Origin of the sequence: Hoeflea sp. CAU 1731 (assembly GCF_039888615.1) — a bacterium.
In the GTDB taxonomy this organism is placed as follows: domain Bacteria; phylum Pseudomonadota; class Alphaproteobacteria; order Rhizobiales; family Rhizobiaceae; genus Flavimaribacter.
In genome coordinates this window covers 55561-112210 of sequence record NZ_JBDQQS010000012.1, presented here as the reverse complement: position 1 = coordinate 112210, position 56650 = coordinate 55561, and the positions used below count along the sequence as shown (strand labels likewise).

The 56650-nt window shown below is 61.1% G+C and carries 55 protein-coding genes and 1 pseudogene (2 of these 56 running past the window's edge); 33 read left to right on the top strand and 23 right to left on the bottom strand.

Annotation, left to right across the window (positions count from 1 at the left end; all coding sequences use genetic code 11):
- A protein-coding gene (locus AAFN47_RS19300) for a LysR substrate-binding domain-containing protein (protein WP_499810880.1) crosses the window boundary here: on the top strand, positions 1-449 show its 3' end. Its footprint begins 478 nt before the window's first position; the window shows 449 of its 927 coding nt (coding positions 479-927); its start codon lies beyond the left edge, outside the window; its stop codon occupies positions 447-449.
- Here AAFN47_RS19300 and AAFN47_RS19295 read toward each other — a convergent pair.
- A complete protein-coding gene (locus AAFN47_RS19295) occupies positions 430-1089 on the bottom strand; it encodes a TetR/AcrR family transcriptional regulator (protein ID WP_499810879.1) in 660 nt (219 codons plus the stop codon). The two genes, AAFN47_RS19300 and AAFN47_RS19295, sit on opposite strands and share 20 nt — an antisense overlap.
- A gap of 70 nt (positions 1090-1159) precedes the next feature.
- On the opposite strand from AAFN47_RS19295, the gene AAFN47_RS19290 reads away from it, so the two are divergent.
- The 10 genes from AAFN47_RS19290 to AAFN47_RS19245 all read left to right on the top strand — a co-directional run bounded on the left by AAFN47_RS19290 (position 1160) and on the right by AAFN47_RS19245 (position 12793).
- Complete coding sequence (locus tag AAFN47_RS19290; protein ID WP_499810878.1) at positions 1160-2500, top strand: flavin-containing monooxygenase; 1341 nt, start codon at positions 1160-1162, stop codon at positions 2498-2500.
- Positions 2497-3399, top strand: a complete 903-nt coding sequence (locus AAFN47_RS19285; protein WP_499810877.1) for a bile acid:sodium symporter family protein — start codon at positions 2497-2499, stop codon at positions 3397-3399. The genes AAFN47_RS19290 and AAFN47_RS19285 overlap by 4 nt, the downstream gene beginning before the upstream one ends.
- Positions 3400-3404: 5 nt before the next feature.
- On the top strand, positions 3405-4334 hold the full coding sequence (locus AAFN47_RS19280; RefSeq protein WP_499810941.1) for an SDR family oxidoreductase: 930 nt from the start codon (positions 3405-3407) through the stop codon (positions 4332-4334).
- Positions 4334-5101: an SDR family NAD(P)-dependent oxidoreductase gene (locus tag AAFN47_RS19275; protein WP_499810876.1), complete on the top strand. Its 768-nt coding sequence runs from the start codon at positions 4334-4336 to the stop codon at positions 5099-5101. The genes AAFN47_RS19280 and AAFN47_RS19275 overlap by 1 nt, the downstream gene beginning before the upstream one ends.
- Positions 5102-5446: 345 nt before the next feature.
- On the top strand, positions 5447-6985 hold the full coding sequence (locus AAFN47_RS19270) for an MFS transporter (protein WP_499810875.1): 1539 nt from the start codon (positions 5447-5449) through the stop codon (positions 6983-6985).
- A 77-nt stretch (positions 6986-7062) separates the two neighbouring features.
- Positions 7063-8070: an MBL fold metallo-hydrolase gene (locus AAFN47_RS19265; protein WP_499810874.1), complete on the top strand. Its 1008-nt coding sequence runs from the start codon at positions 7063-7065 to the stop codon at positions 8068-8070.
- 87 nt (positions 8071-8157) lie between these two features.
- The gene (gene dapF, locus AAFN47_RS19260; protein ID WP_499810873.1) at positions 8158-9042 is read left to right on the top strand and encodes a diaminopimelate epimerase; all 885 of its coding nucleotides are present in this window, start codon (positions 8158-8160) and stop codon (positions 9040-9042) included.
- Positions 9039-10325 carry a tRNA (N(6)-L-threonylcarbamoyladenosine(37)-C(2))-methylthiotransferase MtaB gene (gene mtaB, locus AAFN47_RS19255; RefSeq protein ID WP_499810872.1) on the top strand — a complete coding sequence of 429 codons (1287 nt, stop codon included), beginning with the start codon at positions 9039-9041 and terminating at the stop codon, positions 10323-10325. The genes dapF and mtaB overlap by 4 nt, the downstream gene beginning before the upstream one ends.
- Positions 10326-12131 (top strand): signal recognition particle-docking protein FtsY, encoded by a 1806-nt coding sequence (gene ftsY, locus AAFN47_RS19250; RefSeq protein WP_499810871.1) that lies wholly within the window; start codon positions 10326-10328, stop codon positions 12129-12131.
- A gap of 5 nt (positions 12132-12136) precedes the next feature.
- Entirely contained in the window at positions 12137-12793 is a 657-nt protein-coding gene (locus tag AAFN47_RS19245; RefSeq protein WP_499810870.1) for a septation protein A, read from the top strand.
- Between the two features lie 54 nt (positions 12794-12847).
- Here the strand turns inward: AAFN47_RS19245 and AAFN47_RS19240 are convergent, their stop codons facing one another.
- Genes AAFN47_RS19240 through ccmA form a run of 5 tightly spaced genes read right to left on the bottom strand, consistent with a single transcriptional unit; the run spans position 12848 to position 15757 of the window.
- Positions 12848-13450 carry a DsbE family thiol:disulfide interchange protein gene (locus AAFN47_RS19240; RefSeq protein WP_499810869.1) on the bottom strand — a complete coding sequence of 201 codons (603 nt, stop codon included), beginning with the start codon at positions 13448-13450 and terminating at the stop codon, positions 12848-12850.
- A complete protein-coding gene (gene ccmD, locus AAFN47_RS19235; protein WP_499810868.1) occupies positions 13440-13622 on the bottom strand; it encodes a heme exporter protein CcmD in 183 nt (60 codons plus the stop codon). The genes AAFN47_RS19240 and ccmD overlap by 11 nt, the downstream gene beginning before the upstream one ends.
- Positions 13623-13632: 10 nt before the next feature.
- Positions 13633-14385 carry a heme ABC transporter permease gene (locus AAFN47_RS19230; RefSeq protein ID WP_499810867.1) on the bottom strand — a complete coding sequence of 251 codons (753 nt, stop codon included), beginning with the start codon at positions 14383-14385 and terminating at the stop codon, positions 13633-13635.
- Between the two features lie 50 nt (positions 14386-14435).
- On the bottom strand, positions 14436-15095 hold the full coding sequence (gene ccmB, locus AAFN47_RS19225; protein ID WP_499810866.1) for a heme exporter protein CcmB: 660 nt from the start codon (positions 15093-15095) through the stop codon (positions 14436-14438).
- Positions 15095-15757: a heme ABC exporter ATP-binding protein CcmA gene (gene ccmA / locus AAFN47_RS19220; protein ID WP_499810865.1), complete on the bottom strand. Its 663-nt coding sequence runs from the start codon at positions 15755-15757 to the stop codon at positions 15095-15097. Before ccmA ends, ccmB begins: the two co-directional genes overlap by 1 nt.
- Positions 15758-16042: 285 nt before the next feature.
- Here ccmA and acnA point away from each other — a divergent pair, with 285 nt between their 5' ends.
- Positions 16043-18733 carry an aconitate hydratase AcnA gene (gene acnA / locus AAFN47_RS19215; RefSeq protein ID WP_499810940.1) on the top strand — a complete coding sequence of 897 codons (2691 nt, stop codon included), beginning with the start codon at positions 16043-16045 and terminating at the stop codon, positions 18731-18733.
- A gap of 80 nt (positions 18734-18813) precedes the next feature.
- On the opposite strand, the gene AAFN47_RS19210 is transcribed toward acnA, so the two are convergent.
- The gene (locus AAFN47_RS19210; protein WP_499810864.1) at positions 18814-19350 is read right to left on the bottom strand and encodes a peroxiredoxin-like family protein; all 537 of its coding nucleotides are present in this window, start codon (positions 19348-19350) and stop codon (positions 18814-18816) included.
- A gap of 84 nt (positions 19351-19434) precedes the next feature.
- On the opposite strand from AAFN47_RS19210, the gene AAFN47_RS19205 reads away from it, so the two are divergent.
- A complete protein-coding gene (locus tag AAFN47_RS19205) occupies positions 19435-20271 on the top strand; it encodes a helix-turn-helix transcriptional regulator (protein ID WP_499810863.1) in 837 nt (278 codons plus the stop codon).
- On the opposite strand, the gene AAFN47_RS19200 is transcribed toward AAFN47_RS19205, so the two are convergent.
- From AAFN47_RS19200 to AAFN47_RS19190, 3 genes are all read right to left on the bottom strand, one after another.
- The gene (locus tag AAFN47_RS19200) at positions 20183-23248 is read right to left on the bottom strand and encodes an efflux RND transporter permease subunit (protein WP_499810862.1); all 3066 of its coding nucleotides are present in this window, start codon (positions 23246-23248) and stop codon (positions 20183-20185) included. The two genes, AAFN47_RS19205 and AAFN47_RS19200, sit on opposite strands and share 89 nt — an antisense overlap.
- 13 nt (positions 23249-23261) lie before the next feature.
- Positions 23262-24377, bottom strand: a complete 1116-nt coding sequence (locus tag AAFN47_RS19195) for an efflux RND transporter periplasmic adaptor subunit (RefSeq protein WP_499810861.1) — start codon at positions 24375-24377, stop codon at positions 23262-23264.
- Positions 24378-24452: 75 nt separating this feature from the next.
- On the bottom strand, positions 24453-25670 hold the full coding sequence (locus AAFN47_RS19190) for an aminopeptidase P family protein (RefSeq protein ID WP_499810860.1): 1218 nt from the start codon (positions 25668-25670) through the stop codon (positions 24453-24455).
- A gap of 271 nt (positions 25671-25941) precedes the next feature.
- On the opposite strand from AAFN47_RS19190, the gene AAFN47_RS19185 reads away from it, so the two are divergent.
- On the top strand, positions 25942-26676 hold the full coding sequence (locus tag AAFN47_RS19185) for a DUF1223 domain-containing protein (protein WP_499810859.1): 735 nt from the start codon (positions 25942-25944) through the stop codon (positions 26674-26676).
- A gap of 122 nt (positions 26677-26798) precedes the next feature.
- Entirely contained in the window at positions 26799-27176 is a 378-nt protein-coding gene (locus tag AAFN47_RS19180; protein WP_499810939.1) for a DUF2794 domain-containing protein, read from the top strand.
- 23 nt (positions 27177-27199) lie between these two features.
- Here AAFN47_RS19180 and AAFN47_RS19175 read toward each other — a convergent pair whose 3' ends face one another.
- From AAFN47_RS19175 to AAFN47_RS19160, 4 genes are all read right to left on the bottom strand, one after another.
- Entirely contained in the window at positions 27200-27760 is a 561-nt protein-coding gene (locus tag AAFN47_RS19175) for a GNAT family N-acetyltransferase (RefSeq protein WP_499810858.1), read from the bottom strand.
- 81 nt (positions 27761-27841) lie between these two features.
- The gene (locus AAFN47_RS19170; protein ID WP_499810857.1) at positions 27842-28585 is read right to left on the bottom strand and encodes a Bax inhibitor-1/YccA family protein; all 744 of its coding nucleotides are present in this window, start codon (positions 28583-28585) and stop codon (positions 27842-27844) included.
- A 183-nt stretch (positions 28586-28768) separates the two neighbouring features.
- Positions 28769-31267, bottom strand: a complete 2499-nt coding sequence (locus AAFN47_RS19165) for an ABC transporter permease (RefSeq protein WP_499810938.1) — start codon at positions 31265-31267, stop codon at positions 28769-28771.
- A gap of 65 nt (positions 31268-31332) precedes the next feature.
- Positions 31333-32040, bottom strand: coding sequence for an ABC transporter ATP-binding protein (locus tag AAFN47_RS19160; RefSeq protein ID WP_499810856.1), 708 nt, complete (start codon positions 32038-32040; stop codon positions 31333-31335).
- A 72-nt stretch (positions 32041-32112) separates the two neighbouring features.
- Here AAFN47_RS19160 and AAFN47_RS19155 point away from each other — a divergent pair, with 72 nt between their 5' ends.
- From AAFN47_RS19155 to AAFN47_RS19125, 7 genes are all read left to right on the top strand, one after another.
- Positions 32113-32769 carry an arylesterase gene (locus tag AAFN47_RS19155; protein WP_499810855.1) on the top strand — a complete coding sequence of 219 codons (657 nt, stop codon included), beginning with the start codon at positions 32113-32115 and terminating at the stop codon, positions 32767-32769.
- 136 nt (positions 32770-32905) lie between these two features.
- Positions 32906-33493, top strand: coding sequence for an RNA 2',3'-cyclic phosphodiesterase (gene thpR / locus AAFN47_RS19150; RefSeq protein ID WP_499810854.1), 588 nt, complete (start codon positions 32906-32908; stop codon positions 33491-33493).
- A gap of 24 nt (positions 33494-33517) precedes the next feature.
- On the top strand, positions 33518-33817 hold the full coding sequence (locus tag AAFN47_RS19145) for a 4a-hydroxytetrahydrobiopterin dehydratase (RefSeq protein ID WP_499810853.1): 300 nt from the start codon (positions 33518-33520) through the stop codon (positions 33815-33817).
- A 71-nt stretch (positions 33818-33888) separates the two neighbouring features.
- Positions 33889-34272, top strand: a complete 384-nt coding sequence (locus tag AAFN47_RS19140) for a YkvA family protein (RefSeq protein WP_499810852.1) — start codon at positions 33889-33891, stop codon at positions 34270-34272.
- Positions 34273-34495: 223 nt separating this feature from the next.
- On the top strand, positions 34496-34999 hold the full coding sequence (locus tag AAFN47_RS19135) for an invasion associated locus B family protein (RefSeq protein ID WP_499810851.1): 504 nt from the start codon (positions 34496-34498) through the stop codon (positions 34997-34999).
- A 132-nt stretch (positions 35000-35131) separates the two neighbouring features.
- Entirely contained in the window at positions 35132-36376 is a 1245-nt protein-coding gene (gene rlmN, locus AAFN47_RS19130) for a dual-specificity RNA methyltransferase RlmN (RefSeq protein WP_499810850.1), read from the top strand.
- A gap of 1 nt (position 36377) precedes the next feature.
- Positions 36378-36833 (top strand): hypothetical protein, encoded by a 456-nt coding sequence (locus tag AAFN47_RS19125; RefSeq protein WP_499810849.1) that lies wholly within the window; start codon positions 36378-36380, stop codon positions 36831-36833.
- Between the two features lies 1 nt (position 36834).
- Here the strand turns inward: AAFN47_RS19125 and AAFN47_RS19120 are convergent, their stop codons facing one another.
- Positions 36835-37476: a LysE family translocator gene (locus AAFN47_RS19120; RefSeq protein ID WP_499810848.1), complete on the bottom strand. Its 642-nt coding sequence runs from the start codon at positions 37474-37476 to the stop codon at positions 36835-36837.
- A 149-nt stretch (positions 37477-37625) separates the two neighbouring features.
- Between AAFN47_RS19120 and AAFN47_RS19115 the strand changes: the two genes are divergently transcribed.
- The 5 genes from AAFN47_RS19115 (at position 37626) to ppa (ending at position 44228) form a co-directional block, all read left to right on the top strand.
- Entirely contained in the window at positions 37626-38849 is a 1224-nt protein-coding gene (locus tag AAFN47_RS19115) for an argininosuccinate synthase (RefSeq protein WP_499810847.1), read from the top strand.
- Positions 38850-38953: 104 nt separating this feature from the next.
- Positions 38954-40987 carry a M3 family metallopeptidase gene (locus AAFN47_RS19110; RefSeq protein ID WP_499810846.1) on the top strand — a complete coding sequence of 678 codons (2034 nt, stop codon included), beginning with the start codon at positions 38954-38956 and terminating at the stop codon, positions 40985-40987.
- 120 nt (positions 40988-41107) lie between these two features.
- The gene (gene typA, locus AAFN47_RS19105) at positions 41108-42928 is read left to right on the top strand and encodes a translational GTPase TypA (protein ID WP_499810845.1); all 1821 of its coding nucleotides are present in this window, start codon (positions 41108-41110) and stop codon (positions 42926-42928) included.
- 176 nt (positions 42929-43104) lie between these two features.
- A complete protein-coding gene (locus AAFN47_RS19100) occupies positions 43105-43611 on the top strand; it encodes a GNAT family N-acetyltransferase (protein ID WP_499810844.1) in 507 nt (168 codons plus the stop codon).
- A gap of 89 nt (positions 43612-43700) precedes the next feature.
- On the top strand, positions 43701-44228 hold the full coding sequence (gene ppa / locus AAFN47_RS19095) for an inorganic diphosphatase (protein ID WP_499810843.1): 528 nt from the start codon (positions 43701-43703) through the stop codon (positions 44226-44228).
- Positions 44229-44243: 15 nt separating this feature from the next.
- On the opposite strand, the gene AAFN47_RS19090 is transcribed toward ppa, so the two are convergent.
- Together AAFN47_RS19090 and AAFN47_RS19085 are read right to left on the bottom strand one after the other, a co-directional pair.
- On the bottom strand, positions 44244-44558 hold the full coding sequence (locus AAFN47_RS19090; protein WP_499810842.1) for a DUF167 family protein: 315 nt from the start codon (positions 44556-44558) through the stop codon (positions 44244-44246).
- A gap of 4 nt (positions 44559-44562) precedes the next feature.
- Positions 44563-44856: a YggT family protein gene (locus tag AAFN47_RS19085; protein WP_499810841.1), complete on the bottom strand. Its 294-nt coding sequence runs from the start codon at positions 44854-44856 to the stop codon at positions 44563-44565.
- A 140-nt stretch (positions 44857-44996) separates the two neighbouring features.
- Between AAFN47_RS19085 and AAFN47_RS19080 the strand changes: the two genes are divergently transcribed.
- Complete coding sequence (locus AAFN47_RS19080; protein WP_499810840.1) at positions 44997-46238, top strand: MFS transporter; 1242 nt, start codon at positions 44997-44999, stop codon at positions 46236-46238.
- A 348-nt stretch (positions 46239-46586) separates the two neighbouring features.
- Here the strand turns inward: AAFN47_RS19080 and AAFN47_RS19075 are convergent.
- The 6 genes and pseudogenes from AAFN47_RS19075 to hemC form a co-directional block, all read right to left on the bottom strand.
- Positions 46587-47313 (bottom strand): annotated as a pseudogene (locus AAFN47_RS19075) (glutamine amidotransferase).
- Positions 47306-47776, bottom strand: a complete 471-nt coding sequence (locus AAFN47_RS19070; protein WP_499810839.1) for a tellurite resistance TerB family protein — start codon at positions 47774-47776, stop codon at positions 47306-47308. Before AAFN47_RS19070 ends, AAFN47_RS19075 begins: the two are co-directional and overlap by 8 nt.
- 113 nt (positions 47777-47889) lie before the next feature.
- Entirely contained in the window at positions 47890-49839 is a 1950-nt protein-coding gene (locus AAFN47_RS19065) for a heme biosynthesis protein HemY (RefSeq protein ID WP_499810838.1), read from the bottom strand.
- Between the two features lies 1 nt (position 49840).
- Entirely contained in the window at positions 49841-51490 is a 1650-nt protein-coding gene (locus AAFN47_RS19060) for a COG4223 family protein (protein WP_499810837.1), read from the bottom strand.
- Between the two features lie 120 nt (positions 51491-51610).
- Positions 51611-52450 (bottom strand): uroporphyrinogen-III synthase, encoded by an 840-nt coding sequence (locus AAFN47_RS19055; RefSeq protein WP_499810835.1) that lies wholly within the window; start codon positions 52448-52450, stop codon positions 51611-51613.
- Entirely contained in the window at positions 52371-53300 is a 930-nt protein-coding gene (hemC, locus tag AAFN47_RS19050; RefSeq protein ID WP_499810834.1) for a hydroxymethylbilane synthase, read from the bottom strand. Before hemC ends, AAFN47_RS19055 begins: the two co-directional genes overlap by 80 nt.
- A gap of 68 nt (positions 53301-53368) precedes the next feature.
- Between hemC and tsaD the strand changes: the two genes are divergently transcribed.
- The 5 genes in view from tsaD to AAFN47_RS19025 are tightly spaced (at most 18 nt apart) and all read left to right on the top strand, a layout consistent with a single transcriptional unit that may run on beyond the window.
- Positions 53369-54463, top strand: a complete 1095-nt coding sequence (tsaD, locus tag AAFN47_RS19045; protein WP_499810833.1) for a tRNA (adenosine(37)-N6)-threonylcarbamoyltransferase complex transferase subunit TsaD — start codon at positions 53369-53371, stop codon at positions 54461-54463.
- On the top strand, positions 54460-55455 hold the full coding sequence (locus AAFN47_RS19040) for an NAD(P)H-dependent glycerol-3-phosphate dehydrogenase (protein WP_499810832.1): 996 nt from the start codon (positions 54460-54462) through the stop codon (positions 55453-55455). The genes tsaD and AAFN47_RS19040 overlap by 4 nt, the downstream gene beginning before the upstream one ends.
- Before the next feature lie 18 nt (positions 55456-55473).
- Complete coding sequence (locus AAFN47_RS19035; protein WP_499810831.1) at positions 55474-55767, top strand: YciI-like protein; 294 nt, start codon at positions 55474-55476, stop codon at positions 55765-55767.
- 8 nt (positions 55768-55775) lie between these two features.
- On the top strand, positions 55776-56204 hold the full coding sequence (locus AAFN47_RS19030; protein WP_499810830.1) for an EVE domain-containing protein: 429 nt from the start codon (positions 55776-55778) through the stop codon (positions 56202-56204).
- Positions 56205-56222: 18 nt separating this feature from the next.
- A protein-coding gene (locus AAFN47_RS19025) for a class I SAM-dependent methyltransferase (RefSeq protein WP_499810937.1) crosses the window boundary here: on the top strand, positions 56223-56650 show its 5' portion. It continues 217 nt past the right edge of the window; only the first 428 of its 645 coding nucleotides appear in the window; it begins with the start codon at positions 56223-56225; the stop codon falls past the right edge of the window.

Below are 56650 nucleotides of genomic sequence, written 5' to 3'. Positions count from 1 at the left end.
TGGTCGAACACCGGGTCTTTCCTGTGTGCAGCCCGGCGATCGGCGCGAAGATCGAGAGGATCGAGGATCTGGCGCATGTTCCGATCATTCGCGACGAAGGCGAGATGTTCCAGTGGAACACCTGGCTGTCGCCCCAGGGCTATGATCAATCCATGCTGGGCGACGGCCCCCGCTTTTCCGACGGGTCGTTGTGCCTGGACGCCGCCATCGCCGGCCAGGGCGTGTTTCTCGCCTGGGAAACGCTGGCCTTCGATGCGCTCGAGATGGGACGGCTCGTGGCGCCCCTGCCGGATTGCCATCCAACAGGCTTTTCCTACTGGTTGGTCACTGGGCTTCACAGGCGCAAATCCGAAAAGGTGCGCGTATTCGAGAAATGGCTGCGCCGCATGCTCGCCGCTTCCCTGCTGTTCGAGGTCGACGGCGCCCGGTTTAAGAAAGAGCAGCCCTGATTCCCGCCTCGCAATAGTCGAGAAGACAGCGCTCCATTGACATGCCGTCCGCTTCGGCTCCGGCGAGCGCGTCGATGCGCCAGCGGGCCGTCGTAAGCGACAACATCGCCGACACCGAAAAAACCAGAGCCGCTACGATTTTCCTGTGGTCGCTGCCCGGATAAAGCATCGCGATTTCGCGAGCAAAGGCGGTCGCGACCGGATCGAAGCAGGCCTCGCTGATATGCCGCCATCGAATGTCGGTCGAGACATGGGCGATCAGCCTGGCGTATGCCAGCCACTGCGGCCCGCCATGCGCCGCCTGGTCCAGATAGGGGTGGATGAACGCCTCGAGTACGCTCCTGACCGTTGGTCGGCCACGCGCCTTTACATCTTCGAGCGCCTGCAGGCGCAATTGCGACAGTTCGCCTGCGCGCCGCGCGACGACCGTGAAGAAAAGATCTTCCTTGGCGCCGCCGTGAAAATTGACCTGGGCGAGGTGGACCCCGGCGAGCTTGGCCATGTCGCGCAGCGACGCCCCGTCGAAACCGCGTTCTGCGAACAGCTTTTCGGCCGCGTCGAGAACGCGGGCCCGGGTTTCGAGCGAGCGTTTCGAAGGCGCCCTTTGGCGTCGTGATTCCTGCGTCCTGACCGCATTCATAAAAATATCTTGCACTATTTTTAACGTTCGTTCAAATTAATACGAGTGGGATGGAGGAGTTTCCACTCGGATGACCAAACAAACGAACAAAAACATCGAGACGACGGACGCCTGGGCGCTGATCGGAGCCGGACCGATGGGTCTCGCCATGGCGAAGACCCTGGTCGAACAGAAAATCCCTTTCGAGGGCTTCGAATTGCACGACGATGTCGGCGGTCTGTGGGATATCGAGAGCCCGCGCTCGACCATGTACGACACGGCGCATCTCATATCCTCCAAGCGGATGACAGAGTTCACGGATTTCCCGATGGCGGACAAGGTCGCCGAATATCCGTCACACCGCGAGATGCGAACCTATTTTCGTGACTTCGCCAGCCATTTCGATCTCAACAAACACTACCACTTCAAAACGGAAGTACTATCGACAGAACCCGTCGGCGAGGGCGGCGAAGGCTGGCGCGTGCGCTGGCGCAACACGGACGGCGGCGAACAGGAGAAAATCTTCGCCGGCGTTCTGATCGCCAATGGCACGCTTTCCGAACCCAACATGCCGGAGTTCGATGGCGACTTCGCCGGCGAACTGATCCACTCCAGCCAGTACCGCTCTCCGAAGCAGTTTGACGACAAACGGGTGCTGGTGATCGGGGCAGGCAATTCCGGCTGCGATATCGCGGTCGACGCCATTCACCACGGCAAAAGCTGCGACCTCTCCATGCGGCGCGGCTACTACTTCGTGCCTAAATATGTGTTCGGCAAACCGGCCGACACCGTGGGCGGCGCCATCAAGCTGCCGATGTGGCTGAAACGGCGCATCGACGGCGTGATCCTGCGCTGGTTTGTCGGCGACCCGCAGAAATACGGCTTCCCGAAACCGGACTACGCGCTTTACGAATCGCATCCGGTCGTCAATTCCCTCATTCTCTTTCACGCCGGCCATGGCGACATCACGATCCGACCGGACGTGAAGCGTTTCGAAGGCAATACGGTCCATTTCAGGGACGGAACCTCGGCGAACTACGACATGGTGCTGGCCGCCACCGGCTACCGGCTGCACTATCCTTTTATCGACAGTCAATACCTCAACTGGCAAGGCGACGCGCCGCACCTCTATCTCAACTGTATGCATCCGGATCGCGATGACCTATTCGTGCTCGGCATGGTCGAGGCGTCCGGCCTTGGATGGCAGGGACGCCATGAACAGGCTGAGATGGTCGCGCGTTACATCACGGGCCTGAAATCAGGCAGCGAGGCGGCCCGAAAAATTCACGACGAAAAGGCTGGCGGCTTCGAGCGGCTGACCGGCGGCATGAATTATGTCAAGCTGGCCCGCATGGCCTATTACGTCGACAAGGCGACCTACCGCAAGGCAATCACCGATCGCATCGCCTCGCTTGCCGGGGGGAAGGCATGAACGATATCGACGCCATTACGCTGAATTTCAGCCCGGGCAGCCTGCAGTTGCTCAACGGCATATTGGCGATCGTCATGTTTTCGATCGCCCTCGACCTGAGGCTATCCGATTTCCGGCGTCTGCTGCATGCGCCGAAGGCCCTCGTCGTCGGCCTGTGCTCGCAGTTTATCGTACTGCCGGTGCTGACCTTCCTTATGATCCTTGCGCTGCAGCCGCGCCCTTCGATCGCCCTCGGCCTTATTCTTGTCGCCGCCTGTCCGGGCGGCAATATCTCCAATTTCATCACGCATCGCGCCGGCGGCAACGCGGCCCTGTCCGTATCGATGACGGCCTTCGCCACGGTCGGGGCGATCGCCCTGACGCCCGCCAATATCGCACTCTGGGGCAATCTTTACGAACCGACGCGGAAAATCCTTGAGACGACGTTCATCGATCCCGTCTCTGTGGCGATCACGGTCGCGTTTATGCTGATACTGCCGCTTTGCCTTGGCGTCGCGCTGAACACCTGGCGCCCGGAAATATCGGCGAAGATCCGCAAGCCGATGCAATGGCTCTCCATGGCAATCTTCCTCGCCTTCATTGTCATCGCGCTCGCCGCCAACTGGACATTCTTCCTGAACTATGCGGGCATGGTCGCCGCCTTCGTCTTCCTGCATAACGCCCTGGCGCTCGGCGGAGGTTACTTGCTGGCGCGCCTGAGCGGCCTGTCCGAGTACGACCGGCGCGCCGTGACCATCGAGACCGGCATCCAGAACTCCGGACTGGGCCTTGTCCTGATCTTCACCTTCTTCGGCGGCCTTGGCGGCATGGCCGTCGTGGCGGCCTTTTGGGGTATCTGGCACGCCATATCGGGCATTGCGCTGGCGCACTGGATGTCCCGGACAGAGGCCGCGCGTTGAAACGCATGCTGATTACCGGCGCCTCCGGCAATCTCGGCATGGCGCTGCTGAAGCAACTGACGCCCACCGGCGATCTGGTCGTTGCGACGGATATTCGCAAACCTCCGAAGCTTTCGAAAAACGTGCGTTTCGCAACAATGGACGTGCGCGGCCCGGACCCGGCCGAGGTGATCGCCAGGGCGAAGCCGGAGGTGGTGGTGCATCTCGCCTCCATCGTCACGCCGCCGAAGGGCATGTCGCGCGATTTCGCCTACGCGGTGGATGTGACCGGAACCCGCAACGTGCTGGACGCCTGCCTGGCGAACGGCGTGCGCCGCATCGTCGTCACATCGTCTGGCGCGGCCTATGGCTATCACGCCGACAATCCCGTGCCGCTCACCGAACTCGATCCGCTGCGCGGCAACAGGGAATTCGCCTATTCCTGGCACAAGCGGCTGGTCGAGGAGGTGCTGGCGGAGGCCCGCATCAACGCGCCGCAACTCGAACAGGTGATCCTGCGCGTGGGAACCGTGCTGGGCGCCGGCCTTGAAAACCAGATCACGGCGCTGTTTCACCGCAAACGTCTGCTTGCGGTTGCGGGATCGGACAGTCCCTTCGTCTTCATCTGGACGAAGGATCTGGCGCGCATCCTGCTGCGCGCCGCGACCGACGGCCCGCAAGGCATCTACAATGTCGCCGGAGACGGGGCCCTGTCGGTGAAGGAGATCGCAGCGATGCTGAAAAAACCGGTGCTGTCGATACCGGCGCCCGCTTTGAAGGGCGCACTCGCCATCGCCAAACCTCTCGGACTGTCGCAATACGGTCCGGAGCAGGTACGTTTTCTTCAATTCAGGCCGGTTCTCGACAACACCGCCCTGAAGCGCGATTTCGGCTATACGCCTGAACTCGCCAGCGCCGAAGTCTTCGAACTCTGGCGCAAGGCGGCCGGGCTTTGATGCGCACCGCAGTCATCACCGGCGGCGCAGGCGGGCTCGGCCGCGCGCTGGCGACCGGGCTGCAGGCGCGCGGCTGGCACACGGCGCTGATCGATCTTCCGGGACCGGAACTCGAGGCCATCGGCGAATCCGAGCAGCAAAAGGCCTGGCCATGCGACATCACCGACAGCGACAGACTCGCGGCCACCTGTGACGCAATCCGCGCCGAACGTCCTTCGATCGACATGGTCGTCTACAATGCGGGTGTTACGCTGATCGGGGCATTCGCCGAGAGTTCGCCGGAGGCGCATCGCCGCGTCTTCGAAATCAACTATTTTGCGGCCGTCGAGACTGCCCGGCATTTTCTGGAGGACATCCGGAAATCGAAAGGCGCGCATCTGGCGATTTCTTCCGTGGCGGGTTTCTCGCCGCTTGCCCGGCGCACCGCCTACGCGGCCAGCAAGCACGCGCTGGAAGGATTTTTCGGCTCTTTGCGGTCCGAGGAAAAAATCCATGGCGTCAGAACCGTAATCGCCGCGCCGTCCTTCATCGCCACCAACGAAGGCAATCCGGCAAGACAGACGGACGGCGTCTCCCGGCCGGGTTCGGCGACCGACAGCATCGATACGATGACGGCCGACGACGCTGCAAAAATAATCCTGAAGGGCCTCGACGCGGAACGCGACATGATTCCCGTCGGCCGCGTCGCGCGGCTGTCCTGGATGATCAATCGGCTGTCGCCCCGACTTTTCCAGCGTCTCATGGAGAAAAACATCAAGGACGATTGAGAAGACCCGGAAAAGCCTAAAAAAGGGGGACGGCGCACCGGCTGCGCCGTCCCCGGTTGCCGCAGGTCATGGGAGGTCCTTTATCCTGCGCAACCGCGCTGTCGAGGAGCCCCATCCACTCTCTCTGACAGCGCTTGCAATGACTGCAGTCGACATGCCTGGGCGGGGCAGGACTGCAGTCTGCCTATTGATAGAATGAAGAGCGACCGTCGTTCTGTGATAAATCGCACAAAGCCGGCCAATGCTTCTTCTTCATCCGCAAGTAACGTCGAAATTGCCTCCACAACCGGCAGGTGTTAGGCTGACGCGCACCACGCGGTCGGGATGCAACAGACGGAGAGGCGCTTGCAGGAGTCACAAACCGGAAAGTGGCGGGCGCTGATCGGCATCAGCATTCTCAGCATTGTCGTCTTTGTCGATTTCACGATCGTCAACACGATCCTGCCCGGCGTTCAGCGCGACCTCAATGCATCGGTCGACGATCTCCAGTGGGTGATGAACGCCTTCATCCTGATGCTGACGACCTGCATGGTCACGGCCGGACGGATGGGCGACATCTACGGACGCCGCATGGTTCTGTACGCCGGCGCCGTCGTCTTCACCGTCGCATCGCTGATCGCCGGCATGGCCGAGAACACCACCCTGCTGATCGCCTGCCGGTTTGCACAAGGCATTGCCGGCGCCATAACGCTGACCTGCGGCGCTGCCCTCGTCACTCATCATTTTCCGGAATCCGAACGCAGCAAGGCGCTGGCCGTTTTCATGAGCATCACAGGCTTCGGTATGGCGATCGGGCCGGTGCTCGGTGGACTGTTCCTTTCATTCCTCTCGTGGCGCTGGGCCTTTTACGTCAACGCGCCCATGGTGATCCTCGGATTCGCCATTGCGTGGGGCGCCGTTCGTGAAACGCCGCGACAGACCGACGAGAAACTGGACTGGCTCGGGCTCGCGCTGTTCACTCCCGGCATGATCGCCATCGTCACTTTCATCATGAAGGGCAACAACTGGGGATGGGACGCGCCTGCCTCGATCGCCATGATCGTGGCCGGAATCGTGTTTCTCGCCGCGTTTGTGGTCGTCGAATACCAGGCTGAATCGCCCATACTCGACTTCAAGCTATTCGGGATCCCTCTGTTTCTCGCCTGCAACATCATGGCGCTGGCGATTGGCGCCTTCATCGGCCTCGGCTTCTTCCTTCCATCGCTCTACCTGCAGGTCGTGCGCAACGAGATTCCGTATGTCGCAGGACTGATGCTCCTGCCGATCTCGGCGCTCGTCGTGATCATTCCGCCGCTCATCGGCGACCTCGCCGAAAAGAACGGTCCCGTCCGCTTCATCATGACCGGCCTGGTTTTTCTCGTTGCGGCGGCGCTGGCGCAGAGCTTCTTCACACCGGACAGTCCGGCGCTTTTCGTGCTGTTCGGCCTCGGCCTGTTCGGTCTCGGATGGGGTCTGATGCAGGCCACCTCCACATTCGCCGCAACCTTGGCCCTGCCGGCGACTATGTCGGGTCTCGCAATCGGCGTGCTCTACACGGTCTGGAACATCGGCTCCAGCATCGGCCTAGCCGTGGGCGGCCTGATTCTCGAGGAGCGCGACAAGGCCAGCCTCGACGCCGCGCTCGCGCAACTCAACATCACGCTGGATGCCAAGGATCAGGATCTGATCCGCAGCGTCTTGTCCGATCCCAGCCAAGTCAAAAAATTGCTCGGCGAACTGGCGCCCGGTCTGGAAGACAAGATCCTGCCCCTCTTCAAGACCGCCTTCATGGCCGGATACAGCGGCGCCATGTGGTTCCTTTTCGTCTTCTGCCTGGTCTGCGCCATCGCCTTCGCCATCAGCGTGCGCGCCGGCGGATCGAACAAGAAACCCTCGCCGTCTTGATGATCCACGAGAAAAGAGACCTGTCCGAGGTCTCCGCGCATTGAACGCAGCAACGGAGCGCCTATCTGACATCCACGATGATCGGCGCCAAAAGAAACAATCCCTATTACCAGGGTCCGAAGACGGACCATTTCGACGGAAAGCTGTTTTTCAATCCCGGCGGCGTGGCGCCTGGCTCCTTGCGCGACGTCCTGAAATGGCAATTCACCGAAAAACGCGCGCGCTGGCCGAAACGCTATGAAAGTCCGCACCTCAACGCAAAGCCGGAACAACGGGTAGAGAACGGCGACATCATCGTCACCATGGTCGGCCATGCGACGATGCTGGTGCAGATGGACGGCGTCAATCTGCTTACCGATCCTCTCTGGTCGGAACGCACGAGCCCCCTGTCTTTCGCAGGGCCGAAGAGGCGCATTGAACCTGGCATTGCTTTCGACGATCTGCCGCCAATCGACGCGGTTCTTCTGACGCATAACCACTACGACCATCTCGACCTGGAGACGTTGAAGCGGCTGCGCCAGGACCACGACCCGCTTGTGGTGACGCCGCTCGGCAATGACACGATCGTAAAAAGCGCCGTTCCGGACATGCGCATCGCCGTCGGCGACTGGGGCGACACTATCCAGCTCGAACAGGGCCTGACGCTGCATTTCGAGCCTTGCCATCACTGGTCGGCGCGCGGTTCGACCGATCGGCGCATGGCGCTTTGGGCGGCCTTTGTGATCGAAGGCGGAGCAGGAAAAGTCTACCACATCGGCGACACCGGGTTTCACGACGGTATCAACTATCGCGAGGCGCGGCGCAAACACGGCGACTTCCGCCTGGCGCTGCTTCCGATCGGCGCCTACGAGCCGCGCTGGTTCATGAAGCCGCAGCATCAGAACCCGGAGGAAGCCGTGGCTGGCCTGAAGCTCTGCGGCGCCGCTTACGCCGTCGGCCACCATTGGGGCACGGTGCAGTTGACCAACGAGGGGATCGAGGATCCTGTTCACGCGCTGCAAGCAGCCCTTGAGCAATTTGCGATCGAACGCGAGCGCTTTCGACCGCTCACCGCCGGCGAGGCCTGGCGCGTCCCGAAAAGCTGAGTTTCCCGTAACGCTTTTTTCAGCGGGCACTGGCAATTTACCGGCACTTCGGCCATATACGGCTCAAATTCGGCACCGGACAGGACAATGGCGCCTTTTGCGAAGATGAACGGATTAGGAAACGACATACTCGTGGTCGACATGCGCGGCCGCGACGACGTTGTTGCGCCCGAAGCCGCGATCGCACTGGCCGGCGACAGCCGCACCGCCTTCGACCAGATCATGGCGATACACGATCCCAAGCGCGCCGGAACGGACGCCTGGGTCGACATCCTGAATTCCGACGGCTCGAAGGCGCAGGCCTGCGGCAACGGCATGCGTTGCGTCGTGCAGGCGTTGGCCGCTGAAACCGGGCGGCGGGTCTTCACCTTTCAGACCATCGTCGGCATTCTCAACGCAAGCGAACACGAAGACGGTTCGATTTCCGTCGATATGGGAACGCCGGAATTCCGCTGGGACCGGATCCCGCTTTCCGAAGAATTTCGCGACACCCGCATGATCGAGTTGCAGATCGGACCGATCGACGCGCCGGTTCTGCACTCGCCGTCCGTTATGTCGATGGGCAATCCGCATGCGATCTTCTGGGTCGATACCGATGTTAACGGCTACGATCTGGAACGGTTCGGACCGTTGCTCGAACATCATCCGATATTTCCGGAAAGGGCCAATATCTCCATCGCGCGGGTGCTGTCGGACAAGGAGATCGATCTGCGGACCTGGGAGCGAGGCGCTGGCCTGACAAGGGCTTGCGGATCGGCGGCCTGTTCGGCTGCGGTTTCGGCCGCCCGCACCGGGCGCACCGGTCGATCGGTTGCGGTCAATGTTCCGGGCGGGCCGCTCGCCATCGAATGGCGCAAGCGCGACGACCACGTCATCATGACCGGACCGGCCGAATGGGAATTTTCCGGCGCGCTCGACCCGAAGACCGGCGTCTGGGAGCCGGACACGGCGGAAACCGGGGCCGTCTCATGAGCGGCGTCGACATCATCACCTTCGGCTGCCGGCTGAACACCTATGAATCTGAAGTCATGCGCCGCGAGGCGGAAGGCGCCGGCCTCAACAACGCTATCCTGGTCAACACCTGCGCGGTGACGGCCGAGGCGGTGCGGCAGGCCAAGCAGACGATCCGCCGCGCCAGACGCGACAATCCGCACGCCCGCATTATCGTCACCGGCTGCGCGGCCCAGACGGAGGCGGAAGGCTTCGCCGAAATGGACGAGGTCGACGCCGTTCTCGGCAACGAGGAAAAGCTGAAATCGGCCAGCTATCGACGTCTGCCGGATTTCGGCGTTTCGGCGGAAGAAAAGATCCGCGTCAACAACATCATGAGCGTCAAGGCGACCGCGCCGCAGATGGTGGATGCAATTGAGGGCCGCGCGCGCGCCTTCGTGCAGGTGCAGAACGGCTGCGACCATCGCTGCACCTTCTGCATCATTCCCTATGGCCGCGGCAATTCGCGATCCGTGCCGATGGGCGCGGTGGTCGAACAGGTCAGGAAACTCACCGCCAATGGCTATCGCGAAGTGGTTGTGACCGGTGTGGACGCAACAAGTTATGGCGCGGACCTGCCCGGCCGGCCGACGCTCGGAAAACTCGCCCGCACGATCCTGGACGAGATTCCCGAGATCGAACGGCTGCGGCTGTCCTCGATCGATTCCATCGAGGCTGACGATCACCTTATGGAGCTGATCGCGGGAGAGCCGCGTTTCATGCCGCATCTTCACTTGTCGCTTCAGCATGGCGACGACATGATGCTGAAGCGGATGAAGCGACGGCATCTACGCGCCGACGCTGTGGATTTCTGCAACACGGTTCGCGCCTTGCGGCCGGACATGGCCTTCGGCGCCGACATCATCGCTGGCTTTCCGACGGAAACGGAAGCCATGTTCGACAATGCGCTGTCTCTCGTTGACGACTGCGACCTCGCCTATCTACACGTCTTTCCCTATTCCCCGCGCGAGGGCACGCCCGCTGCGCGCATGCCCCAGCACGACCGCGGCCTGATCAAGCAGCGCGCTGCGCGACTGCGTGAAAAGGGCAATGAGGCGCATCAACGTCACCTGGAGCGAATGATCGGCGCCACACAGAAGGTGCTCGTCGAGCGGCCCGGCCTCGGACGCGCCGAAAACTTCACGCTGGTGGAGACCGGGGATGGCCGGCCGGGAGAGATTGTGTCCGTTACCATCGACGGGCAGAATGGCGACCGGCTCACAGCCGCCCCCATCGACCACCAATCCGGCAGTCAGGCAGCGTAAATGGCACTTGGTTTTATCAAAAAGGTCTTCTCCTTCAGCTCTAAGAAGACGGAAGACAAGAACAAAGCGTCCGCCGAAAGCCGGGCCGCCTCTCCGCGAGTGAAGTGGGACGACGAGCCGCAACAGGCCGACCGGCCCGAACTGCCGCCCGAAATACCGACGGCGGTCAGCACGCCCGTCGAGCCGCCACAACCTGATCCGGAACCGGAACAGCCTTTGGAACCGGAGGCCGAAACAGAAGAAACGTCGGATACGGAACCCGAAATAGAGCTCGAAATCGACATCGAAACGCTTGCGGAGACCGAGCCGGAAGAACCCGTTTCCGAACAGGAAGATGAAAGCCAACCGGCAGCGGAGCAAGAGCCTCGGCCGGTGGAAGAAGCCGCGCCGGCCGCTGCGGAAAAGCCGGTGGAAGAAGACACTTCCTGGGAGGAATGGAAGCCGGCGATCGCGAGACGTCAGCCGCCGATTTTCCCCGGTTTGAAAAAGGCAGAGGAGAAACCGGAACCACCGGCCGAGGCGGAGGTAGAGCCTGCGACGGAGACGCCGGCCAGGGAAGACGCAGCCGCGCCAGACGAAAAGATCGCGGATGCGGCGCCCGGCGAGAGCGAACAGACATCCGAACCGGAAACGCAGGCGGCGAGCCCGGAAACGGACGTAGAAACCGGTTCCGAAACCGAAATCAGGTCTCCGAAAGAAGACGAAGCTGCTTCGGCGGAGGCAGCGCCGACGGAAGACAAGGCGCCTGCGGAAGAAACGACTGCGGCGGCAGCGCCGAAGGAAGCGGAACCTGTCGCCTCAGAACCGGAAGAACCGGTATCCCAACCGGTGGAAGCCGCCTTCGAGCCGGTCGCCGAACCGAGCGGCTTCTTCGCCCGGCTTAGACAAGGCCTGTCGCGCACCACGTCGCAACTGACCGAGCAGATCAGCGGCGTCTTCAACAAGCGCAAGCTGGACGAGGACACGCTGCAGGACCTCGAAGACGTGCTGATCCAGTCCGATCTCGGGCTGGAAACTGCGCTGCGCATCACGGACACGCTGTCGTCTGGCCGCTACGGCCGCGACATCTCGACGGAAGAGGTACAGCGCATCATGGCGAGCGAAATCGTCAAGGTGCTGGACCCTGTCGCAAAGCCGCTGGAACTGGATCTGGCGCACAAGCCGCATGTCGTGCTCGTCGTCGGGGTCAACGGCACCGGCAAGACGACGACGATCGGCAAACTCGCCGCCAAGCTGCGCGAGGGCGGCCTCGACGTCATGCTCGCCGCCGGCGACACGTTCCGCGCCGCGGCGATCGAACAGCTCAAGATCTGGGGCGAGCGCACCGGATCCCCTGTCGTCTCTTCAAAACTCGGCGCCGATGCGGCGGGCCTCGCCTTCGACGCCTGGAAGCAGGCGAAGGAAGCCGGCAGCGACGTGCTGATCATCGACACGGCCGGCCGGTTGCAAAACAAGACCGAGCTGATGGCGGAGCTGGAAAAGATCGTCCGCGTGCTCGGCAAGAACGACCCGGAAGCCCCGCACACGGTGCTGCAGACGCTTGACGCCACCACCGGCCAGAATGCGCTCAGCCAGGTCGAGATCTTCCAGAATGTAGCCGGCGTCAACGGGCTGGTCATGACCAAGCTCGACGGCACCGCGCGCGGCGGCATCCTCGTCGCCATTTCGGCGAAGCACAAGCTGCCGGTCTATTTCATCGGCGTCGGCGAAGGCGTGGAGGATCTTGAGCCCTTCGAGGCGCGCGAATTCGCATCCGCAATCGCCGGCGTACCGGCCGGCAAATCAGAAACCCGAGACCTGGAGTAAGCCGCATGGACCGGCCGCTGTTTGAACGAGACCCGTCCAGCACGGAAAGAAAGACCATCAATCCGCTTCTCAAGCTGGCGCTTGAGCTCGGCCCGCTCATGGTTTTCTTCTTCGCCAACGCTCGCGGCGAGAGCCTCATCGAATCCTATCCGGCGCTGTCGGTCTTCGGCGGACCGATCTTCCTGGCGACCGGTCTGTTCATGATAGCCACCGCGATCGCGCTGACGCTTTCATGGATCCTCACCCGGACCCTGCCGATCATGCCGCTGGTGTCCGGCATCGTCGTCTTCATCTTCGGCGCGCTGACGCTCTGGCTGCAGAACGACACCTTCATCAAGATGAAGCCGACCATCGTCAACATGCTGTTCGCCGGCGTGCTTCTGGGCGGGCTGCTTTTCGGCAAGTCGCTGCTGGGCTACGTCTTCGACAGCGCCTTCCGGCTGGACGCGGAAGGCTGGCGCAAGCTCACGCTGCGCTGGGGCGTGTTTTTCGTCTTCCTCGCGGTCGTCAACGAGATCGTCTGGCGCTCCTTCTCGACGGACTTCTGGGTCGCCTTCAAGGTCTGGGGCATCATGCCGATCACCATCGCCTTCACCATGAGCCAGATGCCGATGATCATGCGCCACACCTTGCCTGAAGAAGACGGCTCGGCGGCAGAGTAGCATCCTTGGCGCTTCAGATGCGGCGCTGCAGATGCGGCGCGAACTAAAACGACTTCACGAACCGGCCAGGGCCTTCTCCACCGCCGGCATCAAGTCGCGGGTGATGCTGGTCGGGCTGAACGGACCTACCTGCTTGAAGACGATTTCGCCGTCGGGGGCGACGAGGAAGCTTTCGGGGATCCCGTAGACGCCCCAGTCGATGGCGGCTGCGCCGTTGGGGTCGACGCCGACCGCGGCGTAAGGGTTGCCGAGTTCACCGAGAAACCGCAGCGCGTTGGCGTTCTTGTCCTTGTAGTTGACGCCGACGACGCGAATGCGATCGTCGTTCGCTAGTTCCATCAGCAACGGATGCTCTTGCCGGCAGGGCACGCACCAGCTCGCCCAGACATTGACCAGGGTCAGCTGGCCGTCGACCATCGCGTCGGTCAGAGCCGGAACGGACGCGCCGTCGCGCGTCAGACCTTCCAGTGGCGAAAGATCGAGAGACGGGGCCTGCTGGCCGATCAGCGCCGAAGGAATTTCCGACACATCGCGGCCCGAGGTCAAAACGCCGAAGAAGACGATCGCGAGAATCGCGAAGATTACCACCGGCAGGAAGGCGATGAACGGCACGCGTCGGCGCGCTGGGCGGCTGTCGTTCTCTGTCTCAGACGCCATGATCCGTCTCACTTGCAGGGGCGGCGTCCGAGCGGCGACGCACGCCGCGCGCTTCCAGTTCGCTCAGTTCGGCCCGGCGGGCGCGCTGGTCAAGCACGACCCACAGGATGAGCGCGGCGATAACGATCGCCGTGATTCCATAGGCCAGCGCGACATAGACGTCATGGCTCATCAACCGGCCCTCACGCCGCGGCCTGGGCCGCGCGACGCCGCATGGAAGCGACGCGCCTGCGCCAGATCTCGGCCCGCATCGCCGAAAAATGCAGAGTGAAGAACAGCATCGTGAACGCCAGCGCCATCACCAGCAGCGGATAGAGCATGGAGGGATGGATCGACGGGCCGTCCAGCCGGATGACGCTCGCCGGCTGATGCAGCGTGTTCCACCATTCGACCGAGAACTTGATGATCGGGATATTGACGAAGCCGACGAGAATGACGATGGCCGTCAATCGCACCGCCCGCGACGGATCGGGGATCGCGCGAATCAGCGCGATCAGGCCGAGATACATGAGAAAAAGCACGAAAACGGAGGTCAGGCGGGCATCGCCCCAGGCCCACCAGGCGCCCCACATGGGTTTGCCCCAGAGCGATCCGGTGATCAGCGCCAGAAAGGTGAACGCTGCGCCGATCGGCGCCGCCGCCTTGGCCGAAACATCGGCCAGCGGATGCCGCCAGACAAGCGTTCCGATCGCCGAAATCGCCATCACCGTGTAGCACATCATCGAGAGCCATGCGGCCGGCACGTGGATGTACATGATGCGCACGGTGACGCCCTGCTGGTAATCTTCCGGAGCGGTGAACGCCATGAAAAGGCCGACCGCGAAGAGCAGGGCCGTAACCCCGGCCATCCACGGCAACACCGTCCCGCTGAGGTTCAGAAACCGCGTGGGATTGGCGAGGTTCGTGAATGTGTTGCCTGCCGTGGTCGTCGTCATGGCGCCTGTTTACAGCCTGGAACCGTTCCGGACAATATAAGTCCTCGTGATCAATCAGACGACGCGCGCAATGCCGCAGCCGCGGCAAGCGGACCGAGAACCGCGAAGAACAGTGTAATCGCAACGAGAATGAGGAAGGGTTGCAGGAACGGCGCGGGCTCGGCGATCGCGCCATTGACGGCGCTGACGCCGAAGATCAGCACTGGAATGGAGAGCGGCAGAACCAGAACCGCCAAGAGCAGGCCGCCGCGCGGCAGGGCGACCGCGACCGCTGCGCCTACGGCGCCGATGAGCGTGATCGCGGGCGAGCCGACAAGCAGCGTCACAAATACCGCCGCCATGGCGACCCCGCTGATATTCATGAACAAGCCGAGAAACGGCGAAGCGATGACCAGCGGCAGACCGGTCGCCGTCCAGTGCGCCAGACATTTGACCAGTACCGTGAGCACCAGCGGCGTCGACTGCATGAGCATGATGTCGAGCGACCCGTCCTCCCGGTCGATCTGGAACAGCCGGTCGAGACCGAGCAGCGAGGCGAGCAGCGCGCCGATCCACACAAACGCCGGACCGATGCGCGCAAGCAGATTGAGGTCCGGCCCGACGCCGAAGGGAATGACGGCTATCACCGCAAGAAAGAACAATATGCCAAGCAGCGCGCCGCCGCCTGCGCGCAGGGACAGTTTGAGATCGCGGACAAACAGCGCGCCCATTACGCAACGTCGTCCTGTGCAAAGGGATCGGCCGCAAATTCGACAGCCCGGTCATTCGGATCGAGCGCCAGGCTGTGCGCCGCGTCAAGGCCGAGGGGCTGATGCGTGGCGGCGACCACGACGCCGCCGTCCGACATATGCCGCCGGACCAACCCTGCGAACATCTCGGACGATGCGGCGTCCAGCGCGGCCGTCGGTTCGTCGAGAATCCAGACCGGCCGATGGACCATCAAGAGGCGAGCCATCGCCATGCGGCGCTGCTGACCGGCGGACAGATATCCGAAGGGCAGATGCTCGAGACCGCCTAACCCCAGCGATTCGGTCGCCTCGAAGAGCGGCGCGCCATTGCCGAATCGATCATCATGCATGAATTGTTTCCAGAAGATGAGATTCTCCCGCACGCTCATGTCGTGTTTCATGGCGTTGCGGTGGCCAAGATAATGGCTCGCCTCGCCCAGGCTGCGATCGTCCATGCCTTCAAGAGTGATTCGCCCGCCGGGTACCGCTAGCAGGCCGGCGATCATGCGCAGAAGCGTCGATTTGCCGACGCCGTTCGGGCCTGTCACCAGCAGCGCTTCGCCCTCCTCGACGCCGAATTCGACGCCTCGGAAGAATATCCTGTCGGCGCGTGCGACGATCAGATCCTTGGCGACAAGCCGCATGGGCGGGATTTCCTCCGTAATCGTGTTGCAGCACGGAAAAAAATCCGTTTTTGACAGATGTGCTCTAGAACCATTCTACAAAATTGCCTATAAGTCCGGCAACCACGCCAGCGGTCGGCGTGAACATCATATTTGCGCCGAACATGGAATACGGTCAATCGCAAGGGATTGGTCTTCCACGGGCGGACAGCGGAAATGGCCGTACCCGCAGGCTTCAGCGTGCATCTGCACGATTTTGAGCGTTCGCCCGCCGAATTCGGTGAACCAACGTGGATGAGAGCGCCTGTGACACAATCACTCGATAGCTTCAACTGCCGCAGCACCCTGAAAGTCGGGGATGCGGAATATACCTATTTCGATCTCAAGCTGGCCGAGAAGAACGGGCTGGACGGCATATCGGCCCTTCCCTTCTCGATGAAGGTGCTTCTGGAAAACCTGCTGCGCAACGAAGACGGCCGCACGGTGACCAAGGAAGACATTCAGAACGTCGCTCTGTGGCTCAACGACAAGGGCACGGCCGGCAAGGAAATCGCCTACCGCCCCGCGCGCGTGCTGATGCAGGACTTCACCGGCGTTCCGGCCGTGGTTGACCTGGCCGCGATGCGCGACGCCATGAAGACGCTCGGCGGTGATCCGGAAAAGATCAACCCGCTTGTTCCCGTCGACCTGGTGATCGATCACTCGGTGATCGTCGACGAATTCGGCACACCGCAGGCCTTCGCCCGCAACGTGGAGCACGAATACAAGCGCAACGGCGAACGCTACCGGTTCCTGAAGTGGGGTCAGCAGGCTTTCGAAAACTTCCGCGTCGTGCCGCCGGGCACGGGCATCTGCCACCAGGTCAATCTCGAATATCTCGGCCAGACCGTCTGGACGAAGGACGAGGACGGCAAGACCATCGCCTATCCGGACACCTGCGTGGGCACGGATTCGCACACCACGATGATCAACGGCCTTGGCGTTCTCGGATGGGGCGTTGGCGGCATCGAGGCAGAAGCGGCCATGCTTGGCCAGCCGATCTCCATGCTGCTTCCGGAAGTCATCGGCTTCCGCCTGACCGGCAAGCCGAAGGAAGGCATCACCGCCACCGACATCGTTCTGACCGTGGTGCAGATGCTGCGCCAGAAGGGCGTCGTCTCGAAATTCGTCGAATTCTTCGGCCCTGGCCTTGAAAACATGACGCTCGCCGACCGCGCCACCATTTCCAACATGGGCCCGGAGTATGGCGCGACCTGCGGCTTCTTCCCCGTCGACAGCGAAACCATCACCTATCTGACGATGACCGGCCGCGACGAGGACCGCATCGCGCTCGTCGAGGAATACAGCAAGGCGCAGGGCATGTGGCGCGATTCGGGCTCCGCAGAGCCCGTCTTCACCGACACGCTGGAACTGGATCTCGGAGACGTGGTGCCGTCCATGGCCGGCCCGAAGCGTCCGGAAGGCCGCATTCCGCTGGAAGGCATCGCCTCCGGCTTCGAAAAGTCGCTGGCCGATGAATACAAGAAGACGACCGATCCGGACCGTCGCTATCAGGTCGAAGGCGAAGACTACGATCTGGGCCATGGCGACGTGGCGATCGCCGCCATCACGTCCTGCACCAACACCTCCAACCCCTCGGTGCTGATCGGGGCAGGACTGCTTGCGCGCAACGCCGTGGCGAAGGGCCTGAAGACGAAGCCATGGGTGAAGACCTCGCTCGCGCCCGGATCGCAGGTCGTCGCCGAATATCTGAAAACAGCTGGCCTGCAGGACGATCTCGACAAGCTGGGCTTCAATCTCGTCGGCTTTGGCTGCACGACCTGCATCGGCAACTCCGGACCGCTTCCCGGACCGGTTTCCAAGACGATCAACGACAAGGGTCTGATCGCTGCCGGCGTTCTGTCGGGTAACCGCAACTTCGAGGGCCGCGTCTCGCCGGACGTCCAGGCCAACTACCTGGCGTCACCGCCTTTGGTCGTCGCCTATGCACTGGCCGGCACAGTGAAGAAGGACCTCACTACCGAGCCGATCGGCGAGGACAAGGACGGAAATCCGGTGTTTCTGAAGGACATCTGGCCAACCTCCCACGAGATCCAGGAGTTCATCGCAAAGAACGTCACCCGCGAGCTCTTCGCCGAAAAATACGCCGACGTCTTCAAGGGTGACGATAACTGGCGCAACGTCCAGGCCCCGGAAGGCCAGACCTACGCCTGGGACAATGATTCGACCTACGTTCAGAACCCGCCCTATTTCGTGGGCATGGGCAAGCAGCCTTCGGGCATCACCGACATCGTCGGCGCCCGCGTGCTCGGCCTGTTTGGCGACAAGATCACCACCGACCATATTTCACCGGCCGGTTCGATCAAGGCGCAGTCGCCCGCCGGCGAATATCTGATCGACCACGACGTCGCGGTCGCAGACTTCAACCAGTACGGCACGCGGCGCGGCAACCACGAAGTGATGATGCGGGGCACATTCGCCAATATCCGCATTCGCAACCACATGCTTGGACCGAACGGCAAGGAAGGCGGCTACACGATCCACTATCCTTCGAAAGAAGAGATGTCGATTTACGACGCCGCCATGCTCTACAAGCAGGAGGGCGTGCCTCTCGTGATCTTCGCCGGCGTCGAATACGGCAACGGCTCGTCTCGCGACTGGGCGGCGAAGGGCACCAACCTTCTCGGCGTGCGCGCCGTGATTGCGCAGTCCTTCGAGCGCATCCACCGTTCGAACCTGGTCGGCATGGGCGTCATTCCCTTTGTGCTGGAAGATGGCGTGAGCTGGGAAAGCCTTGGTCTGAAAGGCGACGAGATCGTATCGATCGAGGGTCTGGAAGACGTCAAGCCGCGCGAGACGAAGATCGCCAAGGTTACCTATGGCGACGGAACGACGAAGGACATCCCGATCATCTGCCGGATCGATACAGTCGACGAAGTCGACTACGTCAACAATGGCGGCATCCTGCAGACGGTGCTGCGCGACCTCGCCGCCTGATCGCCGCCATAGCGATCAAATGACGAAACCGGCCGGGGAAACCGGCCGGTTTGCTGTTTGGCGGTTGGTTCGGATTGTGGTCAGACTTCCCCGGTGTACTCGCCGCGAGCCGGATAATTCTTCTCGATGGCGAAATCCAGCGCTTTCAGGAGTTCGCCGAAATTCGGCCGGGCGAAAGGCATCGTCTGGACATAGGCGTAATAGAGAGTCTGCTCAGGCGTCACCAGGAAGACGCCGGGCTCGGAAAACAGCGCCGGCTCCTCGATGCCGATCGAGGTCTTGCCGCGCGACGTCGAGATGGAAAGTCCCCATTCCCGCGCCTTTGAAAGCGGCAGGTCGTAGGCGAAACGCAGGGCGTCCGCCCCGACCTTCCCGGCCATCTGCCGAGTGCGCTCCTCACCATCGGAACTGATCGCGATCGTCTTGACGCCGCGCTCAGCAAATTCAGGCGTGCGTTTTTCAAGATCGCCGAGATAGGTGGCGCAGATTGGACAATGAAGCCCCCGATAGAAACAGAGGAGCGTGCCTCGTTCAGCGTTTTCCGTTGCGAGATCGAAGAGATCGCCTCCCAGTGTTGGCAGGGCAAGATCGGGTGTTTTCTTTCGTGGCGTCAGCATGATTAGTCTCCATTCGGGATTGACATAACAGAAGTTTCTGTCAGGTATTTCTCAAAAATATGACTTGGAATCCGGAATATTGGTATGCAGAAATTTGACAGGCTTTCAGCGCTGGTGGAGCATCTGGCCGTAACCGCCCGGATTGCCAGGCCAGGCGAAGGCAATCTGGTGATCTACGGGCGCCACGGCTTGCCTGAAGGCGCCGAGTTGATGACCGGGGGCGGGCCAAACCGCATTGAGCCTGCAAAACGGTTGTTCGAAGCGCAGATCGACTGGGCCGGACGGTCCAATCCGGTCTTGGCGTCGCTGGCGCCGGGTTTCGATTTTCCGGCAGGCGAATCCGACGAGACGCGAAGGCTTCTCCAGATGGTCGTCTTTGAGGCCGACGCCCAAAGGTGTGGTTCGGGACAGGTGCTGAACCGTCTGTGCGAAATCCTGATAATCCAGCTTCTTCGCAATGCGATCGAGCGCGGCTGCAGCTCAGCGGGCATGCTTGCCGGTCTGTCCGACCCGAAGATCAGCCGCGCCCTCGCGACCGTCCATGAAGACCCGGGACGATCATGGAGCAACAGCGACCTTGCAGAAGTCGCCGGCATGTCGCTAAGTCGGTTTTGCGAGCACTTCTCGAGACTGGTCGGCGAAACACCGCAGTCCTACGTCCGACGCTGGCGGCTGACAATCGCTCATCGGCGGATGGCGCAGGGTCAGCGCGTGCATATGGTCGCCCGCCAGCTTGGATACAAAAGCGGCGAGGCCTTCAGCAGGGCCTTTCAGCGCGAATTCGGCATCAGCCCGCTCAACGTCCGTATGGCGAAGCGGGCGGACCGGAACGTCACGCCGGCTCGGCTTCCGGTTGCTTCCGCCAATACCAAAAGCCGCCGAACAGCAGATAGTAGCCTCCGGGAACGAAGAACAGCGTAAGCAGCGAGGATACCGCTAGACCGCCAATCATCAGCGTCGCCATCGGTTCAAACAACGCCCCGCCGGCGATCGCCATGGGCATCAGACCGAAAATCGTCGTCAGCGACGTAAGCAGAATCGGCGTTACGCGCTTCTTGGACGCCTCGACGACCGCCTCCCGCAATTCCAGTGTCCGGCGTTCGATATCGATCTGATCGATCAGCACGATAGCGTTGTTGATAATGATGCCGGCCAGCGAGATCATGCCCAGTATGGCGAAGAAACTCAGCGGTTCGCCGGTCAACAACAACGCCAGCGGAGATCCGATAATGATCAGCGGCACCGTCATGAAAGTCAGAGCCACCCGGCGCGCGGAATTGAACTGGAACATGAGCGCAATCAGCATCACCACGATCGCCGGCGGCATTCCGGCGGCAAGCAGCGCGTTGACCTCGGCGCTGTTTTCCGTCTCGCCGCCGATTTCCAGCTTGTAGCCTCCGGCCAGATCGAGATTGTCCAGCGTCGGACGCAGCAACTCGACAACTTCGCCGGCTGACAGCGTATCGCTCTTGCCGGAGACCTTGATCATGCGCACCTGGTTTTCGCGCCGCATCTGCGAGAACTCCAGTTGCGGATCGAAGGTCGCCACCTGATCGAGCGAAATGAGACGTCCGTCGGCCGGAATGGCGAGCGTCGCCAGATCCTCCAGACTGCTGCGGAAGCCCTCTTCCGCGCGCAAGACGATAGGAATCGACTGATCGCCCTCGCGATAGGTGGAATAGGTCGTCCCGGAATAGAACGTGTCCATGAGGTCCGAGATTTCCTTCGACGAAATGCCGAGTTCCCGCGCCTTGCTCTGGGAGACGTCAATGACCACCTTGAGCGACTTGTTGCCCCAGTCGTTCTCGTTCTGGACGATATCGGGCACATCGGCGAAGGCCTGTTCAACCTCGTCTGCGATATAGAGCAGTTTTTCTGCGCCTGGCCCGGAAATTTTGATTTCGACGATGCCGGATTCGCCGCCGCCCATGGACAGCCGCTTGATCTTGAAGCGCGCCGCCGGATGGTTCGCGTAGAGATAATCGGACGCGCGCGCCGCCGCCGTGACCGCGCCCTGGTAGGACTGCGTATTGACCAGAATGAACGCCGACGAGGGATCCGTGTCGGCCGGCGACAACGCCAGATAGAAACGCGGCCCACCATCGCCGACGAAGACGGTGGTGTTGAGCACTTCCGGGTTTTCTTCACTATCGAGCAGCCACTCCTCGACAGCCAGCGCTTCCGCCTGCGTCGCGGAAATCGCCGTGCCCTTGGGCATGTCGAGATAGATCATGTATTCAGCGCGCTCGGAGAGTGGGAACATTTCCTTCTTGATGGAGGAGAACGCGCTGCCGGCGAGAACGACCACCACATAGCAGGCAAGCATGATGAAGGGCGCCAGCGGCAGGCTGCGCGAGACCAGCCCGCCATAGACGCGCACCAACCGATTGGGTTCGGGCGGCGCTTCCGACATACTGCGCTTGGCGAACCACACGCATAGCGGCGGCAGGATGTAGAGGGCCGTGATCCACGAACCGGCCAGCATGACGCCCACCACTGCGCCCAGCGAATAGGCGAATTCACCTTCGACGCCATCGAGAATCAGCATCGGAATGAAAGCCGACACTGTCGTAATGGAGGCGACGGCGAGCGGAATGAAAAACTGACGTCCGGACCCGATCGCCGCGACTTCCGGCTCCTCGCCGGCCCTGATGCGGTTTTGGATGTCCTCCACCACCACCAGCCCGTTGTCGACAAGCAGGCCGAGCGAAATGATCACCGCCGCAATCGAAATCTGCTGGAGGTCGATGCCAAGAATGCGCATTCCGACCAGCGCGAACATCACCGTGAAGGGAACGATGCAGGCGATGATGAAGGCCGTCCTGAAACCAAGGAAGACCAGAAGGACAACCACGACGACGAGGAAAGTCTGCAACACGTTGAACAGCGCATTGTTGATCGCCTGTGTGACATTGGTCTCCTGGAACGTGGAGAAGCGATAGGAAATTCCGATCGGCTGTGTCTGCTCGAATTCAGCAACCGCAACTTCGAGCGCCTTGCCGATCTTCTGGATGTCTTCCGCATCGTTCATTTCCACGGCGACGATGATAGCGGGCTCTCTGTTGAAATAGACCGGCTTGTCGACAGGGTCCTCATAGCCGCGTCTGACATCCATCAGGTCCTTTAGCCGCACATAGCCCGAAAGACCCTCGACCTTCGTCAGGACGTCTCCGATCTCTTCAACGGATTTCAGATCGCCATTGGCCTCGAGTATCAGATTGACGCCATCGGCGTCGATTTGCCCCGCAGGCAGAATGACATTCTGGGCCTGCAGGTCCGACAGCACCTGGTTCAGCTGCACCCCGACTGAAGCGAGCTTGCGCGGATTGATTTCCAGCCAGACCCGCTCCTCCTGAACCCCGTAAAGCGAGACCTTGGAAATGCCATCGACGGTGTAGAGATATTCGCGAAGATCGTCCGCGGATTCCCGGATGTCTTCGTAAGTAAAGCCTTCGCCGGTGACAGCGACTGTGGCGATGGCGACGTCACCATAGTCGGTATTGACGAACGGTCCCTCGGTTCCCGTTGGAAGGTCGTTCTTGACGTCGTCGATCTTGTTGCGAACTTCCTGGAAGATCCGGTCGAGTTCGGTTCGGGGGACCGCGTCATAAATCGTCACCGTCACAACGGTGCTGCCGGTCAATATCAGCGAATTGATGTCCTCGATCTCGCCGATCTCTCGCATCTTGCGTTCGATCGGCTTGACGATGAGGTTTTCCATCCGCTCCGGAGACATGCCGGGAAACGATGCGGTGATCAGCGCGCTGCGAATGGTTATCGCCGGATTTTCCCGCTTCGGCATGCCGCCGTAGAGCACCACGCCCTGTACGAGCAGCGCCAGCATGATGAGCACTGTCATGCGGGAACTGGAGATTCCGAAACGGGTGAGGAAATCCATTGCGTATTCCCGACTATTTCGCGGCGCTCAGCAGCCGAACCTTCATGCCGTCCCTCAGGAATGACACGCCAGCGCAGGCGACCAGTTCTCCGGGCTCCAGCCCGTCGATGACGATCAACTGGTTGTCACGCAATCCTCCAATCCTGATAGACCGGCTTTTCACAGTTTCGGTCTCGGGGTCATAGACGAACGCGTTGCCAAAATCGACGTCGTCCGTGCTTTGCGGCGCGCTCAAATCGCTTCCCATCGGAATGATCGTCAACGGCATGGTGTAGCCCGAACCGCTCGGAACCGTGAATTCCAGCGAGATCTCCACCGCCATGCCTGATTTTAAAAGCGGGTTTGTTTCATCAAGCTTCACCACAACCGGAAACGATGAAACGGTGTCGGCCCGTGATCCGAGTTCGCTGACATGGGCGGAAAGCACAACAGAAGGATCGTCAGCGAGGCGGACATTCGCCGGCTTTCCGACTGTGAGCTGATGAACGGTGTCGAAGCTGACGGTGAACGCCGATTCAAACTCATCGTCAGCGTAGAGCGTGAGCACCGGCGAGCCTGCCGTCACATTGGTGTAGGACTGCATGTCCACCGATCCGATGATGCCGTCGTAAGGCGCCTTGAGGTCGGCCCGGTCGAGATCCTGTTCGGCGTTTTCAAGTTGCTTGCGCGCCTGTTCCTCCTGCGCCTCGTTCGACTTCCAGGTGGTCAGCGCCTCATCGGTTTGCGCCTTGGTGGACACGCCCTGTTCCAGCAGCTTTGCCTTGCGCTCGTAATCTTCCTTGGCGTTTTTCGTCTTCACTTCGGCCTGGTTCAGGGCGGCGCGCGCATTGTCAACCTGGGTCTGCAGCGACCTGGGATCTATACGCGCAAGCACCTCGTCTTCGCTGACGGTCTGACCCACATCGAGATTGACCTGCTCGAGCTTTCCGGCAATCTCGAAGGAAAGTGATGTAATGGACGATGGCTGCAAAACGCTCGGATATCGGCGGACGGTGTTTGTCTCGCTTTCCGAGACCTCGCAGGTTTTCAGCCCGCGCGCCTGTGGCTCGATATCTCCGGTGCGGCTGTCGTCCTCGCCGCATGATGCAAGGATAAGGCCAAATCCGATAACAGCCGCCAGCCTGCGCATTGCCTTCCTCCGGAACGACCCCTGAATGCCAACCAACCCCGTCCTAGCAGTGACGACGGACAATGTCAGTATCTTTCACACAGGAATAATATTGCTGTCGGGCCCGTAAGGAAATTTGGTTAAGTTTTCGACGCCACCCTCGTATACGACGAGTATGTCATGCTCGCGATAGCCGCCTGCGCCGGGAATAGCCTGCGGCGCCCACAGCATCGGCTCCATCGATACCACCATACCGGGTTCCAGAACCGTGTCGATGTCTTCGCGCAACTCAAGACCCACCTCGCGCCCGTAATAGTGCGAGAGAATGCCGAATGAATGGCCGTAGCCGAATGACCGGTATTGCAGAGCGTCATGGTCTGCGAGGAACCGGTTGAGTTCGGCGCAGATGCCGGAACAGGTTGCGCCCGGCCGTATCAGCGACAGACCGAATTCGTGCGCCGCGACGTTTATCTCCCAGAAGCGCCGCGAGGCGGGATCCGGCGAGCCGAGAAACAGGGTTCGCTCCAGCGCTGTGTAATAGCCGGAAATCATCGGAAAGCAGTTGAGACTCAAGATGTCCCCGGGCTTGAGGGTTCGTGTCGTGACGGGATTGTGTGCGCCGTCGGTGTTGAGCCCCGACTGGAACCACACCCAGGTGTCGCGCAGTTCGCTGTTGGGATGCGACCGGGCGATCTCAGCCTCCATGGCGTCGCGACCGGCCATGGCGACGTCGATTTCCCGCACGCCGGGCCTGATCGCGTCGAACACCGCCTGACCACCGAGATCGGCGATACGCGCGCCTTCCCCGATGAGGGCGATTTCCTCGGCTGATTTCACCATGCGCAGCCGCATTGTGTCGGGTGCGATATCGACCAGTTCCGGATCATCGAGAAAACCGGCCAATTTTTCGCGCATGGCGAGCGTCAGGTGATCGGCCTCGACACCGAGACGGCTGACGCCCGGCAAGATCGAAAGGACTGCGCGCCAGAAATTGTCGCGCCGCCAGTCGGTGTAGATGATATTTCCGTCGGTCGAGCGACGCCAGGGCTGACTGCCGTCGATATTGGCGGAAATCGTGACGCAATCATCCGCCGTGACAACGCAGCCATAGGGACGACCGAAGCTGCAATAAAGAAAGCCTGAATAATAGGCGATGTTGTGCATGGAGGTCAGAAGAACAGCGGGGATGTCTTGCTCTTCCATGACGGCGCGCAGCGCCGCCTGACGACGGCGATATTCTTCGTGTGAAAAAGGCAGGGCCGCCTTTTCTCCATCCTGTCTCGCAAAAAATTCCGGGCGATTTGCAATATCCATGCGAGGCTCCTTTTCCGGACGCGCCGATGCGGCGGCATGATGATCCGGGCGTACAGGATGCAAATGGGGAAAGCACAGAAACGGCGACGCCATCGCCGAACGTCTCGCTGACTACTTCAACTCCAGCTCACGGTCAATTGCGCTCCGTCCGAAACCGTCTCACCGCAACGTGACTTTATCTTGTTATAGCCGGCGTCTACAAAAAGATCGCTGCGAACAGTGGCGATCCTTTTCAAAAGACTGGATCAAAAGGCGTGTTGCGATGAAGTTGATGAAGATATTAGTGGCGCTTGCCTGCGCCGCGGTGCTTGCGCCGTTGCCGGCTGCAGCCGGAGACGGTCAGCCAAAGGGCGTTGTCGAACTGTTTACCAGCCAGGGATGTTCCTCCTGTCCACCCGCCGACGCGGCGCTGGGAAAGCTGGTCGAGCAGGGCGATGTCGTGGCCCTGAGCTATCATGTCGACTACTGGAATTATCTCGGCTGGAAGGACACGTTGAGCAGCGCCGAAAGCACAGAGCGCCAGTATGACTACGCCAGAACGCTCGGTCGAAAAAGCGTCTACACCCCCCAGGCGGTGCTGAACGGACGCGATCACATGAACGGCGCCGACCTTTCCGGCATCAACCGTACGCTCGACACACTCGAAGACAACGGGAAGGGCCTGACAGTGCCGGTGACGGCGGTCAAGGACGGCGACCGACTGAACATCCATATCGGAGAAGGCCGAGGCAAAGCCGATATTATCATCGTCTATTTCGACGACCGAAACACCGTGGACGTGGGGCGTGGCGAGAATCGCGGCCGCAAGATTACCTACTGGCACTCGGTGCGCGACGCCCAGACCGTGGGCATGTGGGACGGCAAGGCCGTGGAACTCGTTCTGCCGATGACGGTGATGGATCACGAACGCTACGGCGGATGCGCGATCCTCGTTCAGAAGATGAAGTCGGCGACGGTTCCCGGCCCGATCATAGGCGCTTCCATCGTAACGGATTCACCGAGCTGAAAGGCCGGCTTTCCGACCCGGTTTTCCCGTGACTTGCATTTGACGGCGTTTTTGGCAAACTGACGCGATGAGATTGTCCGATGCATTCATTCGCATTTGGGCAGGGCAAGAGCGGGGTAACAATGGCGTCCAATCCGGATCAGGCGGAAAACCAGCCTCAGATCGTCAATCTGAAAGATTTCCGGAAATCGAAGGAAACCAATCCCGTTACCTTTCACCGCAGGGAACTCGACGCCATTTTGAGGGTCTATTCACGCATGGTCGCGGAAGGCGAATGGCGCGACTACGCCATCGACCATCTGAAGGACCGCGCCGTCTTTTCCGTCTTTCGCCGCACCAGCGAAGTGCCGCTTTTCAGGATCGAGAAGAATCCGAAATTCGCCCGCAAGCAGGGCGCATTCTCGGTGACAGCGGCAAGCGGCCTGATCCTCAAGCGCGGACATGAAATCGCACAGGTGCTGAAGGTTTTCGACAAGGCGCCACGGCTGGTGCGCGGCTGAGCGATCATGCCGGTCGTTGAAGTTCACCCTTCCCGGAACAGCGTCCCCGGATAGGCGTTCGAATCGGGATCCGTTGACTGACCTTCTCCAAGCGGCAATTGCATGATGGTGGTGTCGAGCCAGCGGCCGTGCTTGAACCCTGTGGCTTTCATGGCGCCGGTCAGTTGGAAGCCAAGCGCCCGGTGCAATGCGACGGACGCAGGCGCGGCGCCGCCGATGACTGCAATCATCTGTCGGAAACCGAGGTCAGCGCACCGTTCGACCAGCGCAGCAAGCAGGGCTCGGCCGACACCCTTGCCGCGCGATTCCGGCGGCAGATAAATTGAATCTTCAACCGTCCAGCGATAGGCCGGGCGGGTGCGATAGGGTCCGGCATAGGCGTAGCCGGCCAGTTCCCCGTTGTCTGTTTCAGCAACGAGATAGGGAAATCCGTTGTCGACGAGCGCCGCGTACCGGCCCTGCATTTCCATGAGATCCGGCGGCGTCAGTTCGTAGGTCGCCACGCCGTTGAGCACCGATTCGCGATAGATTTCGGTTATGCGCTCAAGGTCCTGAGGCGTGGCCTGACGGATTGAAATGTTCATTTATATCGATTGGCTGAAAGGGGATCGGGCACAAAAAAGGCGGTCCAAAGACCGCCTTTTTCATTCAGAATTCCAACTGGTTCAGTTCCGGTTTCCGAAAAGCTGAAGCAGGAACAGGAACATGTTCAGGAAGTCCAGGTAGAGGCGCAGAGCGCCCATGATAGCCTTGCGTCCGGCGACATCCGAACCGTCGCCTTCATAGTACATTGCCTTGATCTGCTGGGTGTCGTAGGCCGTCAGACCCGCGAAGACCAGCACGCCGATCACGGAAATTGCAAACTGGATCGCCGTCGACTGCAGGAAGATGTTGACCAGCATCGCGATCACGATGCCGATCACGCCCATAAACAGGAATGAACCCATACCGGACAGATCACGCTTCGTCGTGTAGCCGTAAAGCGACAAAGCGCCGAAGGATGCGGCCGTGATGAAGAAGGTCCGCACGATGCTCTGGCCGGTGTAGATCAGGAAGATAGAAGCCAGCGACAGACCAACCATCGCCGCATAGACCCAAAAGGTCGTTTGCGCGGCGCTCACGCTCATCTTGTGGATCCTGAAGCTCAGGAAAAACACCATCGCGAGCGGCGCAAGAATGACGACCCATTTCAGCGGGCTTGCAAAAAGCAGCTGACCGAACTGGGTCAGCTGGCCGTCCTGCACGGCCATGGTGAAGGCTCCATACGCCGCAACGCCGGTAATCGCCAGGCCCAACGCCATCAGGTTGTAAACGCGAAGCATGTAGGACCGAAGGCCCTCATCGATCGCAGCCCCAGACTGCACACCGGCGTGGGCTCCGCGCGCCTGGTAATTCCTAAGTTCCGCCATATCTACCTCTCAATAGCCGTGTGGCATGAAGAAATGCCCTTGCTCCTCCTCGGAAAAGGGCACAGTTGACAGCAATATGATGAATCCGGCGCCCAACTACAAGGCCCTAGCGGCGAAATCACGATTCTTTCATTACTATCGCAAACAGCCGGTAAATGCCTGCGAGGCAAGCATTATGAGCTGTCAAAGATTGCGCAGAACCGGCGCCGCCTTCTGTCCGAGCACACGCCAGGTGCCGATGAGACCGATCCCGACCGTCATGACCAGCGCGATCAGGATGGTTGCGACAACCACATCCGGTAAAAATTCCGATCGCAGGGTCATGATCCGGGCGACGATGAACCAGGCGGCAATGCCGCCGGCGACGAGCGCGAAAATCGCCGTTGCGAGCCCGATCAGCATGTATTCGTAGGAAAACGCCCTGATCAGCGTGCGCCGCGTGGCGCCCAAGGTCTTGAGAACGACCGCGTCATGCGCGCGCGCCCTGTTTCCGGCCGCCAGCGCGCCGGCAAGCACCAGCACAGACGTGACGAGCGCGACGCCGGCGGCGGCGCGGATGGCGGCGGCGAGTTGCCCCATCAACCGGTTGATCACATCAAGAGCGTCCTTGACCCGAACAGACGTAACCGTGGGGAACGCATTGGTCACGGCGCGCAAAATACGGCTCTCGTCGGCGGGCGCAGCCTCGGGATCGTTGAGGGTCGCCAGCCACGCATGCGGCGCGCCGGCGAAGGTATTGGGCGAAAAAACCATCACGAAATTGATGGATAGCGATTCCCATTCCAGTTCGCGCAGGCTTGCTATCCGCGCCGTGATGTTCCGTCCCAGCACGTTCACGGTTACGGCGTCGCCGACGCCGACGCCCAGTTCACCCGCCTCTTCGGCTGAAAAGGAGACAAGCGGTTCGCCGCTATAGTTCTCCGGCCACCATTCGCCGGCTGTCAAAACGGAGTTTTCCGGCACCATGTCGGAATAGGTCACGCCGCGGTCTCCCCGAAGCACCCATTCTCCGCCAGGCGGCACCTCCATCTCGCGCACGTCGACACCGTCGAACGCGACAATACGACCGCGCAGCATCGGCACTTTGGAGAGTTGGCCCTCGGGCGCTTCCTGCTCGACAAGCGTCGTGAATGCATCGACTTCCGAACTCTGGATGTCGACGAAAAAGAAATTCGGCGCCTGTTCAGGCAGCGCGCCGCCGATCTCGCGGCGCAGATTACCATCGATCAACGCCAGCGTGACGAGCAGCGCAAGGCCGAGGCCGAGCGACAGGACGACGGAAGGCGTCAGCGCGCCGGGACGATGGATATTGCCGATCGCCAGCCGGAGCGGGGTGGAGCGGACGCTTGGCGCCCTTCGCGCAAGCATTTCGATCAGCGTCGACACGAGGCGCAGGAGAATGAAGGCGAAGACGATGCCGCCCATGAAGACGGTGGCTATGAAACGGTCATAGGACGTGTAGATCGCAAGGCCCGCGATCATCAGCACCAGCAGGAGGGCGGCGATAATATAACGGCGGGCCGGCAACCCGGATGCATCGAAGCCCTGCTCACGGAAAAGCGCCGTGGCCGGAACGCTGCGAGCGCGTCCGAGCGGCAATAGCGCGAAGGCCAGCGCGGTCATCACGCCGAAGAGCGCCGCCAGAAGCAGCGCACCGGGATAGAGCGTTACATCCGACGAAACGGGCAGAATGCCGGAGAGGAACGCCTGCGCGGCAATCGGCATGAGCGCGCCGAGCACCAGTCCGATCACGATGCCGATCGAGGCCACCATGAGCATTTGGATGAGGTAAACAGAAAAGACGAACTCGCCCGAAGCGCCAAGACATTTGAAGGTCGCAATCACGCCCCGCTTGGCGTCGAGATAAGCCCGGACAGCATTGGCGACGCCGACGCCGCCGACGATCAGCGCGGTCAGGCCCACCAGCGTCAGAAACTGGGAAAACCGGACGATATTCGCCGTCAGGGACGGCGCTGCGTTGCTGCGACTGCGCACGGACCACCCGGCCTCGGGAAAGGCGCTTTCCGTCGCAATGCGCGCGGCTTCGATATCGGCTTCGGTTGCAGCGTCGCCGAGACTGATCTTGTAGCCATATTCCACGAGACTGCCGGTGCGGATGAGGCCCGCCGCGTCAAGGCCGTCTTGCGAGAGCATCAGTCGCGGCGCAAAACCAAAGCCGTCCGAAAAGGCGTCCGGCTCCAGATCGATCGTAGCGCGGATGTCGAAGGTAGCGTTTCCAAGCAGCAACTGGTCGCCCCTGGCAAGTCCCAGACGGTCGAGCAGCAACGGCGCGACGGCGACGCCGTAACGTCCGTCGACCGGATCAAGGAGGTCGCCGCTGGAAAGCTGCGGCGTGGTTTCGAGAGCGCCATAAAGGGGGTAGTTCGCCTCGACCGCCTTGACCTCGACGAGCGTCTGGTCGGAGCCGTCGGGAAGTCTCGCCATGGAGCGCAGGCCCGCCGTCGACGTCATCACGCCCAGTTGCTCAAGATGAGCTCGCTCCTGGTCCGACGCCGGCCGGTTCTGCAGTTCGAAGCGAATATCGCCGCCGAGGATAGTACGGCCCTCTTCGTTGATGGCGGCGGTGATCGACTGCGAAATGGAATTGACGCCGGCGATGGCGGCGGTGCCGAGCGCGATGCAGGCGATGAAAATATAGAATCCGGACAGTCCGCCGCGCATTTCCCGCAACGCGAGGCGAATCGCCAGGCGCAGGCTCGTCAGGAAGGATATGGCCGGAGGCGGCGTCACGCCATCGCCGCCCGGATTGCGTCGGCCTGGCCGTGGTCGATGATCTCGCCGGACCGCATCCGCACCTGACGCGAGCAACGCTCCGCCAGTACCGGGTCGTGGGTGACCAGAAGCAGGGTCATGTTTCTCTCGCTCTGCTTCGAGAACAGCAGATCGGCGATCTGGCGGCCGGTTTCCGTGTCGAGATTGCCAGTCGGCTCGTCCGCGATCAGCATTGCGGGAGACGGCGCAAGCGCGCGGGCGATCGCCACCCTTTGTTGTTCTCCGCCGGAAAGTTCACCCGGATAGTGCGTCAGGCGTTCGGAGAGACCGACGGAGGCGAGCTCCGCGCGCGCGACGTCAAAGGCGTCTGCGCGACCGGCGAGTTCCAGCGGCACCGCGACATTTTCAAGCGCGGTCATATTGGGAATAAGGTGAAACGACTGGAATACGATGCCGATATTGCGGCCGCGAAAATCGGCCACCTGGTCCTCGCTCATGGCGTGGATCGGCCGGCCGGCGACGACGATCTCACCGGAATCGATGCGCTCCAGACCCGCCAGCACCATCAGCAAGGTCGACTTGCCGGAACCAGATGGGCCGACGATGCCAACGGACTCGCCGGGCATCACCTGAAGCGCCATATTTTTAAGAACATGTACGGACGACGCCCCGTCGCCCAGAGTGAGATCGGCCTTTTTCAGCTCGATGATGGGTGTCGTCACGTCGCAGGCTCACTATATTGGGCGGAAAGACAGATTTCAGTTCGGACTGCAAAGGCATTTAGGGACCTCGGGATGAAAATTAAAGCTGTCGCACGGATTTTACTTGCAGCGGGCGCTCTTGTGGCAATCTCTGGAATGCCCGTTCGGGCGGAGCCGGTGAACATTGTCGGCTTCGGCGATAGCCTGATGGCGGGATACCAGCTGGCGCCGGCGGACGCCTTTCCGGTCAAGCTGGAGGACGCGCTTGTCGCCACTGGCAACGAGGTGACGATCGCCAACGCCGGGGTTTCAGGCGACACGACCAGCGGCGGGCTCTCACGCCTCGACTGGTCCGTCCCGGAGGACGCCGACGCGGTGATACTGGAACTTGGCGCGAATGACGCGCTTCGCGGAATCAGCCCGGAAAAAACCCGGGAAAATCTCGACGCCATGATTGCCGCGCTCAAGGGTCGCGGGGTCGAGGTTCTGCTCGTCGGCATGCTCGCGCCGCCCAATATGGGAGACGCCTACGCGGATCTCTTCAACGACATCTATCCGGAACTGGCTGAAAAGTACGACCTGATCCTCTACCCGTTCTTTCTCGATGGCGTCGCCGCCGAGGAAGGGCTCGATATCGGCGACGGCATGCACCCGAATCCTGAAGGAATCGACATCATGGTGACGCGTTTTCTGCCCTATGCGGAGCAACTTCTGGAGCGCCTGGCATCCGGCTCGGCCACCAAACAGTAACGCCAAATCATGCGAATCGCTGGCGTTTTTCTCGAGATTGTTGACCGGAAAAGCGACTGGAATCTCATTCAGGGGCTTGCTCTTGAGCCCGACACATGATTCGCTGAAGATACACATACGATTCGGGGAGGCTCTTATGCCGCGATTGTTCATAGCCCTCGAAATTCCGCCATCGGCGGCTCTCAGTCTCTCGCTTCTTCGCGGAGGCATGTACGGGGCCCGATGGATCGATGTAGAAAACTACCACCTCACCCTGCGTTTTATCGGCGACATAGAAGGGCATGTTGCGGACGAACTCGTCCACGCGCTCGACCGGGTCCATCGGCCGGAATTCACCCTGTCGCTGTTGGGAATGGGCGCTTTCGGCAACAAGAAACCGCATTCGGTCTGGGCCGGCGTATCGCCGTCTCCGGACCTGATGGCCCTGCAGGCGGAACTCGAAAGGATCTGTCAGCGCCTGGGTCTGCGGCCCGATCCACGCAAGTTCTCCCCGCATGTCACCGTGGCGCGCACACGCAACGTCCGGGTCGATGACGTCGTGAAATATCTTTCGGAACGCGGAAATTTCCAGACGGATCCGTTTCCGGTGTCCCGCTTCGTGCTGATGTCGTCGCGCAACTCGGTCGGCGGCGGCCCCTATGTGACCGAGGAAGCCTATCCGCTGTTCAGCGATACGGCGGCATCGGCCGACGCGCATCGCTACGCCGCGCAAGGATATCGCTAAGTCGAAAGCAGGAAAGCGCATCATATGCCGATTACCGCTCTCGACGCCGACGCAATCGATACCGGCATGAATGATATTGCGGGCTGGACGCTGAGGAGCGATCGCAAGGCCATTGAAAAGACATTCCGTTTCAAGACATTCAATGAAGCTTTCGGATTCATGACGCGCGCGGCGCTGGCGGCGGAAAAATTGAACCACCATCCCGAATGGTTCAACGTCTACAACCGTGTCGACGTAACGCTCACCACCCATGACTGCAACGGCCTGTCCGAATTCGATTTTCGACTGGCGCGCGCCATGGATCGCTTCGCCGGCCAGGGATAGACGCCGACCGCAACAAATTTGAACATTGCGCGTTGACGTCCCATATTTGTTCCGACGCGAAAGACGAGACAATGGATACGGTCAAGATCGGAGAAATATTGGAGCCTGGCGACGACGACACCCGTCGCGAACGCACCCAGACGGTGCGCAAAGGCTTCTGGAGAACGCTGAAACGCGCTGCGCGCCAGGTTCCATTCATGGAAGACGTGGCGGCCGCCTATTATTGCGCGCTCGACAGCAACACGCCGACGCGTGTGCGCGGCATTCTGCTCGCCGCGCTCGCCTATTTCGTGTTTCCGATGGACACATTGCCGGATTTCCTTGCGCTTGTGGGCTTCTCAGACGACATCGCCGTGCTGGGCGCCGCGATCGCCGCGATCCGCGCGCACATAACTCCAGCGCACTACGCCGCTGCGCGCCGCGCGCTGGAAGACACAGAAACGGTTCAGTCTTGAGCGAAATCGGCCGCTCGCGGCCGATGCACTCTCCCGGTACTGGAGAATATGCTGATCGCCCGCATAACCGCAGGGTTGCAGAATTTTACAAAATCAGCGAAATCCGAAACAGTGTTGACTGTTTGGTAACCCAAATTTGCACAAATTGAGACAAAATGTTGCCAAACCAGCATGGTCAAGGCAGTCCGTGCCCGTGAAAGCAGAACAGTCCGGTAGGTTGATTATGGTTTTGAAGAAGTTCGTGACAGCTCTGATCCTTATAATTGCGGTGACAGGCGTCGCCTCGGCCCAATCGCCGACGCGCATCAAACAATTCAATGCCTGGGGCGCCTATTCCTACAATTCGGCGAACGGCAAGGTTTGTTACATCCTGTCGCTTCCCACCCGCAAGGAGCCGACGAATGTCGATCACGGCGACATCTTTTTCCTGGTGTCGCAGCGTCCTGGCCAGAACATCTCCTACGAACCCCAGGCCATGATGGGCTACCAGCTCAGGGATGGATCCAAGGTCGATGTCAGCGTAGACGGCCGTAGCTTCACGATGTTCTCCAAAGATGATTCGGCCTGGGTCGAGAACGCCGCTGAAGAACCGGCGCTCGTCTCCGCAATGCGCGCCGGCTCGTCCATGACGGTCAAGGCGACGTCGCAGCGCGGCACCAACACGAGCTACACGTTCTCGCTTTCCGGCGTTACCGCAGCGCTCAGCGAGATCCAGAACTGCAACTGATCGTCCGGTCGACCGGCTTTGCAGCCGTTTAATTGACGGCTGCGCCTTGATATGGCGTCGAAACGCCGTATTTTGGGGGAAATTGCGCGCCCTGAGGGGCATCGCACAAATTTCCTTTGAAAGATCCGGCTCATGCCCCTGTCCATCGACCTGAGAGATACCGGCCAGCGCGACTCCCTGTCGCCGCAAACGACGCCCTCGCATGTCAATGACAACCGTCCCTCGCTGATCGGCATGTCGCGCGAGGAGCTCGGCGCGGCCCTGGCCGACGCCGGTGTGAAGGAACGGCAGGTGCGCATGCGCGCCCAGCAGCTCTGGCATTGGCTCTATGTGCGCGGCGCCAGCGATTTCGACGACATGCACAATGTCTCCAAGGATCTGCGCGCGGCGCTGAAATCGAGCTTCACGATCGCCCGGCCCGAAATCGTCGACGAACAGATCTCCACCGACGGCACCCGTAAATGGCTGCTGCGTTTTCCGCCGCGCGGCGCCGGGCGACCCGTCGAGATCGAAACCGTCTATATTCCGGAGGAAGGCAGGGGAACGCTTTGCATCTCCTCGCAGGTTGGCTGCACGCTCACCTGCTCGTTCTGCCATACGGGCACCCAGAAGCTGGTGCGCAACCTGACTTCAGAAGAAATCCTTTCGCAACTGCTTCTGGCCCGCGACAGACTTGGCGATTTTCCCGCTCGAGACACGCCGGCCGGCGCCATCGTGCCTTCAGAGGGCCGCAAGGTGTCCAATATCGTGATGATGGGCATGGGCGAGCCGCTCTACAATTTCGAGAACGTGAAGAGGGCGCTGCTGATCGCCTCGGACAATGAAGGCCTGTCGCTGTCGCGCCGGCGCATCACGCTTTCCACCTCCGGCGTCGTACCGGAAATCTATCGCACCGGCGAGGAAATCGGCGTCATGCTGGCGATATCGTTGCATGCAGTTCGCGACGATCTTCGCAACGAACTCGTGCCGATCAACAAGAAATACCCTCTCGCGGAGCTGATGAAGGCCTGCCGCGATTACAAGGGGCTTTCCAACGCGCGGCGCATTACCTTCGAATACGTCATGCTGAAAGGCGTCAACGATTCGATGGCCGACGCAAAGGAGCTTGTGCGTCTGCTCAAGGGGGTTCCGGCGAAGATCAACCTCATTCCTTTCAATCCGTGGCCGGGCAGCGCTTACGAGTGCTCCTCCTGGGAGCAGATCGAAAAGTTCGCGGATTTCGTCAACCACGCCGGTTACGCCTCCCCCATTCGCACGCCGCGCGGACGCGACATCCTCGCCGCCTGCGGCCAACTCAAATCCGAATCGGAGCGCTTGCGCAAATCGGAACGGCTCGCGCTCGAAGCGATGATGATCGCCGGGCACGGCGAGGCCTGATTTGGATCGGTTTCTGGTCTTTTTCCTGCGGCTGTGCGCTATCACGCTTGGCTTCATTCTGGCGACCATCGCGTCGGCCGTCGCAATGGGCTTTCTCACGCAGATCATCACACCGCAGGAAGCGAGCCATTTGGCAAATTCGCCTTGGAGCATCGGCCTGATCGTCGGGTTCCTGGTGGCTGCGGCTTTCGCCGGCTATGTCGCCTTCATTCCGGCGATGGCCGTCATCCTGTTCGCCGAAATCACCCGCAAACGCGACTGGCTGTTTTATACGCTCGCCGGCGGCATTATCGCACTGATCGTGCCCTTCGCCGGCGCCGCCATGACCGGCGCAACCGACCGTTCTGTCAACACACTGGTGATGATCGCGGTTTCCGGCATGATCGGCGGGTTAACCTACTGGCTGTTTGCAGGCAGCCGGGCCGGCAGCTGGCTACCGCCGAAAGAGCAGATTTGAATTACCGCGCCTCCGTCAGAAGAATCCTGACGGCGAAGAGCGAGAACACGCCGGCAAAGACGTAGTCGATCGTCCGGGTGATGCGCCGGCTGGATTTCAACCATGCGGCAAGCCTGTCGGCCACCAGCACCATGGTGATGACCATCGGCAGCGAAATCACGTTGAACATCAGGCCGAGAAAGATCAGCTTGCCGGTGATGTGCGGATCGCCGGCGGACACGAATTGCGGCAGGAAGGTCATGAAGAAGATGATGATCTTCGGGTTGAGCAGATTGACGGTAAGCCCGTGCAGCCAGTGCTGAAAGAAGGTTCGTTCCTTCGGATTGCCGGCCTCGGTCCTGAAGGTCGACCCGTAGCGGATCGCCTGCACGGCCAACCAGAACAGATAGGCGGCGCCGCCGGTCTTCAACAGAAGGAAAGCCGTGGGCGAGGCCACGACCAGCGCCGATATGCCGAGCGCCACAAGAAGCGTGTGGACGCACACCCCGGCCAGCGTTCCGGCGATGCAGGCGATGCCCGCCGCGCGACCGTCGCTGAGCGCCCGGCCAAGGAACAGCGTCATGTCCGGCCCCGGCGTGATCGCCAGGATCACCGAGGCGAGCGCAAAGGCCAGAAGGACGGGAATATCGGGAACGAAAGGCATGTTCGAGGGGTCTCGCTGCATTCGGATAACGACCGCGCGCTGAATAGCAGCCAAATGCCCACTTGTAACGCGAAGTTTTCGGACTAAAGTGCCGCCGCATTTGCAAGAGCGGCCTCAGGCCGCCACACGTTGGAAAAATACGGAAAACCATGAGCGCTCTCAAAAACGTCAAGAAAGTGGTTCTCGCCTATTCGGGAGGACTCGACACATCCATCATCCTGAAATGGCTCCAGACGGAAATGAATGCGGAAGTCGTCACCTTCACTGCCGATCTCGGTCAGGGCGACGAACTGGAGCCGGCGCGCAAGAAGGCCGAGATGATGGGCATCCGCGAAATCTATATCGAGGACGTGCGCGAGGAGTTCATCTCCGATTTCGTCTTTCCGATGTTTCGCGCCAACACCGTGTATGAAGGCGTCTATCTGCTCGGCACCTCCATCGCCCGGCCGCTGATCTCGAAACGCCTGATCGAGATCGCCGAGGAGACCGGGGCCGACGCGATCGCCCATGGCGCAACTGGCAAGGGCAACGACCAGGTGCGGTTCGAACTCTCGGCCTATGCGCTGAACCCCGACATCAAGATAATCGCGCCGTGGCGCGACTGGAGCTTCAAGTCGCGGACCGACCTGATCGAATTCGCGGAGAAATACCAGATCCCGATCCCGAAGGACAAACGCGGCGAAGCGCCCTTCTCGGTCGACGCCAACATGCTGCACTCCTCCTCCGAGGGAAAAGTGCTGGAAGACCCGTGGGATGAGCCCCCTGCCTATGTCTACCAGCGCACCATCTCTCCGGAAGAAGCACCGGACAGGGCGACCGAGATCGAGATCGAATTTTCCGGGGGGGACCCGATTGCCCTGAACGGCGAGAAACTGTCTCCCGCGACGCTGTTCGCCAAGCTCAACGACTATGGCCGCGACAACGGCATTGGCCGCCTTGATCTCGTCGAGAACCGCTTCGTCGGCATGAAATCGCGCGGCGTCTACGAAACGCCGGGAGGCACAATTCTTCTGACGGCCCACCGGGCGATCGAATCGATCACGCTTGATCGCGGCGCAGCGCATCTGAAAGACGAACTGATGCCGCGTTACGCGGAGCTCATCTACAACGGATTCTGGTTCTCGCCCGAGCGGAGCATGTTGCAGGCCGCCATCGACCTCTCGCAGGAAAGCGTCGAAGGCAAGGTTCGCCTCAAGCTCTACAAGGGCAATGTCATCGTTACCGGCCGCGAATCGGCGAAAACGCTCTATTCCGACCAGCTCGTCACCTTCGAGGACGACCAGGGCGCCTACGACCAGAAGGACGCAGCCGGCTTTATCAAGCTCAACGCGCTGCGCCTGCGCACGCTCGCCTCCCGCGACCGCGAATCCTGATCAGAGGGGCCGGGTTGACGATGTAACACATTGTAACCCGGCCCTTGCATCTATTGCGGGCATTGCCTACATCGCCGGAGTCCAACCCGAGCGAGGCATTGTCCATGAGCGTCAACGACCACCTCTTCCACTGGAATGGCCCGCACGGTCTCCCCGAGTTCTCGAAAATCGGGGACAGCGACTTCGCCGACGGTTTCGACGCCGCGCTGAAATCCCACATGTCTGAAATCGAGGCGATTGCCGACAATCCGGACGCGCCGACATTCGACAACACGGTGACGGCGCTCGAACTGGCCGGAACGGATCTTTCGCGCTGCTCGGCGCTGTTCTGGAACCGGGCGGGAACGGGCTCCAACGATATGATCCAGGAACTGGAGCGAGACATCGCGCCCCGCATGTCCCGCCACTATTCCGCGATCGCCATGAACCGGAAACTGTTTTCGCGGATCGACGATCTTTGGCAAAAGCGCGAGACGCTCGGTCTCGACACCGAACAGACGCGGGTGCTGGAACGGCACTGGAAAGGCTTCGTGCGGTCCGGCGCAAATCTCGATGACGAGAACCAGAAACGACTGGCGGCGATCGACGAGGAACTGGCGGGCCTGTCCGCGCGCTTCGGTCAGAATGTTCTGCGCGACGAAAAAGACTGGTATCTGGCACTCGACGGCGAAGACGATCTGGCGGGACTGCCGGACTTCCTGCGCGACGCCATGGCGGAAGCCGCGTCCGAAAAGGGATTCGATTCAGGCTATGCCGTGACCCTTTCGCGTTCGATCATCGAGCCTTTCCTGACGTTTTCCGAACGACGCGACCTGCGCGAATCAGCCTTTACGGCCTGGATTTCGCGCGGCGAGAACAACGCCGAGCGGGACAATTTTGCGCTCGTCGGCAAGACATTGGAGTTGCGCGCGGAAAAAGCCGCGCTTCTTGGCTACGAGAACTTCGCCGCCCTCAAGCTCGACGACACCATGGCCAAGACGCCGGACGCGGTAAACGGACTTTTGATGAAGGTCTGGGACAAAGCCCTGTTGCGGGCGCGCAGGGAAGAAGACGCAATCGCCGGCATGATCGCCGAGGAAGGCAAGAACCATCTGGTCGCGCCCTGGGACTGGCGCTTCTACTCGGAAAAGATCAGGGACCGCGACTTCAGTTTTTCCGAAGCCGAACTCAAGCCCTATCTCCAGCTGGAAAAAATCATCGCCGCCTGTTTCGACGTCGCGCACCGGCTTTTTGGAATAGCGGCGGTGGAGCGCGTCGACATCGAGGCCTATCACCCGGATGTGCGTGTCTTCGAAATTCGCGACGCAGAGGGTTCGCTGATCGGTCTGTTCCTCGCCGACTATTTCGCACGCTCCAGCAAGCGTTCCGGCGCATGGATGAGCGCCTTCCAAAGCCAGCACAAGCTCGATGGCGGGCAGATCCCGATCATATACAATGTGATGAATTTCGCAAAACCGCCGAAGGGCCGGCCTGCGCTGATCTCGCTGGACGACGCGCGCACGCTGTTCCACGAATTCGGCCATGCCCTGCACGGACTGCTGTCCGACGTCGTCTATCCCTCGGTTTCCGGCACGTCGGTGTCGCGCGACTTCGTCGAACTGCCCTCCCAGCTTTTTGAACACTGGCTGACGACACCCCTGATTCTGGGTGAGTACGCCGTCCACGTCGACACCGGCGAGCCAATGCCGCAGCAACTGCTCGACAAGATGCTGGAGGCGCGCGATTTCAACGCCGGCTTCGCCGCGCTGGAATACACCTCTTCGGCGATCGTCGACATGGCGTTTCACACCGGGGATCCATCAGAGGATCCGGCTGCGTTCGAAAGCGAAAAACTTGCGGAGATCGGCCTGCCGGAAGCAATCGTCATGCGCCACCGCACGCCGCATTTCCTGCATGTATTCTCCGGCGGTTATTCGGCGGGCTACTATTCCTACATATGGTCGGAAGTTCTTGACGCAGACGCGTTCAGCGCCTTCGAGGAAACCGGCGACGTCTTCGATCCGGCGACAGCGGCAAAGCTGCGCGACACTATTCTTTCGAAGGGCGGAAGCATCGACCCACAGGACGCCTATCTCGCTTTTCGGGGCAAGATGCCCGACGCGGAAGCGATGCTGCGAAAGAAGGGGCTCGCCGGCTGAGGAATCGCGGCCGATTCATGCCGCATCGCACAACGGGCTTCCAACCGGCATGAAAACCCTGTAAGAGCCGCAGCAAATTGGTTGTGACGCCAGCGAGCGCACGAAATTCGAGACGTATCCATGAACCTCCGCAATATTGCGATCATCGCCCATGTCGACCATGGGAAGACGACGCTTGTCGATGAACTCCTCAAACAGTCGGGGGCTTTCCGCGACAATCAGCGCGTGGCCGAGCGCGTCATGGACTCCAACGAGTTGGAGAAGGAACGCGGCATCACGATCCTCGCCAAGGCGACCTCGGTTTTATGGAACGATGTCCGCATCAACATTGTGGACACGCCCGGACACGCCGATTTCGGCGGCGAGGTGGAGCGGATACTGAGCATGGTGGACGGCGCGATCGTGCTCGTCGACGCGGCCGAAGGTCCGATGCCCCAGACCAAATTCGTCGTCGGCAAGGCGCTCAAGGTCGGCCTGAGGCCGATTGTCGCCGTCAACAAGATCGACCGTCCGGACGCCCGCGCGGACGAGGTGGTCAACGAGGTCTTCGACCTTTTTGCCGCCCTTGATGCGACCGACGAGCAGCTTGATTTCCCGATCCTCTATGGTTCCGGCCGCGACGGGTGGCTGGCCCCCGAACCGGACAAGCCGGCGGACGCAAGCCTCACGCCGCTGTTCGATCTCGTTGTCGAGCACGTGCCGGCGCCAAGCGTGGCGGAAGGTCCGTTCCGGATGATCGGCACGATACTCGAAGCAAACCCCTTTCTCGGACGTATCATTACGGGCCGCATTTTTTCCGGAAGCGTAAAGCCGAATCAGCCGATCAAGGTGATGGACCGCAACGGCAAGACGCTCGAACAGGGACGCGTCTCCAAGATCCTCGCCTTTCGCGGTCTCGAACGGCAACCCGTCGAAGGAGGCCAGGCGGGCGATATCGTCGCTATCGCGGGTCTGACCAAAGGCACGGTCGCCGACACCTTCTGCGCGCCGGAAGTGACCGAGCCGATGGAAGCCCAACCGATCGACCCGCCGACGGTCACCATGTCCTTCATCGTCAATGATTCGCCGCTTGCCGGCACCGAGGGCGACAAGGTGACAAGCCGCATCATCCGCGACCGGCTGCTCAAGGAAGCTGAAGGCAACGTCGCGCTGAAGATCGAGGAATCGGAAGACAAGGACTCCTTCCAGGTCTCCGGCCGCGGCGAATTGCAGCTCGCCGTCCTGATCGAAACGATGCGCCGCGAAGGCTTCGAACTCGCCGTCTCGCGGCCCCGGGTGGTGCTCAAGAAGGACGACAGCGGAACGATGCTCGAACCGGTCGAGGAAGTCGTTATCGACGTCGACGAGGAGCATTCCGGCGTCGTCGTGCAGAAGATGTCGGAGCGCAAGGCCGAAATGGTCGAACTGCGCCCTTCCGGCGGCGACCGCGTGCGCATGGTGTTTCATGCGCCGACGCGCGGCCTGATCGGTTACCAGTCGGAGTTGATGACCGACACGCGCGGCACCGCGATCATGAACCGTCTGTTCCACGACTATCAGCCCTTCAAGGGCGACATCGCCGGCCGCGTCAACGGCGTGCTTCTGTCCAATGAAGCCGGTGAAGCGGTCGCCTATGCGCTGTTTAATCTCGAGGATCGCGGGCCCATGGTCATCGACGCCGGGGAGAAGGTCTACGCCGGCATGATCATCGGCATCCACACGCGCGAAAACGATCTCGAGGTCAACGTGCTCAAGGGCAAGAAGCTGACCAACATGCGCGCCGCCGGCAAGGACGAGGCCGTTCGGCTGACGCCGCCAATCCGCATGACGCTTGAGCGCGCCCTGTCATGGATCCAGGACGACGAACTGGTCGAAGTGACGCCGAAGTCGATCCGGCTCAGAAAGCTTTACCTCGATCCGCATGAACGCAAGCGTTTCGAGAAGACCAGGGCCTCAGCCTGAAACCCGCTCTGTTCGTCCGGTCTGGAATTGTCCTGCATCGCCACAATGGCGCTTGCGTGAACGGTTAAGAATCCGTTAATCTGCAGGCACGGAAGGCGCCGCGATAGTTGTGGGTAGACCGCCTCCAGATTTCATTCTTGCTTCGCGTTCTGTTCCGGACGGGGTAGGATTCCACCATGACGACGCTGGCGATAGATGTACGACGCGCAGAGCCCGATGACGCCTTGGCGATCTCGGAAACCCATCGCGCGGCCTGGAATGAGGCCTATGCCGGCATCATTCCGTACAAGACGCTCAGAAACATGCTGGAACGGCGCAGCCAGGAGTGGTGGCAACGCGCCATCCGAGGCTCGACCAGCATCCTTGTGCTGGAAGTCGGCGGCATGATCGCCGGATATGCGACGCTTGGTCTGAACCGCGCCCGCTCGCTGCCCCAGGAAGGCGAAATCTACGAACTGTATCTCAAGCCGGAATATCAGGGCGTCGGCCTCGGCCGCAGGCTGTTTGGCGAAGCCCGGCGTCTGCTGGCGTCGCTTGGCTGCCGGGGCATGGTTGTCTGGACGCTTGAAGAAAACAGCCGGGCGATCGGCTTTTACACCGGGCTTGGCGGCGTGGATATCGCGGAAGGGTCGGAGACTTTCGACCGGCGCCCATTGAAGAAGGTGGCTTTCGTCTGGTCGTGACCTGATATGGCGCGTTTTCCAAATCAATTGTTGCACTGCAGCGTCAGGCGGTCTATTTCGCTTCCGCAACAGGCAATACAGGAACAGACATGCGCATCGAAGCCATCACGATAGGTAGCAATCCACCGGATGACGTCAACGTCATTATCGAGGTTCCGGTGGGCGGGCAACCGATCAAGTACGAAATGGACAAGGAAGCCGGCACGCTTGTCGTCGACCGGTTTCTCTATACGCCCATGGCCTATCCCGGCAATTACGGCTTCGTGCCGCACACGCTGTCGGACGACGGCGATCCGATCGATGTTCTCGTCTGCAACACCCGGCCGCTGGTTCCGGGCTGCGTCATCAATGTACGCCCGATCGGCGTGCTGATCATGGAAGACAACGCCGGTCAGGACGAGAAGATCCTCGCTGTGCCGAGCGACCATCTGACAAAACGATACGAGAACGTCAAAAATTTCTCCGATCTTCCGGAAATCACCCTGCTGCAGATCGCGCACTTCTTCGAGCACTACAAGGACCTGGAGCCCGGCAAGTGGGTCAAGATCGGCGACTGGCAGGCCGCCAACGTCGCCAAGAGCCTGATCAAGGAAGCGATCGACCGCGCCAACGCCTGACCGGCTTTTCCGTCTTCAGGCGAGGAGGCGTTTGATCGCCTCCCGCGCTTCGCATTCGCTGCATCCCAGAACCAGTGTCTTGAACCGAGACGTCGCGCCTGACTGCAGGCGTATGCGGCTTTTGGCGACTCTGCTTTTCTTTGACAAAAGCGCGATCAGCGCCTTGTTGGCCTTGCCGTCTTCGGGAAGGGCCCGGACACGGGCCTTCAGCCAGACAGCGCCGTCTGCGCCATTGTCAGCCCCGTCGAGAGCGTCACGGGAGGATTTCGGCGTCAGCCGGACGGTAATCTCAAGTCCATCCGGAACGAACCGGAACCAGCCGGACCGCACATTGTCACCCGGCGACGATGGGATAGATGGAGTTCCACAGGAAGAGGCGAAAGAAATAGATGATGAGCAGCAGGACGATCGGGGAAATATCGATGCCGCCGAGATCCGGCAGGATGCGCCTGATCGGTCGCAACGCCGGCTCCGTCACCTTGTACAGAAACTCTCCAATCATGGCCACAAAGCGGTTGTTCGTGTTCACCACGTTGAAGGCGTAAAGCCAGGAGAATATCGCGCTGCCGATCACGAACCAGATGTAGATATTCAGAGCCAGATCTATTGTCTGGAACAGTGCATACATCGCAGTCTCCCTTCTTGGTGCAGACCGACATGTAAACATTGAGACCATGAGCGGCAAGTCCGGCGCGGCAACAAAAGACGCTGTGCAAACCAATCCGAGGCGCTATAAGATTTTCATGTTTCAAACTCTCGCGAGCGCCCATGCCGCACGATAAAGAGGCGCGGGCGGATCGCTTCGCCGCCTTCAGGCACAAATCATACACATATTACTGGCTGGCGCGGCTGCTTTCGGCCCTGTCCATGCAGGTGATCGCCGTGGCCGTCGGCTGGCAGATCTACGATTTGACGCGCGACCCGCTCGATCTGGGGCTGATCGGCCTGACCCAGTTTGTTCCGGCGCTGGCGCTGCTTCTGGCGACGGGGGCGGCGGCGGACCGCTACAGCCGTCGCATGATCATGGCCATATGCGAGATCGCCGGCTTCGTCCTTGGCGCATTGATGTTTTTGCTGACGCTTGGCGGTTTGACATCGCCGCTGCCCGTCTTCGTCATTCTTGTCGGGCTCGGCGTCACCCGCGCTTTCTTTTCCCCAGCCTCGACGTCGCTTGCGCCGAATCTGGTGCCGAAGGAGGACCTCGCCAACGCCATCGCCTGGAATTCGACCTCCTGGCAGACCGCGACGATCGCCGGCCCCATGGCCGGCGGCCTGCTTTACGGGCTGGGCGCCACTGTGCCCTACCTCGTGGCCACGTTCCTGTTTGCTCTGGCGACGGTCTTTATTCTCGTCATTCCGAAACCGCCACAGGCGCGTTCGACCCGGATGCAAGACTGGGAAACGCTCTCGGCCGGCTTCCGCTATATTTGGCGGGAACGCGTGGTGCTCGGGGCGATTTCACTCGACATGTTCGCGGTCCTGCTCGGCGGCGCCGTGGCGCTGATGCCCGTCTTCGCGCGCGACATTCTCGAACTCGGTCCATGGGGACTGGGGCTTCTGCGCTCGGCGCCGGGCGTCGGGGCGATCGCCATGGCGGTGTTCCTCGCGACGTATCCGATCAACCGCCACGCCGGCCTCGCCATGTTTGTCGCCGTCGCCCTGTTCGGGCTGTCGATGGTGGTTTTTGGCCTGTCGACCGTCGCCTGGCTATCCATTGGCTCCCTGGCGTTCATGGGCGCGGCGGACATGATTTCGGTCTATGTTCGCCAAACGCTCATTCAACTCTGGACGCCGGACGAACTGCGCGGCCGGGTCAGCGCCGTCAACATGGTCTTCCTCGGCGCCTCCAACGAACTCGGCGAATTCCGCGCCGGAGGCATGGCCGCCCTGATCGGCGCCGTTCCCGCCGTGGTGATCGGCGGCGTCGCCTCAATGGGCGTATCCGCGCTCTGGGCGGCCTGGTTCCCGCAACTGCGCAGGATCCAGCACCTCAATCGCGTCGATCGATAAACGTTAATATATTCTATTAAAACAGATATTTAATAAACTTTTCGACAGCATTTGCCTGCCCGATGCAAGCCTCTATCGCAATCTGGCTTTGTTTCGGGAAATCGCGATTTTCAATTTTTCAGACCCAGGCAGCGTAGCACAGGACAAATTTGGCTTTGTTTCGGGAATCAGTATTTTCGGGTCTTCGTGACGATTTGGCTTTGTTTCGGGAATTCGCTTTTCGAGGTATCCGGGATGCGGAAATCCTTCCCGCTCGAATGAGGATTTATACCATAAAACGCGCTGAAATGCAGCCGGAAAGTTCCCGCTATGATCTACCGGCCGGGAAAGCTGAAACAGGTCGTCCGGTCAGGCCTGGATTTTCGCTCCGACAACGATTTCCAGGAAATGCCCCAGCCATTGCCGCAAATGCGTGTCGTAGAGAAGCCGGCCATTGAGGTGCTCGCGACCTTGCTGGGCGTTCGGCAGCACAAAGCGGTTTTCGGCGCGCACCACCCAGCGATGCATCATCGCCTGGGTGAGTTCCGAATGGAACTGGATGCCCCAGGCGTTGCGGCCGTAACGCAGAGCCTGATTGGGATAGTCGCGCGCCGTCACCAGCAATTTCGCACCGTGCGGCACACTGAACCCCTCGCGATGAAACTGATAGACCATCTGCGGCCAGTCCATCAGATCCCTTCCGGCTTCAGTCGCTTCCAGTGGATACCAGCCGATCTCCGCCAGACCCGTCCTCGTGGCTTGCAACCTTCCCGCCGAGATGGCGTACAAGCAGCTGGGCGCCGAGACAGATGCCGAGATAGCGCTTGTCTTCTTTCAGCGGGACTGCATGCTAGTCGATCTCGCGGCGAATGAACTCGTCTTCGTCATTGGCGCTCATCGGTCCGCCAAACGTCACAGCGCCGGCATAGCCATCGAGCGTATCCGGCAGAGCGTCGCCCAGAGCAGGCCGTCTTGTTTCCAGAGGAAATCCGGCCTTGTGCAGCATTTGCCCGACCCGACCCGGGCTGGAGTGAGCCTGGTGGAGTATGACAAGTATTGGCTGAAGATCATTGCGTGTGCCCGGCGCGTCAGCCATCGTCTTCCGTGTCGGTCCTGGTTTCGGCCTGTTGCCGCATGATCACGCGGTCCCTGTCGGATACGCCCAACAGTTCTGCGACGCGTCCGACCACGCTTTCCTCCAGTTCGTGCTTGACGCCGTCCGCATAGACAAGTTCCCAGAGAAGCTCGATGAACTGAACCCGCTGCTCGGCGTCGAGCGAACGTTTCAGGACACTCGTGAAGGCATAGAAATCAATCGATTCGTCCTCGGCCTGCTCTCCCACATCGAGAAGTTGCGCCAGCTGCCGTTCATCCAGCGAATAGGACTTCTGCACCAATTGCGCGATCTTGTCGCGTTCGCTCGCCTCGATCACGCCATCGGCGTCGATCACGTGAAAGAACAGCGCCGTCGCAGCCACGCGAGGGTCGTCGCGGGTGAATTCCGGCTTTTCTTCATCGCCAGCCAGACTCTGCAGAAATTTTCCCAACTTGTCGAACATCACCCTGCCTTGGATCGGTGTATTGAACCTTGCTTGCGCCCGCCAACCGGCGCATCCCGAAATATTTTCCGGGAACGTCGCCCGCCCAGGTCAGACTATTGCAAAAAGTGAAGTCAAAACAAGCGAAACCGTGATTTCGGCTCCTCGTCTTCCTGTGTCTCGTCAACCCCGGGATCATCCGGGGGTTTGGACAGGAACGCCGATTCCCGCTCTCTGTCGGTTCGCTTTCCGACGGCGTCCGTGACGATATGCGTGCTGCCGCCGTCGACCGCCTCCATCACAGCGGCTTCACCGTCGAGCGCCTTCTGCTCGCGCTTGGTTGTTTTCGCTTCGGCATTTGCTTCGCCGGCGGCTTTTTCCGGCTTGACCGGTTCCGGATCCGGCGCGGACGCGGGCGTGGGTGCAGTTTCGGTTTTTACATCGACATCCGCCTCGGACGCAGGTTTTTCCGCTGCAGGCGGTTCAGGCTCCGGCTCTTTCTGCTTTTCGGCTACGGACTCCGGAGTTGCCGGCTCCGGCTCAGGCTCAGTCGGCTCGTCCGGTCCCTTTTCCGGTTCGACGACCGCCGCTTTTTCCGGTTCAACGATGACCGGTTCCGCCGCAACCGCATTATCCCTAACAGGCGCTTCAACCTCGACATGCTCGATCACAGGATCCGAATCGGCGACGACTACGGTTTCCTTCGTTTCCGGAACTGCAACGGGCGGCAGGCTGGCGATCGCCCGCTCCGCGTCGCCGCGAACCATCTCCGCGTGCTCGATCGGTTCGGCAAGCTGCTCGACCGGCACCCTCCACTCGAAAGCATCCAGCCTGCCGGTCACCGGCGAAACCGCCGCCCATTCTTCGGCGACATAGCCGTCAGCCGTCCAGGCTTCGTCGCGCGGCGCACGCACCGCCTGCGCCAGCCAGTGGCGGACGCGACCCTGATCGCCCGTATCTGCTTCCTCGATATCGGCGAGCAGCAGATAGGTGCTTTCGCGGGCCTTGATCCGGATCGCCGCCTCGGCCATGTCGCGCGCCAGCTTCAGTTCATGGGCGTCGAGCGCTGCCTTCGCTACTATGTAGAGCGATTCGGCGTTGTTGCGCTTGATGCTCTCAAGCTTCTGCGCCCGCTTGAGCCGATCATGCGTCGAATCGCCCGGACGGGCTCGCACGTAGGTTTCGGCGATCTCCGGATGCGGGGATTTCTTCCACAATTTCTCCAGGATCGATGATCCCTTGCGCAGATTGTCCTCGCGGAACAGCGCCCGGGCGGCGATGATCGCCGCCGGAACGAACTCGGGCGCAAGCCGGTTCGCCTCCAGCCCGTCGGTGCGGGCCCCCGCAACATCTCCGCCTTCGAGACGGTCATGGGCGCGCGCCGTCAAAAGCACAGCCTTCTTGCGGTCGGACTGCGCCTTGTCGATAACCCGGCCAAGACGCTGCTTCTCGAGCAGCCTTATCGCATCATCCCAATTGCCCTCCGCCGAGCGGTAAGCGAGCGTCGCTTCGGCCGCCCAGGGTAGCTGCGGAGCCGACTCGGCGGCTTTTTCCGCATAGTGCCGGGCGGCCTCGTTGGCGCCTGCCTTGCGGGCTTCGATATAAAGACCGCGCAGGCCCAGCTCCCTGGTTTCCGGATCCTCGGCCATCGCCTCGAACTTGGCGCGCGCATCCTCGCTCCTGCCTTCGATCAGGGCGGTCTGGGCGTCGAGGAGATGGATCAGAGGTTCCTGGTCCGCGCTTAGCAGGCCCTGGGTTCGTTTCGTCATCTTGCGCGCGGCGACCCCGTCGCCCGCGCCGGCTGCGATCAGCCCGGTCGACAGCGCCTGATATCCCCTGTCCCGCTTGCGGGCCCGAAAATAGCGGCTGACCGTTTGGGGCGAAACGAGAATGGCGTGGACAAGCCACCAGACAAGCAGGATAGCGCCGATGAGAACCGCGACCGCTGTCGCCGCCGCCATCAGCGACATTTCGATCTGGCGGTCCTGCCAGGTAATGACCAGATCGCCGGGTCGATCGGCAAGCCATGCAAAGCCCAGTCCAAGAAGCAGGACGACGAGTACGTAGAAGAGCAGACGGATCATCTCAGTTCGTGCCTTCCGTGCTTGCGGCGTCCGTATCGGTCGCCGTGGATGGAGCAGCGGCGTCCGCGGCTGCCGCGCCGGTTTCGCTGGTTGTCGACGCCGCAGGCGGCGGTGACGCGGCCGGCAATGCGCCCGACAGCATCGTCGAGACGAGCTGGTTGGCCTCGATACGCGCCTTCAGATCCCGCGCGAAGGCGGCGGACGCGTCTTTTGACCCTTGCGGCAACGTGTTCCACTCATTCTCGGCGCCCATCAGGTCGCCATTCTTCAGGCGGTTCTCGACACGCGCGACGATGGCCTCCGGCGTGTCGCCGGCGACTTCCCCTACGGGACGCACGGTGACGACCGAGGAGGCGCTGTCGAGCAGACGGTTCCAGACATTCTGATCTTTCGGGGCGCCGTTGGCCGCATCGATGATGCGGCTTGCATCGGAAGAAAACTCCGACAGGAGCTGCGACCGTGTCGGAACGCCGCTGGCCGCCAGCGGCCGCAACTGGTCAACCGACGGACTTGTGCCCTCGACGCTTGCAAAAGCTTCGAGCTCAGCCATGAACGGGCCGCCTCGATCGATCGCCGACTTGAGATTGGCGGCCGTCAGCGCGCGAGCGACCTTGATGTCCTCGCGCGGTCCCGAAAGCGTCTTTTCGACAGCAGCCAGTCGCGTTTCCAGCGCCGCAGACGCCTGGCTCTGTGATGTTTCCAGCGCGCTGATCTTGCTGGCGAGAGCCGACGCCTGGCTTTGCACCTGCTGCATCGTTGATTGCAACTGCTTCTGCGCGCTTGCAAGGGCGCTGATCTGTGTCTTCAAGCCGGTGTCGGCGTCACCGGTTCCCAGACTCTCGATGCGCGAGGACAGATCGGCGATCTGTTTCTGCAGCGCCTGGAGCTGGTCGCTATTGTCGGTCGACGGGGCGGCGGTGGTTTGCTGCAGCGAAGCGATCCGGTCTTCCACTGATTTGGCGAGTCCGGAAATCTGAGAATTCGCCTGATCCTCGAAATCGGAAATCGCCTTGCGCATATCCTCCAGATCCGAACCGGCGGCGCCAGTCGGCGAACCACCGCCCGAAAGGACGCCGGACCAGATCAGCGCGCCGCCGAGTACGAGAACCACAAGCCCGCCAATGAGCCCGGCGAGGAGCGCGCCCGAACCGCCGGATTTTTCCTTCCTGGCCGGCGTCGCATCACTTGACGGAGGCGCGCCGGATGAGGCGGCGGAGGACCTCGCGGATGAACCGGACGACGCCGAGGCGCCTATTTTCGGTCCAGTCGGGGCAGAGCGCGGCGTTGCATCCTGCGTCGGGCGCGCCGAACCTGATGCGCCCGCCTTGCTTTCAGACGCAGCCGCCGTGGGTTTGGCGTCGTCTTTCGTGGCGCTTGCAGGCTTTGATTCCGGCTTGTCGTCGGCAGCTTTCGTCGCGCCGGTTTCCGGTTTTTCAGCTTCCGCCTTCGTAGCCCCCGCTGTCGATGACGACGCGGCGGCGGCCGATTTCGCACTGGTCGAGGCGGATTGAGCGCCTGCGCCGGTCGTCGCTGTAGAGGGGGCTTTCGAGGAGGAGATGGTCTCCCCGGATTTCACCGACTCAGGTTCGAGATCGATCGTGACGGGCTTCTTCGTCGTTTTCGAATGCCTGGGTTTGCTGCTTTGTGCCATTTGGGATTCTTTCCTGGAAGATGACGCCTGGACACCGCGCCCGGAGAATCTGGCGCGTCTTAAACCTGTATCAGAAGCTAAAACGGCGCAATGAAGTGGGAAAGCCGTTTTGGGTCGAAATCAGATTTTATCCTGAGCAATGCGCTCCAGGAGCTCAAACAGAGAGGGTTCGTCCGGTTGATCCGCGACAGCGGATTGCGCGGTGAATTCTTCGGGAATTGCGGCGAGAATGGACGATCCTATGCAAAGATAACATATGTTATTCAAAGCCTTATCAATTTTCTCGCCCATCGTTACATCGAAGAAGCAGGATGCGGCCACCCCGGAGTAGAACAAAACCGCGTCAACAGGATTGTCGACGAATACGCGTCGCAAATAGTCAGTTGAATGACTTACTTTCACGATTTCATAGATTTCAACGGTCTGAAACGGTACTGACGCCGCGGCAAGACCTGCCTCAAACGTGTTTTTTCGAGTTGCACCCGCCAGATAGACGAGCGGCTGCAACTGCGTAACAGGCAGGCGCCCGCTGCGATAATCCGCAACGATGGTGGACGCCAGGGCGGCGGCGTCGGTGGATCCCGCATGGACAGCGCTGAACCCGGCCTGGAGAGCGGCCTTTCCGGTCGCGGTTCCCACGGCGTAGAACGGCGTCTGCAACTTGTCTGGCGCAATGCCAACTTCCCGCCAGTTACGGATCGCGGCGCCGCTGGTCGCCGCAAAGGCGCCCACCTCCTGCGCGTCAAGGCAACGAATATCGTCCCAACGTCCGACGGTACTGGTCAGCGGCAGCATGACCGGCTCATGGCCAATCGAACGCAGCCGGTCAGCGGTCCTCGCGGCGCCAGGCTCCGGACGCGTTATCAGAACCCGCACAACCTCATCCCCAATCGGCGAAAAAGCCGGATCCAGCCTCTTTGCGAATCCGCTCTCCGGCGTCCCGGCCCAGGGCTTGCGCATCCGCGACCGATCCTTCGACAGAAGCATCGTGACGCGACTGCCCGTCTGGCGACAGCACCATGCCGCGAAAATTCAAAACTTGCCCGTTGACGCGCGCAAGCCCGGCGATCGGGGTCCGGCAGGAACCGTCCAGAGCAGCTAGAAAGGCGCGTTCGCACAGGAGTTCGACCTGCGTATCGCTATGGTTGATCGCGGCAAGAAGCTTCAGCGTCGCCGCGTCGTCGCTCCGGCTTTCGATGCATATTGCGCCCTGACCGAGCGCCGGCAGAAAATCATCGCTCTCCATGACGTCGGTGGCGACGTGCTCCATGCCGAGCCGTTTCAGCCCGGCGCAGGCAAGCAGCGTGCCGTCAACCTGACCTTCCTCCAGCTTGCGCAATCGCGTCTGAACATTGCCACGAAACGGAATGACGTTGATGTCCGGCCGCAAATGCCGAACGAGCGCCTGCCGACGCAGTGAGGACGAGCCGATCGTGGAGCCGCGCGGAAGATCGCGGATCGCGCCCGCCGATCGGCCTATGAAGGCGTCGCGGACGTCTTCGCGCGGCAAAAAGGCGGTCAGGTCCAGGCCGTCCGGAAGCACGGTCGGCATGTCCTTAGAGGAATGCACGGCGATATCGATGGACCCAACGGAAAGCCGCGCCTCGATTTCCTCGGTGAACAATCCCTTTCCGCCGATTTCGGAAAGCGGCCGGTCGGTCACCCTGTCGCCCTGGGTCGATATGACCTCGATGGCGAATGCGTCTTCCGAAAGACCGTGAGCCGCCATCAGGCGGTCTCTCGTCTCATGGGCCTGGGCAAGGGCGAGCGGGCTGCCTCTGGTGCCGATGCGCAAAGGTTTTGTTTGCATATATGATTTTCCACAATTACCAGAAGCACTGGTAACGCCGAACTCCGACAACTGCAAATATCGCGACCATGCCGGCCAAGACACTGATTCTGGGAATCGAGACGAGCTGCGATGAAACGGCTGCCGCAGTGGTGCGTCGCGATTCCGAAGGCGGCGCAATACTTTCCAATGTTGTATTCAGCCAGCTCGAGGAACACGCGGCCTATGGCGGCGTGGTTCCGGAAATCGCGGCCCGCGCCCATGTGGAAGTTCTCGACGGCTTGATTCGCCAGGCGCTTGACGACGCCGGCGTAGAATTGCGCGACCTCGATGCGATAGCGGCGACCTCCGGACCTGGCTTGATCGGCGGCCTCATTGTCGGATTGATGACCGCCAAGGCAATCGCCGCGACGAGCCGCAAACCCCTCTACGCCATCAACCATCTGGAAGGCCATGCTCTGACGGCGCGGCTGACGGATGATCTCGACTTTCCGTATCTGCTGCTGCTCGTCTCCGGAGGACACACACAGATGGTTCTCGTGCGCGGCGTCGGAGACTACCAGCGCTGGGGCACGACCATCGACGATGCGCTGGGCGAAGCGTTTGACAAGACGGCCAAGCTTCTGGGGCTTCCCTATCCGGGCGGACCGGCAGTGGAAAAAGCCGCCAGCGCAGGCGACGGGCGCCGCTTTGACCTGCCAACGCCGTTGCGCGGGGAAAGCCGGCTGGACTTCTCCTTCTCCGGACTGAAGACAGCCGTCAGGCAGACCGCGGAACGCAATGCGCCGCTGGACGAAAAAGATATCGACGACATCTGCGCCTCGTTCCAGACCGCAATCGTCGATACGCTTACCGAAAGGGTTGGGCGGGCGCTCGATCGCTTTCATCGGGAAGTCGGGACGACAGGCCGGACACCGCAACTGGTCGTCGCCGGCGGCGTGGCGGCGAACGCCGCCATTCGCGCCGCGCTTGAAACCCTTTGCACACAAAACGGTTTCGGTTTCGTCGCGCCGCCGCTGAATCTATGCACCGACAATGCGGTCATGATCGCCTGGGCCGCCGCCGAGCGGATGGCGGCCGGCCTGGAGGCGGACTCGCTCGAGACGGCGCCGCGTCCGCGCTGGCCTCTCGACACGTTGTCTGAAACCGTCATTGGTCACGGCAAGAGAGGCGCCAAGGCATGACAGCATCGCTCGCCGTTATCGGGGCCGGAGCCTTCGGAACCGCGCTGGCCTGCGTCGTGGCCCGGCGCGGAGCGGGCGTGACGCTGCTCGGTCGCGATGCAAAGAAAATCGCGGCGATCGCCAACACGCGCAACCATCCCTCGCTGCCGGACGACGCGGAAATTCCGGTTAACGTCCAGCCGACGGCGGATCCGGCGCACCTTGCCGGCGCCGGCCTGGTTCTCCTCGCCGTCCCGTCGCAGTCGCTGCGCTCAGCATTGCAAACCTACGCGCCACACCTTGCGCCGAACGCCGATCTTGTCGTCTGCGCCAAGGGACTGGAGGCCGACACGGGTCTGCTGCTGAGCGACGTGACGAAAGAAGAGACCACGGGACATGCGATCGCCGTTCTTTCCGGTCCGGCATTTGCCGCGGATATTGTCCACAGGTTGCCAACAGCACTGACCCTCGCATGCGACAACCCGCAAAAAGCTGAATACATTGCCGAATCCCTGTCAGGACAGGCGTTTCGCCTGTATTCGTCAACAGACCTGGCAGGCGTACAGATCGGCGGCGCGCTGAAGAACGTCCTGGCGATCGCCTGCGGCATTGTTGAAGGATACGGCCTTGGAGAATCGGCGCGGGCAGCGCTGATCGCCAGGGGCTTGGCGGAACTCGGACGTTTCGCCGCCGCGCATGGCGGAAAGGCGGAAACGGTCGCGGGACTGTCCGGCCTCGGCGATCTGGTGCTGACGGCGACGAGCCACCAGTCGCGCAACATGCGGTTCGGACTGGCCATTGGTCGTGGAGAAGATCCGGCTGTGCTGCTTGCACCGGGAAAACCGCTCGCCGAGGGCGCCCATACGGCAAACATTGCCGCAGGCGTCGCAGCGCGCAAGAATATCGTCATGCCCATTACGGCGGCGGTCGCCGCCATCCTGCGCTCCGAACTTGATGTCGGCAAGGCTATCGAGGCGCTGATGACGCGACCGCTGACATTCGAAACCGAATAGAGAGAGAGAGAGGACATCATGCTTTTCGCCCTGATCTGCAACGACAAGGCCGGACATCTCGACGTGAGAATGGAAACGCGACCTGACCACGTCGCCTACCTGAACGAACTGAACGAGAAGGGCGTCCTGAAAATCGCAGGCCCCTTTCTTGACCCTGACGGAAAGCCCTGCGGAAGCCTGGTGATCGTTGAAGCCGCCGACGCCGAAACAGCAAGAACCATCGCCGATGGCGACCCCTACGCAAAGGCCGGGCTTTTCGAAACCGTCGATATCAGACCCTACAACTGGGTCTTCAACAATCCGGAGGCATAGACACGAACATGGCTTACTGGCTGTTCAAATCCGAACCCTTCAAATGGTCCTGGGACATGCAGAAGGCGAAGGGCGACGCCGGGGAAGAGTGGGACGGAATCCGCAATTATCAGGCGCGCAACAACATGCGCGCCATGAAAATCGGCGACAAGGGATTTTTTTACCATTCCAACGAAGGTCTCGAAGTGGTCGGCGTCGTTGAGGTCTGCGCGGAAATCCATCCCGATTCCACGACAGAGGACGAGCGATGGGAATGCGTCGACATAAAAGCCGTCTGCGACATGCCGAAGCCCGTCACCCTGCAGGACGTCAAGGCCAATCCGAAACTGGCCGAGATGGCGCTGGTGAAATCGACGCGGCTTTCGGTGCAACCAGTGACGGAAGATGAGTATCTGTTAGTCTGCCGCATGGGCGGGCTGGATAATCCTCCGAAATAGCGCTCGGAGCGAAATGCGATTGTGAAGGATCGGCGGCAGTTCATTTTCGACAACACCGGGGTCGTACGGCCGCCGCATGTGCCGGAAATCGCCCTGCAGGTCGCTACCGAAGCCTTCGATCTCTGGTACAAGACGGAAGAAGAGCTGGAGGCGGCCGGTCTGCCGCCGCCCTACTGGGCCTTCGCCTGGGCCGGCGGCCAGGGCCTGGCGCGCTATATCCTCGACAATCCCGACTGCGTGGCGGGATTGTCAGTGCTCGATTTCGCCAGCGGATCGGGTCTGGTGGCGATCGCGGCCGCAATGGCGGGCGCAAGGACCGTAACCGCCTGCGAAATCGACGCCTGGGCCTGTGAAGCAATGACCGTCAACGCCGCGCTCAACAATGTGACTTTCGATATCCAAAAGGGCGATATCGCTGGAATCGATGGAGGCTGGGACGTGGTCCT

Bases quoted from the DNA above. Each gene is read 5' to 3' on its own strand.
- AAFN47_RS19175 (WP_499810858.1), bottom strand. From the start codon at position 27,760: ATGAACATTTCAATCCGTCAGGCCACGCCTCAGGACCTTGAGCGCATA.
- rlmN (WP_499810850.1), top strand. From the start codon at position 35,132: ATGCCCCTGTCCATCGACCTGAGAGATACCGGCCAGCGCGACTCCCTG.
- AAFN47_RS19240 (WP_499810869.1), bottom strand. From the start codon at position 13,450: ATGGCGTCTGAGACAGAGAACGACAGCCGCCCAGCGCGCCGACGCGTG.
- AAFN47_RS19205 (WP_499810863.1), top strand. From the start codon at position 19,435: ATGCAGAAATTTGACAGGCTTTCAGCGCTGGTGGAGCATCTGGCCGTA.
- AAFN47_RS19120 (WP_499810848.1), bottom strand. From the start codon at position 37,476: ATGCCTTTCGTTCCCGATATTCCCGTCCTTCTGGCCTTTGCGCTCGCC.
- AAFN47_RS19110 (WP_499810846.1), top strand. From the start codon at position 38,954: ATGAGCGTCAACGACCACCTCTTCCACTGGAATGGCCCGCACGGTCTC.
- AAFN47_RS19040 (WP_499810832.1), top strand. From the start codon at position 54,460: ATGACAGCATCGCTCGCCGTTATCGGGGCCGGAGCCTTCGGAACCGCG.
- ccmA (WP_499810865.1), bottom strand. From the start codon at position 15,757: ATGCGGCTTGTCGCCAAGGATCTGATCGTCGCACGCGCCGACAGGATA.
- dapF (WP_499810873.1), top strand. From the start codon at position 8,158: ATGGCGCCTTTTGCGAAGATGAACGGATTAGGAAACGACATACTCGTG.
- AAFN47_RS19245 (WP_499810870.1), top strand. From the start codon at position 12,137: ATGGACCGGCCGCTGTTTGAACGAGACCCGTCCAGCACGGAAAGAAAG.
- AAFN47_RS19030 (WP_499810830.1), top strand. From the start codon at position 55,776: ATGGCTTACTGGCTGTTCAAATCCGAACCCTTCAAATGGTCCTGGGAC.
- ccmD (WP_499810868.1), bottom strand. From the start codon at position 13,622: ATGAGCCATGACGTCTATGTCGCGCTGGCCTATGGAATCACGGCGATC.
- AAFN47_RS19290 (WP_499810878.1), top strand. From the start codon at position 1,160: ATGACCAAACAAACGAACAAAAACATCGAGACGACGGACGCCTGGGCG.
- ftsY (WP_499810871.1), top strand. From the start codon at position 10,326: ATGGCACTTGGTTTTATCAAAAAGGTCTTCTCCTTCAGCTCTAAGAAG.
- AAFN47_RS19230 (WP_499810867.1), bottom strand. From the start codon at position 14,385: ATGACGACGACCACGGCAGGCAACACATTCACGAACCTCGCCAATCCC.
- AAFN47_RS19100 (WP_499810844.1), top strand. From the start codon at position 43,105: ATGACGACGCTGGCGATAGATGTACGACGCGCAGAGCCCGATGACGCC.
- AAFN47_RS19065 (WP_499810838.1), bottom strand. From the start codon at position 49,839: ATGATCCGTCTGCTCTTCTACGTACTCGTCGTCCTGCTTCTTGGACTG.
- AAFN47_RS19200 (WP_499810862.1), bottom strand. From the start codon at position 23,248: ATGGATTTCCTCACCCGTTTCGGAATCTCCAGTTCCCGCATGACAGTG.
- AAFN47_RS19135 (WP_499810851.1), top strand. From the start codon at position 34,496: ATGGTTTTGAAGAAGTTCGTGACAGCTCTGATCCTTATAATTGCGGTG.
- AAFN47_RS19195 (WP_499810861.1), bottom strand. From the start codon at position 24,377: ATGCGCAGGCTGGCGGCTGTTATCGGATTTGGCCTTATCCTTGCATCA.
- AAFN47_RS19145 (WP_499810853.1), top strand. From the start codon at position 33,518: ATGCCGATTACCGCTCTCGACGCCGACGCAATCGATACCGGCATGAAT.
- thpR (WP_499810854.1), top strand. From the start codon at position 32,906: ATGCCGCGATTGTTCATAGCCCTCGAAATTCCGCCATCGGCGGCTCTC.
- AAFN47_RS19085 (WP_499810841.1), bottom strand. From the start codon at position 44,856: ATGTATGCACTGTTCCAGACAATAGATCTGGCTCTGAATATCTACATC.
- AAFN47_RS19210 (WP_499810864.1), bottom strand. From the start codon at position 19,350: ATGCTGACGCCACGAAAGAAAACACCCGATCTTGCCCTGCCAACACTG.
- AAFN47_RS19060 (WP_499810837.1), bottom strand. From the start codon at position 51,490: ATGGCACAAAGCAGCAAACCCAGGCATTCGAAAACGACGAAGAAGCCC.
- AAFN47_RS19155 (WP_499810855.1), top strand. From the start codon at position 32,113: ATGAAAATTAAAGCTGTCGCACGGATTTTACTTGCAGCGGGCGCTCTT.
- ppa (WP_499810843.1), top strand. From the start codon at position 43,701: ATGCGCATCGAAGCCATCACGATAGGTAGCAATCCACCGGATGACGTC.
- tsaD (WP_499810833.1), top strand. From the start codon at position 53,369: ATGCCGGCCAAGACACTGATTCTGGGAATCGAGACGAGCTGCGATGAA.
- AAFN47_RS19170 (WP_499810857.1), bottom strand. From the start codon at position 28,585: ATGGCGGAACTTAGGAATTACCAGGCGCGCGGAGCCCACGCCGGTGTG.
- ccmB (WP_499810866.1), bottom strand. From the start codon at position 15,095: ATGGGCGCGCTGTTTGTCCGCGATCTCAAACTGTCCCTGCGCGCAGGC.
- AAFN47_RS19115 (WP_499810847.1), top strand. From the start codon at position 37,626: ATGAGCGCTCTCAAAAACGTCAAGAAAGTGGTTCTCGCCTATTCGGGA.
- AAFN47_RS19190 (WP_499810860.1), bottom strand. From the start codon at position 25,670: ATGGATATTGCAAATCGCCCGGAATTTTTTGCGAGACAGGATGGAGAA.
- typA (WP_499810845.1), top strand. From the start codon at position 41,108: ATGAACCTCCGCAATATTGCGATCATCGCCCATGTCGACCATGGGAAG.
- AAFN47_RS19275 (WP_499810876.1), top strand. From the start codon at position 4,334: ATGCGCACCGCAGTCATCACCGGCGGCGCAGGCGGGCTCGGCCGCGCG.
- AAFN47_RS19140 (WP_499810852.1), top strand. From the start codon at position 33,889: ATGGATACGGTCAAGATCGGAGAAATATTGGAGCCTGGCGACGACGAC.
- AAFN47_RS19185 (WP_499810859.1), top strand. From the start codon at position 25,942: ATGAAGATATTAGTGGCGCTTGCCTGCGCCGCGGTGCTTGCGCCGTTG.
- AAFN47_RS19180 (WP_499810939.1), top strand. From the start codon at position 26,799: ATGGCGTCCAATCCGGATCAGGCGGAAAACCAGCCTCAGATCGTCAAT.
- AAFN47_RS19035 (WP_499810831.1), top strand. From the start codon at position 55,474: ATGCTTTTCGCCCTGATCTGCAACGACAAGGCCGGACATCTCGACGTG.
- AAFN47_RS19080 (WP_499810840.1), top strand. From the start codon at position 44,997: ATGCCGCACGATAAAGAGGCGCGGGCGGATCGCTTCGCCGCCTTCAGG.
- AAFN47_RS19070 (WP_499810839.1), bottom strand. From the start codon at position 47,776: ATGTTCGACAAGTTGGGAAAATTTCTGCAGAGTCTGGCTGGCGATGAA.
- AAFN47_RS19285 (WP_499810877.1), top strand. From the start codon at position 2,497: ATGAACGATATCGACGCCATTACGCTGAATTTCAGCCCGGGCAGCCTG.
- AAFN47_RS19265 (WP_499810874.1), top strand. From the start codon at position 7,063: ATGATCGGCGCCAAAAGAAACAATCCCTATTACCAGGGTCCGAAGACG.
- AAFN47_RS19165 (WP_499810938.1), bottom strand. From the start codon at position 31,267: ATGCGCGGCGGACTGTCCGGATTCTATATTTTCATCGCCTGCATCGCG.
- hemC (WP_499810834.1), bottom strand. From the start codon at position 53,300: ATGCAAACAAAACCTTTGCGCATCGGCACCAGAGGCAGCCCGCTCGCC.
- AAFN47_RS19280 (WP_499810941.1), top strand. From the start codon at position 3,405: ATGCTGATTACCGGCGCCTCCGGCAATCTCGGCATGGCGCTGCTGAAG.
- AAFN47_RS19055 (WP_499810835.1), bottom strand. From the start codon at position 52,450: ATGCGCAAGCCCTGGGCCGGGACGCCGGAGAGCGGATTCGCAAAGAGG.
- AAFN47_RS19295 (WP_499810879.1), bottom strand. From the start codon at position 1,089: ATGAATGCGGTCAGGACGCAGGAATCACGACGCCAAAGGGCGCCTTCG.
- mtaB (WP_499810872.1), top strand. From the start codon at position 9,039: ATGAGCGGCGTCGACATCATCACCTTCGGCTGCCGGCTGAACACCTAT.